Source organism: Stenotrophomonas sp. TWI377, assembly GCF_039674525.1.
Taxonomy (GTDB): Bacteria; Pseudomonadota; Gammaproteobacteria; order Xanthomonadales; family Xanthomonadaceae; genus Stenotrophomonas.
The window spans coordinates 1-54987 of record NZ_JBDJNT010000018.1 but is presented as its reverse complement, the minus strand read 5'-3'; the positions used below and the strand labels follow the sequence as shown (position 1 = coordinate 54987).

General features: G+C 67.5%; 55 protein-coding genes (1 of these 55 only partly in view). 35 read left to right on the top strand and 20 right to left on the bottom strand.

Going from position 1 to position 54987, the window contains the following annotated elements:
• On the top strand, nt 1–568 hold the 3' portion of the coding sequence (locus ABE546_RS14930) for a hydrolase (RefSeq protein WP_346464300.1). The gene continues 71 nt to the left of window position 1, outside the view; 568 of the gene's 639 nt are visible here — the last part of the coding sequence; its start codon lies beyond the left edge, outside the window; its stop codon occupies nt 566–568.
• Between the two features lie 42 nt (nt 569–610).
• Here the strand turns inward: ABE546_RS14930 and fghA are convergent, their stop codons facing one another.
• From fghA to ABE546_RS14910, 4 genes are all read right to left on the bottom strand, one after another.
• Entirely contained in the window at nt 611–1441 is an 831-nt protein-coding gene (gene fghA / locus ABE546_RS14925; RefSeq protein WP_346464299.1) for an S-formylglutathione hydrolase, read from the bottom strand.
• Between the two features lie 48 nt (nt 1442–1489).
• Nucleotides 1490–2599 (bottom strand): S-(hydroxymethyl)glutathione dehydrogenase/class III alcohol dehydrogenase, encoded by a 1110-nt coding sequence (locus ABE546_RS14920; protein WP_346464298.1) that lies wholly within the window; start codon nt 2597–2599, stop codon nt 1490–1492.
• 55 nt (nt 2600–2654) lie between these two features.
• Nucleotides 2655–2930 (bottom strand): metal/formaldehyde-sensitive transcriptional repressor, encoded by a 276-nt coding sequence (locus tag ABE546_RS14915; RefSeq protein ID WP_038691827.1) that lies wholly within the window; start codon nt 2928–2930, stop codon nt 2655–2657.
• Nucleotides 2931–3057: 127 nt separating this feature from the next.
• Nucleotides 3058–3966: a LysR substrate-binding domain-containing protein gene (locus ABE546_RS14910; RefSeq protein ID WP_346464297.1), complete on the bottom strand. Its 909-nt coding sequence runs from the start codon at nt 3964–3966 to the stop codon at nt 3058–3060.
• Nucleotides 3967–4092: 126 nt separating this feature from the next.
• On the opposite strand from ABE546_RS14910, the gene ABE546_RS14905 reads away from it, so the two are divergent.
• On the top strand, nt 4093–5196 hold the full coding sequence (locus ABE546_RS14905) for an alkene reductase (RefSeq protein ID WP_102788238.1): 1104 nt from the start codon (nt 4093–4095) through the stop codon (nt 5194–5196).
• A 325-nt stretch (nt 5197–5521) separates the two neighbouring features.
• Here the strand turns inward: ABE546_RS14905 and ABE546_RS14900 are convergent, their stop codons facing one another.
• The 3 genes from ABE546_RS14900 to ABE546_RS14890 all read right to left on the bottom strand — a co-directional run bounded on the left by ABE546_RS14900 (nt 5522) and on the right by ABE546_RS14890 (nt 7392).
• Nucleotides 5522–5767, bottom strand: a complete 246-nt coding sequence (locus ABE546_RS14900; protein WP_346464296.1) for a hypothetical protein — start codon at nt 5765–5767, stop codon at nt 5522–5524.
• Nucleotides 5764–6432: an SMI1/KNR4 family protein gene (locus tag ABE546_RS14895; protein ID WP_346464295.1), complete on the bottom strand. Its 669-nt coding sequence runs from the start codon at nt 6430–6432 to the stop codon at nt 5764–5766. The genes ABE546_RS14900 and ABE546_RS14895 overlap by 4 nt, the downstream gene beginning before the upstream one ends.
• 69 nt (nt 6433–6501) lie before the next feature.
• Nucleotides 6502–7392: a LysR family transcriptional regulator gene (locus tag ABE546_RS14890; RefSeq protein ID WP_346464293.1), complete on the bottom strand. Its 891-nt coding sequence runs from the start codon at nt 7390–7392 to the stop codon at nt 6502–6504.
• 107 nt (nt 7393–7499) lie between these two features.
• Between ABE546_RS14890 and ABE546_RS14885 the strand changes: the two genes are divergently transcribed.
• The 3 genes from ABE546_RS14885 to ABE546_RS14875 all read left to right on the top strand — a co-directional run bounded on the left by ABE546_RS14885 (nt 7500) and on the right by ABE546_RS14875 (nt 10320).
• Entirely contained in the window at nt 7500–8558 is a 1059-nt protein-coding gene (locus ABE546_RS14885) for an NAD(P)-dependent alcohol dehydrogenase (protein ID WP_313209118.1), read from the top strand.
• A 403-nt stretch (nt 8559–8961) separates the two neighbouring features.
• Nucleotides 8962–9939, top strand: coding sequence for an RHS repeat-associated core domain-containing protein (locus tag ABE546_RS14880; protein ID WP_346464291.1), 978 nt, complete (start codon nt 8962–8964; stop codon nt 9937–9939).
• An 18-nt stretch (nt 9940–9957) separates the two neighbouring features.
• Nucleotides 9958–10320: a hypothetical protein gene (locus ABE546_RS14875; protein WP_313209116.1), complete on the top strand. Its 363-nt coding sequence runs from the start codon at nt 9958–9960 to the stop codon at nt 10318–10320.
• Between the two features lie 237 nt (nt 10321–10557).
• Here ABE546_RS14875 and ABE546_RS14870 read toward each other — a convergent pair whose 3' ends face one another.
• Complete coding sequence (locus ABE546_RS14870) at nt 10558–11922, bottom strand: glutamate--cysteine ligase (protein ID WP_313209115.1); 1365 nt, start codon at nt 11920–11922, stop codon at nt 10558–10560.
• 207 nt (nt 11923–12129) lie between these two features.
• Between ABE546_RS14870 and ABE546_RS14865 the strand changes: the two genes are divergently transcribed.
• The 4 genes from ABE546_RS14865 to ABE546_RS14850 all read left to right on the top strand — a co-directional run bounded on the left by ABE546_RS14865 (nt 12130) and on the right by ABE546_RS14850 (nt 16315).
• Nucleotides 12130–12828: a VIT family protein gene (locus ABE546_RS14865; RefSeq protein ID WP_346464289.1), complete on the top strand. Its 699-nt coding sequence runs from the start codon at nt 12130–12132 to the stop codon at nt 12826–12828.
• A 45-nt stretch (nt 12829–12873) separates the two neighbouring features.
• Complete coding sequence (locus ABE546_RS14860) at nt 12874–13665, top strand: helix-turn-helix transcriptional regulator (protein ID WP_346464313.1); 792 nt, start codon at nt 12874–12876, stop codon at nt 13663–13665.
• A gap of 96 nt (nt 13666–13761) precedes the next feature.
• A complete protein-coding gene (locus ABE546_RS14855; RefSeq protein WP_346464287.1) occupies nt 13762–14739 on the top strand; it encodes an MBL fold metallo-hydrolase in 978 nt (325 codons plus the stop codon).
• A gap of 160 nt (nt 14740–14899) precedes the next feature.
• The gene (locus tag ABE546_RS14850; protein ID WP_346464286.1) at nt 14900–16315 is read left to right on the top strand and encodes a coniferyl aldehyde dehydrogenase; all 1416 of its coding nucleotides are present in this window, start codon (nt 14900–14902) and stop codon (nt 16313–16315) included.
• 22 nt (nt 16316–16337) lie between these two features.
• Here ABE546_RS14850 and ABE546_RS14845 read toward each other — a convergent pair whose 3' ends face one another.
• Together ABE546_RS14845 and ABE546_RS14840 are read right to left on the bottom strand one after the other, a co-directional pair.
• Nucleotides 16338–16853 carry a PH domain-containing protein gene (locus tag ABE546_RS14845; protein WP_346464284.1) on the bottom strand — a complete coding sequence of 172 codons (516 nt, stop codon included), beginning with the start codon at nt 16851–16853 and terminating at the stop codon, nt 16338–16340.
• Between the two features lie 257 nt (nt 16854–17110).
• Complete coding sequence (locus ABE546_RS14840; protein WP_346464282.1) at nt 17111–17344, bottom strand: hypothetical protein; 234 nt, start codon at nt 17342–17344, stop codon at nt 17111–17113.
• A 258-nt stretch (nt 17345–17602) separates the two neighbouring features.
• Here ABE546_RS14840 and xth point away from each other — a divergent pair, with 258 nt between their 5' ends.
• On the top strand, nt 17603–18370 hold the full coding sequence (gene xth / locus ABE546_RS14835; protein WP_313211915.1) for an exodeoxyribonuclease III: 768 nt from the start codon (nt 17603–17605) through the stop codon (nt 18368–18370).
• Nucleotides 18371–18433: 63 nt separating this feature from the next.
• On the opposite strand, the gene ABE546_RS14830 is transcribed toward xth, so the two are convergent.
• On the bottom strand, nt 18434–18685 hold the full coding sequence (locus tag ABE546_RS14830; protein ID WP_123729793.1) for a GlsB/YeaQ/YmgE family stress response membrane protein: 252 nt from the start codon (nt 18683–18685) through the stop codon (nt 18434–18436).
• A gap of 90 nt (nt 18686–18775) precedes the next feature.
• Here ABE546_RS14830 and ABE546_RS14825 point away from each other — a divergent pair, with 90 nt between their 5' ends.
• From ABE546_RS14825 to ABE546_RS14765, 13 genes are all read left to right on the top strand, one after another.
• Entirely contained in the window at nt 18776–19375 is a 600-nt protein-coding gene (locus ABE546_RS14825) for a 4'-phosphopantetheinyl transferase superfamily protein (protein ID WP_346464281.1), read from the top strand.
• A gap of 50 nt (nt 19376–19425) precedes the next feature.
• Nucleotides 19426–20064 carry a 16S rRNA (guanine(527)-N(7))-methyltransferase RsmG gene (gene rsmG, locus ABE546_RS14820; RefSeq protein WP_313219271.1) on the top strand — a complete coding sequence of 213 codons (639 nt, stop codon included), beginning with the start codon at nt 19426–19428 and terminating at the stop codon, nt 20062–20064.
• A 201-nt stretch (nt 20065–20265) separates the two neighbouring features.
• Nucleotides 20266–21063: a ParA family protein gene (locus tag ABE546_RS14815; RefSeq protein WP_019185613.1), complete on the top strand. Its 798-nt coding sequence runs from the start codon at nt 20266–20268 to the stop codon at nt 21061–21063.
• A complete protein-coding gene (locus ABE546_RS14810) occupies nt 21063–21986 on the top strand; it encodes a ParB/RepB/Spo0J family partition protein (RefSeq protein WP_313211910.1) in 924 nt (307 codons plus the stop codon). Before ABE546_RS14815 ends, ABE546_RS14810 begins: the two co-directional genes overlap by 1 nt.
• A gap of 35 nt (nt 21987–22021) precedes the next feature.
• Complete coding sequence (locus ABE546_RS14805; RefSeq protein ID WP_019185615.1) at nt 22022–22330, top strand: helix-hairpin-helix domain-containing protein; 309 nt, start codon at nt 22022–22024, stop codon at nt 22328–22330.
• An 87-nt stretch (nt 22331–22417) separates the two neighbouring features.
• A complete protein-coding gene (locus tag ABE546_RS14800; protein ID WP_313211909.1) occupies nt 22418–23383 on the top strand; it encodes an SDR family NAD(P)-dependent oxidoreductase in 966 nt (321 codons plus the stop codon).
• 87 nt (nt 23384–23470) lie between these two features.
• Nucleotides 23471–24193, top strand: coding sequence for a glycosyltransferase family 2 protein (locus ABE546_RS14795; RefSeq protein ID WP_346464279.1), 723 nt, complete (start codon nt 23471–23473; stop codon nt 24191–24193).
• Complete coding sequence (locus ABE546_RS14790) at nt 24193–24534, top strand: lipid-A-disaccharide synthase N-terminal domain-containing protein (protein WP_332807083.1); 342 nt, start codon at nt 24193–24195, stop codon at nt 24532–24534. The genes ABE546_RS14795 and ABE546_RS14790 overlap by 1 nt, the downstream gene beginning before the upstream one ends.
• A gap of 173 nt (nt 24535–24707) precedes the next feature.
• Nucleotides 24708–26495 (top strand): DUF885 family protein, encoded by a 1788-nt coding sequence (locus tag ABE546_RS14785; protein WP_346464277.1) that lies wholly within the window; start codon nt 24708–24710, stop codon nt 26493–26495.
• 100 nt (nt 26496–26595) lie between these two features.
• Nucleotides 26596–26976, top strand: coding sequence for a DUF2946 family protein (locus tag ABE546_RS14780; RefSeq protein WP_346464275.1), 381 nt, complete (start codon nt 26596–26598; stop codon nt 26974–26976).
• A gap of 55 nt (nt 26977–27031) precedes the next feature.
• Nucleotides 27032–28312 (top strand): TolC family protein, encoded by a 1281-nt coding sequence (locus tag ABE546_RS14775; protein WP_346464273.1) that lies wholly within the window; start codon nt 27032–27034, stop codon nt 28310–28312.
• Complete coding sequence (locus ABE546_RS14770; RefSeq protein ID WP_346464271.1) at nt 28309–29298, top strand: efflux RND transporter periplasmic adaptor subunit; 990 nt, start codon at nt 28309–28311, stop codon at nt 29296–29298. Before ABE546_RS14775 ends, ABE546_RS14770 begins: the two co-directional genes overlap by 4 nt.
• 35 nt (nt 29299–29333) lie before the next feature.
• A complete protein-coding gene (locus tag ABE546_RS14765) occupies nt 29334–32507 on the top strand; it encodes a CusA/CzcA family heavy metal efflux RND transporter (RefSeq protein WP_346464270.1) in 3174 nt (1057 codons plus the stop codon).
• Between the two features lie 261 nt (nt 32508–32768).
• Here the strand turns inward: ABE546_RS14765 and ABE546_RS14760 are convergent, their stop codons facing one another.
• A complete protein-coding gene (locus ABE546_RS14760) occupies nt 32769–33986 on the bottom strand; it encodes a glycosyltransferase (protein ID WP_346464268.1) in 1218 nt (405 codons plus the stop codon).
• A 306-nt stretch (nt 33987–34292) separates the two neighbouring features.
• Here ABE546_RS14760 and rpmB point away from each other — a divergent pair, with 306 nt between their 5' ends.
• The 7 genes from rpmB to ABE546_RS14725 all read left to right on the top strand — a co-directional run bounded on the left by rpmB (nt 34293) and on the right by ABE546_RS14725 (nt 41882).
• Nucleotides 34293–34529, top strand: a complete 237-nt coding sequence (gene rpmB, locus ABE546_RS14755; RefSeq protein WP_019185625.1) for a 50S ribosomal protein L28 — start codon at nt 34293–34295, stop codon at nt 34527–34529.
• A gap of 10 nt (nt 34530–34539) precedes the next feature.
• On the top strand, nt 34540–34707 hold the full coding sequence (gene rpmG / locus ABE546_RS14750; protein WP_172407465.1) for a 50S ribosomal protein L33: 168 nt from the start codon (nt 34540–34542) through the stop codon (nt 34705–34707).
• 155 nt (nt 34708–34862) lie between these two features.
• Nucleotides 34863–36281: a cardiolipin synthase gene (gene cls / locus ABE546_RS14745; RefSeq protein ID WP_346464312.1), complete on the top strand. Its 1419-nt coding sequence runs from the start codon at nt 34863–34865 to the stop codon at nt 36279–36281.
• A gap of 54 nt (nt 36282–36335) precedes the next feature.
• Entirely contained in the window at nt 36336–37718 is a 1383-nt protein-coding gene (locus ABE546_RS14740; protein ID WP_346464266.1) for an FAD/NAD(P)-binding protein, read from the top strand.
• A gap of 119 nt (nt 37719–37837) precedes the next feature.
• Nucleotides 37838–38845: a subclass B3 metallo-beta-lactamase gene (gene bla / locus ABE546_RS14735; RefSeq protein ID WP_346464265.1), complete on the top strand. Its 1008-nt coding sequence runs from the start codon at nt 37838–37840 to the stop codon at nt 38843–38845.
• A gap of 34 nt (nt 38846–38879) precedes the next feature.
• The gene (gene uvrD / locus ABE546_RS14730) at nt 38880–41069 is read left to right on the top strand and encodes a DNA helicase II (protein ID WP_346464263.1); all 2190 of its coding nucleotides are present in this window, start codon (nt 38880–38882) and stop codon (nt 41067–41069) included.
• Between the two features lie 258 nt (nt 41070–41327).
• Nucleotides 41328–41882 (top strand): hypothetical protein, encoded by a 555-nt coding sequence (locus ABE546_RS14725; RefSeq protein ID WP_282264094.1) that lies wholly within the window; start codon nt 41328–41330, stop codon nt 41880–41882.
• Here ABE546_RS14725 and ABE546_RS14720 read toward each other — a convergent pair whose 3' ends face one another.
• Nucleotides 41883–42614: a ThuA domain-containing protein gene (locus ABE546_RS14720; RefSeq protein WP_346464261.1), complete on the bottom strand. Its 732-nt coding sequence runs from the start codon at nt 42612–42614 to the stop codon at nt 41883–41885.
• A gap of 223 nt (nt 42615–42837) precedes the next feature.
• On the opposite strand from ABE546_RS14720, the gene ABE546_RS14715 reads away from it, so the two are divergent.
• From ABE546_RS14715 to ABE546_RS14705, 3 genes are all read left to right on the top strand, one after another.
• Entirely contained in the window at nt 42838–43095 is a 258-nt protein-coding gene (locus tag ABE546_RS14715) for a hypothetical protein (RefSeq protein WP_313212579.1), read from the top strand.
• A 49-nt stretch (nt 43096–43144) separates the two neighbouring features.
• The gene (locus ABE546_RS14710; RefSeq protein WP_313212578.1) at nt 43145–43714 is read left to right on the top strand and encodes a sugar O-acetyltransferase; all 570 of its coding nucleotides are present in this window, start codon (nt 43145–43147) and stop codon (nt 43712–43714) included.
• Between the two features lie 75 nt (nt 43715–43789).
• Entirely contained in the window at nt 43790–44236 is a 447-nt protein-coding gene (locus ABE546_RS14705; protein ID WP_313212577.1) for a universal stress protein, read from the top strand.
• Nucleotides 44237–44286: 50 nt separating this feature from the next.
• Here the strand turns inward: ABE546_RS14705 and ABE546_RS14700 are convergent, their stop codons facing one another.
• Together ABE546_RS14700 and ABE546_RS14695 are read right to left on the bottom strand one after the other, a co-directional pair.
• Entirely contained in the window at nt 44287–44526 is a 240-nt protein-coding gene (locus tag ABE546_RS14700; protein WP_121040913.1) for a hypothetical protein, read from the bottom strand.
• 83 nt (nt 44527–44609) lie between these two features.
• Nucleotides 44610–44891, bottom strand: a complete 282-nt coding sequence (locus tag ABE546_RS14695) for a DUF2782 domain-containing protein (RefSeq protein WP_070470027.1) — start codon at nt 44889–44891, stop codon at nt 44610–44612.
• Between the two features lie 97 nt (nt 44892–44988).
• On the opposite strand from ABE546_RS14695, the gene polA reads away from it, so the two are divergent.
• Together polA and ABE546_RS14685 are read left to right on the top strand one after the other, a co-directional pair.
• Nucleotides 44989–47760: a DNA polymerase I gene (polA, locus tag ABE546_RS14690; protein ID WP_346464259.1), complete on the top strand. Its 2772-nt coding sequence runs from the start codon at nt 44989–44991 to the stop codon at nt 47758–47760.
• Between the two features lie 375 nt (nt 47761–48135).
• Nucleotides 48136–48612, top strand: a complete 477-nt coding sequence (locus ABE546_RS14685; RefSeq protein WP_313212574.1) for a YetF domain-containing protein — start codon at nt 48136–48138, stop codon at nt 48610–48612.
• Between the two features lie 87 nt (nt 48613–48699).
• Here ABE546_RS14685 and hemF read toward each other — a convergent pair whose 3' ends face one another.
• From hemF to ABE546_RS14660, 5 genes are read right to left on the bottom strand one after another with little or no spacing between them, the layout of a single operon-like run.
• On the bottom strand, nt 48700–49596 hold the full coding sequence (gene hemF / locus ABE546_RS14680) for an oxygen-dependent coproporphyrinogen oxidase (protein ID WP_313212573.1): 897 nt from the start codon (nt 49594–49596) through the stop codon (nt 48700–48702).
• Between the two features lie 52 nt (nt 49597–49648).
• Nucleotides 49649–51280 carry a hypothetical protein gene (locus ABE546_RS14675; protein ID WP_346464257.1) on the bottom strand — a complete coding sequence of 544 codons (1632 nt, stop codon included), beginning with the start codon at nt 51278–51280 and terminating at the stop codon, nt 49649–49651.
• A 51-nt stretch (nt 51281–51331) separates the two neighbouring features.
• Nucleotides 51332–51931, bottom strand: coding sequence for a hypothetical protein (locus ABE546_RS14670; RefSeq protein ID WP_313219294.1), 600 nt, complete (start codon nt 51929–51931; stop codon nt 51332–51334).
• Between the two features lie 30 nt (nt 51932–51961).
• Nucleotides 51962–52381, bottom strand: coding sequence for an NUDIX domain-containing protein (locus ABE546_RS14665; RefSeq protein WP_313212585.1), 420 nt, complete (start codon nt 52379–52381; stop codon nt 51962–51964).
• A gap of 28 nt (nt 52382–52409) precedes the next feature.
• Nucleotides 52410–54776, bottom strand: coding sequence for a S9 family peptidase (locus ABE546_RS14660; RefSeq protein WP_346464255.1), 2367 nt, complete (start codon nt 54774–54776; stop codon nt 52410–52412).
• Nucleotides 54777–54987 lie beyond the last annotated feature (211 nt).

The window sequence follows — 54987 nt, the reverse complement described above, 5'->3', positions numbered from 1 at the left end:
CATCGACTACCAGCCGGTACAGGTGAACTCGATCGCCTCGATGGACCGGCAGTTGCTGGTCAACAACATCGTCGGCACCGCCAAGGCCGCCGTCGCCTACGGGCTGCCGATCGTGCATTCCACGGTCAATGTGCGCAGCGGCCTCAACAAACCGCCGATTCCGCAGCTGCGCAAGGTGCTGGCCGACCATCCCACCTACGACCGCACCACCATCAATGCATGGGAAGACACCGCATTCCGCGACGCGGTGCAGGCCACCGGGCGCCGCAAGCTGATCATGACCGCCCTGTGGACCGAAGCCTGTCTGACCTTCCCCGCCCTGGATGCTTTGAAGGAGGGCTACGAGGTGTACGTCGTGGTCGATGCCGTTGGCGGCACCTCCCTGGCCGCGCATGACGCGGGCCTGCGCCGCATCGAACAGGCCGGCGGCAGGATGATCAGCGTGCCTCAGCTGTTCTGTGAGCTGCAGCGCGATTGGCAGCGCCAGGACACGGTGCCGGCGTTCATGGAACTTTTCATCCAGACGGGCGGCACTGCCGGCATCCAGTTCTCCTACGATCGCCAATGAGCGACGCAACGGCCACGCTCCCGCGTGGCCGTTGGGCGGGCATCACCCGTGCAACGCCTTGGCGTGATGCGCGATGTGCTCGCCGATGAAGCTGCTGATGAAGTAATAGCTGTGGTCGTAACCGGGCTGCAGGCGCAGCGTCAGCGGATGACCGGCCGCCGTGCAGGCCGCCTGCAACCACTGCGGCTGCAGCTGGGTGTCGAGGAACTCATCACCACCGCCCTGGTCCACCAGCAACGGCAGGCGCTCGGTCGCGGCGGCGACCAGCTCGCTGGCATCCCACGCCGCCCAACTGGCGCGGTCCTCACCCAGGTAGGCAGTGAAGGCCTTCTGCCCCCACGGCACGCGGGTCGGCGCGACGATCGGCGAAAACGCCGAGACGCTTTTGTAGCGCCCCGGATTCTTCAACGCGATCACCAGCGCACCATGCCCCCCCATCGAGTGGCCACTGATGCTGCGTGCACCCGTCGTCTGGAAATGCGCCTCGATCAACGCCGGCAGCTCCTCCACCACATAGTCGTACATGCGGTAGTGCGCCGCCCACGGCTGCTCGGTGGCGTTCAAATAGAAACCCGCCCCCTTGCCCAGGTCGTAGCCTTCGGCGTCGGCGACGTCATCGCCGCGCGGGCTGGTGTCCGGCGCGACCAGGATCACGCCATGTTCGGCGGCATAACGCTGCGCGCCGGCCTTGGTGATGAAGTTCTGTTCGTTGCAGGTCAGCCCGCTGAGCCAGTACAGCACCGGCAGCTTCTGCGTGGCGGCCTGCGGCGGCAGGTAGACAGCGACATTCATGTCACAGCCCAGCACCTGCGAGGTGTGGCGGTACACGTCCTGCCAGCCGCCGGAGGCGGCGCGATGTTCGATGCGTTCCATGATGGTTCTCCGTAGGGGCGGCGCAGACCACGCGCCGCCCGCAGTGACTCAGAAATGCACGACCGAGCGGATCGACTTGCCTTCATGCATCAGATCGAACGCGTCGTTGATCTCGTCCAGGCCCATCGTGTGGGTCACGAACGGCGCCAGTTCGATGTCGCCCTTCATGGCGTCTTCGACCATGCCCGGCAGCTGGCTGCGGCCCTTGACGCCACCGAAGGCGGTGCCCTTCCAGGAGCGCCCGGTGACCAGCTGGAACGGACGGGTCGAGATTTCCTGACCCGAGCCGGCCACACCGATCACCACCGACTGGCCCCAGCCACGGTGCGCGCATTCCAGCGCCGCCCGCATCACGTTGACGTTGCCGATGCACTCGAAGGTATGGTCCACGCCCCAGGTGGTCATCTCCACGATGACCTGCTGGATCGGCTTGTCGTGGTCCTTCGGGTTGACGCAGTCGGTGGCACCGAACTGCTTGGCCAGTTCGAACTTGGACGGGTTGGTGTCGATCGCGAAGATACGGCCGGCCTTGGCCTGGCGCGCGCCCTGGATCACCGCCAGGCCGATGCCGCCCAGCCCGAACACCGCCACCGAATCGCCTTCCTGCACCTTGGCGGTGTTGTGCACCGCGCCGATGCCGGTGGTCACGCCACAGCCGAGCAGGCACACGTGTTCCGGATTGGCATCCGGATTGATCTTGGCCAGCGAGACTTCGGCCACCACGGTGTACTCGCTGAAGGTCGAGCAGCCCATGTAGTGGTAGATCGGCTCGCCGTTGTAACTGAAGCGGGTGGTGCCATCGGGCATCACGCCCTTGCCCTGGGTGGCACGCACGGCGACGCACAGGTTGGTCTTTCCGCTCTTGCAGAACAGGCACTCGCCGCACTCGGCGGTGTACAGCGGGATCACGTGGTCGCCCGGCTTGACGCTGGTGACGCCCTCGCCCACTTCCACCACGATGCCGGCGCCTTCATGGCCCAGCACGGCAGGGAACAGGCCTTCCGGATCATCGCCGGACAGGGTGAACGCATCGGTGTGGCAGACGCCGGTGTGGGTGATCTTGACCAGCACTTCGCCCTTCTGCGGCGGAGCGACGTCGATCTCGACGATCTTCAACGGTTCGCCAGCGGCGAAGGCAACGGCAGCACGGGATTTCATGGGGAGCACTCCAAGGCAGGGAACAAGACAGGTGCGCGCGCGGGTAGCCGCACGCTTATTTCAGGTAGGAACGGATCAGCGCGCTCATGTCGCGCACACGCTCGGCGCGCTGCGCATCGGACTGCGCCGGCTGGCCGAATTCTTCACGCAGGTGGGCTTCCATCACTTCGGACATCAACCCGTTGACCGCACCGCGGATCGCCGCGATCTGCTGCAGCACCGGCCCGCACTCGGCCCCGGCATCCAGCGCCCGATCCAGCGCATCGCACTGGCCGCGGATGCGACGCACGCGGGCCAGGACCTTCTTCTTTTCTTCCGGGGAGTGCGGCACGGGCGAATGACCAGAGAACTATACTGGGGGATAGTATACACAACCAGTCGCGGGGGTCACCTCGCGGTTGCCTTGGCGCGGTCCATCGCCTGCAACGGTGCTCCCTCCCGTGAACCGCCCGCCCGGCTCAGTCGAACGCACCGGCATCGGCCAGTGTCGCCAGCGCATCCACCACGTAGCGCACCTTCGGCCGCAGGTGCCGGGTCTGCGGCCATAGCGCGTGGATCTCCACATGGTGCTGCATGCAGTGGCCCAGCACCTGCTGCAACGCGCCCGACTGCAGGTGCCGCTTCACCAGGAAGTGCGGCATCTGGCAGATGCCCAGGCCGGCGATGGCCGCTTCGATCACGGCATCGCCATCGTTGAGCTGGTGGGTGCCGCTGGGAATGAAGCGCGCTTGCCCGGCGTCTTCTCCGATCCGCCACGCCACCGGCTGTCCATACCGATAGCCAACGATGCTGCGATGCGCATGCAGGTCGTCCGCGGTGGCGGGCGTGCCGTGCCTGTCCAGGTAGGCCGGCGAGGCGCAGGTGATCAACTGCTGGGTGCCCAGCCGTCGTGCAACCAGGTGCTGGGCCTGGTCCAGCCCACCGAAGCGGATCAACAGGTCGATGCCTTCTTCGACCGGGTCCACGAAGTGGTCGGTGAAGGTCATGGTGAGCTGCAGTTCGGGGTGTTCGGCACAGATGCGCAGCAGCACCGGCAGAATCATCAGCCGCCCGAACGAGGACGGCATGTCGATGCGCAGGCGGCCTGCCGGCAGGTGCGAGGCCGAGCCCAGGCACGCCTCGGCCGAGGCGATCTCTTCCAGCGCGGTGGCGCAGGAGGCGAAGTAGGCCTGGCCATCGGCGGTGAGCGAAATGCGCCGCGTGGTGCGATGGAACAGCCGCACACCCAGACGCTCTTCCAGCCGCGCGATCGCCTTGCCGACCGCCGAGCGCGAGATTCCCAGGGTCTCGGCCGCTTCGGTGAACGTGGCCGAGCGCGCCGTGGTGACGAAGGTGACCAGCCCATTCAACGATTCCACTGGCAGCATCACCGCGCTCCATTGGGGACACAATGTCCCACTTGCTGGGAAATTGAAGTCCTTTATGTGCCTCCAGGTCAACCCTATCTTGAAGGGGTCGCGCCGCTGGCGCCCCCTTCCCCACGAGTTCGCCTTATGACCGCCCTGCTCTTCCAGCCCTACGACCTCGCCGGTACCCCCCTGCGCAACCGCATCGCGATGGCGCCGATGACCCGCGCACGCAACCCCGGCACCGTGGCCAACGCCCTCACCGCGCAGTACTACCGGCAGCGCGCCAGTGCCGGGCTGATCATCAGCGAAGGCACCCCGGTGTCGCCGCAGGGCCAGGGCTACATCGACGTGCCGGGCATGTGGTCGGCCGAACAGGTGGAGGGCTGGAAGCCGGTCACCGCTGCCGTGCATGCCGAAGGGGGCGTCATCTTCGCCCAGCTCTGGCACGTGGGCCGCATGTCGCACGCCTCACTGCAGCCCGACGGCGGCCAGCCGGTCAGCGCTGGCACCCGCCCGGTGGCCAGCGACCCGAAGAGCAGCGCCTTCGTGTACCGCGAGGACGGCAGCCGTGGTCAGGCCGATCCGACCCCGCCGCGTGCCCTGCGCACCGACGAGCTGCCCGGCATCGTCGACGATTTCGCGCGCGCGGCCGACAACGCGATCGCCGCCGGTTTCGACGGTATCGAACTGCACGCGGCCAACGGCTACCTGTTCGAACAGTTCCTCAACCCGGTCACCAATGACCGCACCGACGGCTACGGCGGCACGCTGCAGAACCGCGCGCGCCTGATCCTGGAGACCGTCGATGCGATGGCCGCGCGGATCGGGGCGCACCGCGTCGGCGTGCGGCTGGCACCGAACAACCTGCAGTTCGACATGCCCGAGTACGTCGGCAACGAAGCGGCGTATCTGTACCTGGCGCAGGAACTGGGCAAGCGCGGCCTGGCCTACGTGCACCTCAACGACAACCATGCACGGGGCGTGTCGGTCCTGAGCGAGGCGTTCCTGCGCACGTTCAAGCAGAGCTACGGTGGCACCCTGATCCTGGCGGGCAGCCTCACCCGCGAGCGCGCGCTGCGACTGGTGGACGAGGGCATCATCGATCTGGCGGCGTTCGGCCAGCCGTTCATCGCCAACCCGGACCTGGTGGCGCGGCTGGAGCGCGATGTGGCGCTGGCGGTGCCGGATCGGGCCACGTATTACGGCGGTGGTGCGGAGGGGTATACCGACTATCCGGTTGCCGGCTGATCATGGGGCCGGCGCGGGCGTGGTGATTCCGTGGGTGCGTGCAGCCACCCATGGGGTGGCTCTACCCGTGCCCCGCCGGCGGTAGAGCCACGCCATGCGTGGCTGGATTTTCGACGTCTGCGCTGCGTGCAGCCACCCATGGGGTGGCTCTACCCGTGCCCCGCCGGCGGTAGAGCCACGCCATGCGTGGCTGGATTTTCGACGTCTGCGCTGCGTGCAGCCACCCATGGGGTGGCTCTACCCGTGCCCTGCCGGCGGTAGAGCCACGCCATGCGTGGCTGGATTTTCGACGTCCGCGCTGCGGGCAGCCACCCATGGGGTGGCTCTACCGTCCGACCTGCGGGGTCATCGCAACAGCAGGCCCCGCTAGGGGGTTGGGTACATCGCCCATTAGAGCCACCACCGCCGCGTCGAGTTGCCCGGTGGCGGCCAGGGTAGCCACCGGGTGCGCGCGCAGGTGCGGCGGCAACGGCGCCGGCAACCGTCCGGCATCCAACGCCAGCAGATGGTCGGCCAGCTGGCGGACGTCCGCGTCGCTGAGTGCAGCAGACGCCGGCATCGCAGCCGTCATGCCGGTACGTAGCTGAAGTGGGTATCGATGCCCTCGAAGCCGATCACGCGACGGATCAACGCGGTGGCGACATCCTCGCCCACGCCACCGGCCTGGATCGCAGGATCGGCATACAGCTCTTCCAACGCCTGCACCTGCGCTGCGCGCAGATAGGGGCGATGCGACCTCAGCCAACGCTGCAGGTTGTCGGCGATATCGCCTTCTTCCAGCAAGCCGTCGTCAAGGTCGGCCACCGCATCGACCATCATCCGGAAGATGAAGTCCTGCAGGTTGGTCGCTAGCAGGTCCACGCGGTCATCGTCGTGCCAGAGCAGCACCACGCGCGGCTCGCCCGGTGCACTCGGATCTTGCCAGAAGCAGTAGTAGTCGCCCGCCCCGGTACTACCGAATGGCAACAGCTGCAGGCGCTCGCGCAGGCGCACGTGACTGTCTTCATCGGTGAACTGTTCGGCGTGGCCCACGATATCGGCCGGCGCGATCAGCTCGAACTCACGCGCGTACAACAGCAGCGGCGGGCGCGCACGCAGCGTCGGGTACACGCTGGTGACCCAGCCGTGGCAGAACGTACCCCAGTCCAGCATGCGATCACCCTGCAGTTGGTGGTACAGCGCGGGAAACGCCTGGCCGAGCTGCTGTTCGATGTCGTGGGGCGTTGCGATGGGCATGCCAGGGTGCATCCGATGCGGCGGGCAAGCGTGCCACTGGCGGTGCAGCCGCGGCAACCACTTCGCACTTCAAACTGTCGCCCGCACCATATCCACGAACGCGCGCAGCGCCGACGACATCTGCCGTTGCCGCGGGTAATACAGGACGAAGCCGGGGAATGGTTCACTCCAGTCTTCCAGCACCGCCACCAGGCGGCCATCGTCCAGGTACGGGCGCGCGGAGTCTTCCAGCACGTAGGCCAGGCCAAGGCCGTCGACCACGGCCTGCAGGATGGTGTGCTGATCGCCCAGGGTGAGCCGGCCGGGCACGTCCACGTCCAGTTCCTGGCCGTCCCGTTCGAACTGCCACTTGTACAGATGGCCGCTGGCGAAACGGAAGCGCACGCACTCATGCTGCACCAGTTCGTGCGGATGCGCTGGAATGCCGCGGCGCTGCAGGTAGGACGGCGCGCCGACGATCAGGCCGCGCAACGGCGGGCCCAATGGCACCGCCACCATGTCTTCGGGCACTGATTCGTGCAGGCGCACGCCTGCATCGAATCCCTTGGCGACGATATCCACCAGGCCATCATCCTGCGCCAGTTCAATGCGCACGTCGGGGTGGGCTTGCAGGAACCGCGCCAGGCGCGGACCGAGCTGGGTCTGCACGGCGGCGCGGGTGGCGTTGATGCGCAGCAGGCCGGCCGGGGCGGCGCGGAAGTGATTCATTTCCTCCAGCGCGTCATGCACCTGATCCAGGGCCGGCTGCAGCCGTTCGAGCAGGCGCTGGCCGGCTTCGGTGAGGGCCACGCTGCGGGTGGTGCGGTGGAACAGGCCCACGCCCAGGCGCTCTTCCAGCGCGCGGATCGCATAACTGACCGCCGAGGTGGACAGCGCCAGCTCAGCCCCGGCCTTGCGGAAGCTGCGGTGGCGGGCCACGGCGGCGAAGGCGGCCAGATGGGTCAGGTTGTCAGTGGCCATGATTATCCCGTTTCACTTGATGAATCATGCCGATATCCTGACTTTTTGTGCACGGGATCGGGGCGTATTGTAAAGCGCCTTTCTACAAACCTGCCAAGGATTCCCCCATGTCCCTCGCCCATGGTTATGCGGTGCACGACCAGACCGCGCCGCTGGTGCCGTTCTCCTTCGAACGCCGCCCGGCCGGTCCCGATGACGTGCGCATCGAGATTCTCTTCAGTGGCATCTGCCACTCCGATCTGCATCAGGCCCGTGACGACTGGGGTGGTTCCAAGTTCCCGATGGTGCCCGGCCACGAGATCATCGGCCGCGTGACCGAGGTCGGCGCCAACGTCACCGGCTTCAAGGTCGGCGATTTCGCCGGCGTCGGCTGCATGGTCGATTCCTGCCGCCACTGCGCGGCCTGCGATGAAGATCTGGAGCAGTACTGCGAGAAGGGCGCGACCTTCACCTACAACAGCACCGAGCGCGAGAGCGGCCAGCCGACCTTCGGCGGCTACTCCGACCACATCGTGGTCGAGCAGCGCTTCGTGGTGAAGGTGTCCGAAACGCTCGACCTCAAGGCCGCCGCGCCGCTGCTGTGCGCTGGCATCACCACCTATTCGCCGCTGCGCCACTGGAAGGTCGGCCCCGGCCAGAAGGTCGGCGTGATCGGCCTCGGTGGCCTGGGCCACATGGGCGTGAAGTTCGCCAAGGCGATGGGCGCCACCGTGGTGATGATCACCACCACCCCGGAAAAGGGTGCCGACGCCAAGCGCCTGGGCGCCGATGAAGTGCTGGTCTCGCGTGATCCGGCGCAGATGAAGGCCCATGCGGGCAGCTTCGACTTCCTGCTCAACACCATCCCGGTCAGCCACGACACCAACCCGTACATGTCCCTGCTCAAGCGCGATGCCACCATGTGCCTGGTCGGCGTGCTGACCGAGCTGGATCCGCCGCTGATGGGCGCTTCGGTGATGTTCGGCCGCAAGCACATCACCGGCTCGGCGATCGGCGGCATGGCTGAGACGCAGGAAATGATGGACTTCTGTGCCGAGCACAACATCGTCAGCGACGTGGAAGTGATCGACATCAAGACCGTCAACGAGGCCTGGGAGCGCATGGCGAAGAACGATGTGCGGTACCGCTTCGTCATCGACATGGGCACGCTGGAAAAGGCGGCCTGATCCTTCCACAGGTTCAAGTGAAACATCCCGGAGACACCGCAATACTGTTCGTCTGAGAGGAGCAGTCTTGACACCGAACGGATGATGGGATTTGGAGATCTTCACCGTCCTCGGCGTAGTTGGCCGAGGACGGTGCCCCAGGAGCGCCCCCTCTCCGATCGGAGCTGTGACACCTAGCTGCCGGTTGCCAAGATGCGATCTTCCCATTGTCATCTTCCGCTGACGCGTCGCCACTGGCCTCGCCACTGCTCCCTGGCCCGACTCCCTTGGCGCTTGGCGCTTCTCGCACGATCCGACCCGCCATGGCACCTTTGGCCTTGCTGAAGCAGTTCAGCCACAGGCCTCTCATTGCTGTGCTATCAATGGCACGCCTTGCTTCAAGGCTCTTTCAGGGATTGGAAGGATGCGCAGATTCGGTGGAAGTGCTGGCGGCACGTTTGCTCTCCGCAGAGAAGTGGAGAATTTCTTTCGGAAGCTGAGTGTCGTGGGCGCATGGCTCTTCTGTGTGCTACTGGTCAGCATGACCCTTGTGCCATCTGCACGCGCTCAGACCGTCACCTATATCCATACCGATGCACTCGGTTCGGTCGTTGCCGAATCTGATGCCAATGGCAACGTGATCAAACGCTACGACTATGAGCCCTATGGCGCTGTTGTGGGCGGACAGGTCACGGATGGACCGGGATATACGGGGCATGTGAGCGATGCGGCCACGGGGCTCAGCTACATGCAGCAGCGGTACATGGATCCGCAGTTGGGCAGGTTCCTGTCGGTGGACCCTGTGACGGCGTATGACCAGCCGGTGGGGCAATTCAATCGATACCGATATGCGAACGGCAACCCATATCGCTTTACTGACCCAGATGGGCGTCAAGCGTTGGGAGCACCAAGGGATTTCTACAATCCTGTAACAGCTGAGCAAGCCCAGCAGATTCTCCCAGTGGTTGCCGACTTCACGCCGGTCCTGGGGGACGTCAAAGGTATCGTTGAGGCAATCCAAGCTCCAACACCTGCGAACATTGCCGGGGCGGCAATTGGTCTGATTCCATTGGCCGGTGACGCCGGAAAGGCAGTGTTGAAGCACGGTGACGAAGCCGCGCAACTAGGACGAAAGGTCGCCAGCCAGCACAAGGCTTCTGGAACCATCTATGTCGATTCCAAGGGAAACGCGATCCCGACACCTCCAGGCGGAAGAATTGAAGGATCTCCAGATGGCCGCTTCGTTCAAGCGAAAGGCCCCGACGGCCAGCCTACTGGAGTGCGTATTGATGGAGGACATAAACCATCAACCCATCCCGATCCCCGAGCGCAGCAGCCGCATGGCCATGTGCCAGGTGTAACCAATGCCGATGGAACCCCTTGGCTTCCCGTAAAGCAATGAGTAAGGAGTGCGTGGAACATGGATAGCGAGGCAGAACTCATCCAGATGACGAGGCTTGTCAGAGAATTTGCACTCGGCGCTGTCAACGCCCAGAGCTTCATCGACACGTACTCTAATTTTTACTACTACGAGGCGTTGGACGGCCACGAGGTTTCAAGTGCAATACATGCGGAAGATAGGGTTCGGCTAGGTCCGGCTATCGAATTGCATCGCCGAATCCAAGAGGAAGTCGTGAACAGGATTTCGGTTGATCCGGAGTTTTCATTCGAAGCATTGAAGACGGCAGGGCGACTGACGGCCTCTGAAGCGCGGGAGCTCGCGCTCGAGATCTGTACAGACGTCGGAATTGAAGCTGTCTTGTCGGCGGTAAGGCCTGCCTGACTGGATGGCTGGGCCTGACGGCAGCAACATGATCTGGAACTGACACGTCTGCCTGTCGTGGGGCCACGCAAAGAGCGTGCCGTTCTCCCGTAAGGCCTCGGGCGGACTCTGCCCTCCCCTGAGTTCGTAACGTCCAGGTGGCGTCGAAAATTCCCGACCTTGGTCGTAAGGTGTCACGTGGAAAAACGGCGCTCACCCGGACCGGGCGAGCGCCGTTCTTCCACGGTGGTTTTGCGATCAGTACGCAAATTCCTTGAACACTGGATCGATGTTGCCGCCCCACTCGCCGTGGAAGAGCGCCAGCTTGCGGTCGGCCGGGGTCAACCCGGAATCGACGATCTCCTGCAGCACCTCCAGGAACTTGCTTTCGTCCTGACCGTCGGCATTGCGCGCGGCGCGACGCTTGAGCCCGGCTACCGCGATCTTCAACGCTTCGCGTGACAGATCCAGCACGGTGCCGTTGCGGAACGGCAGCCTCAAGCCATGCTTCGGCACGCCATCGCGCAGAACGTTGCGCTCAACCAGGCTGAAATCGCGGACCAGATCCCACGCGGCATCGAGTGCGGCATCGTCATACAGCAGGCCTACCCAGAACGCGGGCAGCGCGCACAGGCGGCTCCACGGGCCGGCATCGGCGCCGCGCATTTCCAGGTACTTCTTCAGGCGCACTTCCGGGAAGGCGGTGGTCATGTGGTCGGACCAGTCGCGCAGCGTGGGCAGCTGGCCCGGCAGCACCGGCAGCTTACCGACCATGAAATCGCGGAAGCTCTGGCCGCTGGCATCGTGGTACTTGCCATCGCGGTAAGAGAAGTACATCGGCACATCGAGCAGGTAATCCACGTAACGCTCGTAACCGAAACCGTCTTCGAACACGAAGTCGAGCATGCCGGTGCGATCGTTGTCGGTGTCGGTCCAGATGTGCGAGCGGTAGCTCTGGTAGCCGTTCGGCGCGCCCTCGGTGAACGGTGAATCGGCGAACAGCGCGGTGGCGATCGGCTGCAGCGCCAGCGACACGCGGAACTTCTTCACCATGTCCGCTTCAGTGGCGTAATCCAGGTTGACCTGCACCGTGCAGGTGCGCGTCATCATGTCCAGGCCAAGCGTGCCGACCTTGGGCATGTACTCGCGCATGATCTTGTAGCGGCCCTTGGGCATCCACGGCATTTCATCGCGGGCCCACTTCGGCTGGAAGCCCATGCCGAGGAAGCCCAGCTGCAGTTCGCCGGCGACCTGCGCCACTTCATTGAGATGGGTGCCGGTTTCCACGCAGGTCTGGTGGATGGTCTCCACCGCCGCGCCGGACAGTTCCAGCTGGCCGGCCGGCTCCAGCGTCACCGAGGCGTTGTCGCGCAGCAGCGCTATCGTGCGGCCCTCTTCCTGCACCGGATCCCAGCCGAAGCGGGTCAGGCCGTTGAGCAGCGCTTCGATGCCGCGGTCACCGTCGAAGGTGGGCGGGCGCAGGTCATCCAGGCGGAAGCCGAACTTCTCGTGCTCGGTGCCGATGCGCCACTGCGCCTGGGGCTTTTCGCCGGAGGCCAACGTGGCGACCAGTTCATTACGGTCGGTGATCGGCGTCTCGGCGACGTGGCTGGGGCTCGACAAGGGGAGGCTCGCAGAATTCTGGTCAGGGCGGGGATGTGGGGTTCACGCCCCCGCATCGCAAGGGCGCACTATATCGTGGCGTCCCCTGCCGTCGTGTCACCGTGACGGTTTTCAGCATCCTACTGGCATGGGCTTGACGCTGCGCCGGCCCCGCCGCGGCTGCGAGTCATTCCGCTGTTGGCCGCCGCCAGCCCCTACACTGATTCGATGAGCCGATCCCGACATCCGGAAGTACATCGCTCCGACCGTGTCGGCTGGCTGCGTGCCGCGGTGCTCGGCGCCAATGACGGCATTGTCTCGGTAGCCGGCCTGGTGGTCGGCATCGCGGCGAGCGGCGCCTCGGCCGCCACGATCCTGGCCACCGGCATCGCCGGGACCGTGGCCGGTGCGATGTCGATGGCGGCTGGCGAGTATGTTTCGGTGCAGTCGCAGGCCGATACCGAACGGGCCGACCTGGCCGTGGAGAGGCGCGAACTGCACGAAGACCCGCACAGCGAGCTGGAAGAGCTGGCCGCGATCTACCGCCATCGCGGGCTGAGTCCCGGCCTGGCGCGTGAGGTGGCCACCCAGCTCACCGCGCACGACGCGCTGGGGGCACATGCCCGCGATGAGCTGGGCATCACCGAGGAGCTGCGGGCGCGCCCGATGCAGGCGGCCATGGCCTCCGCCGGCGCCTTCGTCAGTGGCGCCGCGTTGCCGGTGCTGACCGCCCTGCTCGCGCCGCATGCTGTCGTCGGCCAGGCCACCACCGTGGTGACGCTGCTGGGGCTGTGCCTGACCGGCACCCTGGCCGCCCATGCCGGCGGTGCCCCACGTCTGCGCGGTGCGGTGCGCGTCACCTTCTGGGGTGCGATCGCGATGGCCGCGGCCGCGCTGGTCGGCCGACTGTTCAACGTGGCGGGCTGAGCGGTGTCCGCGTCGATCGATACGACCTCCTCGCTGCTGGCGACAATGGCCAGCCTGGCTGACTGCCAGCGCGCCGATGGCTACGCCTGCATCACCGCGCGCCGCGAGCATGGCGCCTCCTCCGTGGAGATTCCGCAGCCGCAGTTCGCGATCCTGCTGCAGGGGCGCAAGCAGGTGCGTACCGCGCAGCAATCGCTGGAATTCGCACCGGGCGATCTGTTCCTCATCACCCGGCGCTGCCGCATCGATGTGGTCAACATTCCCGATCCGCATAGCGGCCTCTATCTCAGTGCGATCGTGCCGATGTGTGCCGAGGCGCTCACTGCCGCCCGGGCGCTGTGGAACGAGCCGCTGCCGCAGGCCGGTGATGCACTGGCCAGGCTGCCATTGGTCGAGCATGGGGCGACCCTGCTGCAGTGGCGGCAGGCACTGGAACAAGGCCAATACACCGAAGCACGCTTGGCCCTGGCATCGCTTGCCGTGGCGTTCTGCCGGCGCGGGCACGGCAGCCTGCTGGTTCCCCCCGAACCCAGCCTGGGGGAACGCATCCGCGATCTGATCGCTGCCCAGCCCGAGCGCGATTGGCAGTCACGCGATTTCGAAGCGCAGCTCGGCCTCAGCGGTGCCACGCTGCGGCGGCGCCTGGCCAGCGAGCACTCCAGCGTGCGCGAACTGATCACCGATGCGCGGCTCGCGCATGCCATGAGCCTGCTCTACACCACCCGGCTGCCGTTGAAGACCGTGGCCGCGCGCGTGGGCTACCGTTCGCTGGGCAGCTTCAACAAGCGCTTCGCCGAACGTTACGGGTTGGAACCGGCGGCGATAGGCAACAGCTGAGCGCGAGCGGATCGCGCGGCATTCTGAGCGGAACGCAGCCGACCAGGCGCGCAGCATGGAGGCACCGCGGCGCCGCCGCCCTGTCCGGAACCTGCCATGCCTTTCCCCCGCGTTCGCACGCTCGCCACCGCCGTGTTGCTGGCCGTTGTCGCCAGCCCCGCATGGGCCACCACCACGCACACCCCGCGCGAGCAGGTCCCCGGCGTCTATCACCAGACCATCGGCACGCTGCAGGTCACGGCGCTGTTCGACGGCACGGTCGCACTGGGCCGGCAGGAACTGGTCGGGATCGCCCCCGGGGCAGTCACCCGCCTGCTCGATCACCGCTACGTCCCCGAAGATGGCAAGGGCCTGCAGACGGCGGTCAATGCGTACCTGGTGCAGCAGGGCGATCACCTGACCCTGGTCGACACCGGCACCGCGCAGTGCTTCGGCCCCGGCCTGGGCCAGGTGCTGGGCAACCTGCGCAAGGCCGGCTACGACCCGGCCGAGGTGGATGAGGTGGTGCTGACCCACGCGCACCCGGATCACCTGTGCGGCCTGCTCGATGCGCAGGACAGGATTGCCTACCCGAATGCCACGGTGTGGCTGTCGGCGGCCGATGCCGCGTTCTGGCTGGATCCGGCCAGCGAGGCAACCGCGCCGCAGGGTGTGCGCTTTGCCTTCGCCTTGGCGCGCAAGGCGGTGGCGCCGTATGAAGCGGGCGGGAAACTGAAGCGCTTTGCACCTGGCGACACACTGCCGGCGGGCATCACCGCCTTGGACAGCCACGGTCATACGGTCGGCCACGTGTCTTACCGGATCGATGGCGGCGCCGGCCAGCAGCTGCTGGTATGGGGCGACATCGTGCACTTCCACGCGGTGCAGTTCGCGCAGCCTCAGGCGTCGTTTGAAGCGGACAGCGACCGCGTGGCCGCGATCGCCAGCCGGCGCCGGATGATGGCGCAGGCAGCCGATCAGGGCTGGTGGGTGGCCGGCGCGCACCTGCCGTTCCCAGGGCTGGGGCATGTGCGCCGCGAAGGAGAGGCGTTCGCGTGGGTGCCGGGCGAATTCTCGCCGTTACCGGCGAAATGAGGGGACACGACCGCGCCGTACACCGGGCGTCAGGCGCATTCGGGTAGTGCCGGCCGCTGGCCGGCTCCCGATCAATCGACGGGCACGCGTGCGAGGCTGCCGGCCAGCGGCCGGCACTACCCTGACCCGCTCTCACGCAGCCTGCCGTTATAGTCGGGCCATGAGCGATGCCCACACCGATCCCGCCGCGCTTCCCGCGATCCTGCAGACCCTGCGCACCGCCTGGCAGGCCAACCGCCCGACGCTGGAACAGCGCCGCGACGACCTGCAGCGCCTGCGCGCGGCCCTCAAGGCGCGCCTGCCGGAAATGGCCGCGGCGATCTCGGCCGACTTCGGCCACCGCTCCACCCACGAATCGCTGATCGCCGATGGCATGACCGTGCTCGGCGACATCGATCATCTGTGCGGCCATCTGCGCGGCTGGATGCGGCCGCGCCGGGTCGGTGTCGGCTGGCGGTTCTGGCCGGCGCGCGCGCAGACCCGGCCGGTGCCGCTGGGCGTGGTCGGGGTGATCTCGCCGTGGAACTACCCGGTCAACCTGGCCCTGATTCCGCTGGCGACCGCGATCGCCGCCGGCAACCACGTGATCCTCAAGCCGTCCGAGCACACGCCGCGCACCAGCGCCTTCCTGCAGTCGCTGCTGGCCGAGGTTTTCCCCTCCGATCGCGTGGCGGTCGTGCAGGGCGATGGAGACCTCGCCAGCGCCCTGGCCGGCTCGCCGCTGGACCACTTGGTGTTCACTGGCTCCACCACCATCGGCCGCAAGGTCATGGCGGCCGCCGCCGAGCACCTGACCCCGCTCACGCTGGAACTGGGCGGCAAATCCCCCGCCATTGTCTGCAGCGACTACCCGCTGGAGAAGGCGGCGGCGCGCCTGGCCACCGGCAAGTTCTTCAATGCCGGCCAGACCTGCATCGCGCCGGACTACGTGCTGATCGACGGCCATCGCCAGCGCGAGCTGGTGCAGCAGCTGCAGACCCAGGTGCAGGCGCGCTACGGCGATTTCAGTGACACCGCCGATTACACCCGGATCATCCACGACGGCCAGTACCAGCGCCTGCGTGGCTATCTCGATGAAGCCCGCGCGCGGGGCGTGCCGGTGATCGAACTGGCGACGGTCGATCCCGAGCGTGCGCAGCGCGAGCGGCTGATCGTGCCGACCATCGTGCTCGATCCGCCGGCCGATCTGGCCCTGATGCGCGAGGAGATTTTCGGTCCGATCCTGCCGGTCTGCGCGTATCCGGATCTGGACGCCGCCATCGCGGACGTGCAGTCCCGTGACCGCCCGTTGGCGCTGTACATCTTCAGTCACGAACGTGTGCAGGTAGAACGGGTGCTGGCGCAGGTCGTGGCCGGCGGCGTCACCGTCAACGACACGCTGCTGCATTTCGCGGTCAATGGGCTGCCGTTCGGCGGTGTTGGCCCGAGTGGCATGGGCGCGTACCACGCGCGCGCCGGTTTCGATGCGATGAGCAAGCAACTGCCGATCCTGTGGCAGTCGCGCTGGGCCGCCAGCGATCTGCTCAAGCCGCCGTATTCGAAGATCGCCGGGATGTTGAAGGCGATGGTGCGGTAGGGGCCGCCGGCATGGACGCCCGCTACCGATGCCTGAGCGCGGCCAGGAACGCGTCGGGATCCTCCGGGGATACCAGCAGCGTGTAACCGGCCGTCGTCGGCAGGATCACCACCTTCGCTGGATCGGTCACTGCTGCGAATGCCTTCCCCTTGCCGGTGCGGAACCACCCCAATGAAAGGCCTGGCATGCCGATGCCATGGGTGCGTAGACCCAACGCAGTGTCATCGCTGCCGGGCAGCCGCCGTCGTGCACCGGCATGATCGATCTGTGCCATCGGAACTGAAACGGAATACGCGCCGCCGCCGACGGTCAGGGTCGTGGCGTCCGCGGTCAGTCGGATCGCGCTGAGTTGCCAGACGCCAAGCAGGCCGATGATGACGGCCAGAGAGGTGGCGCCGAGCGCGGCCAACCGGGACATTCTGTCCTTCCCGAGGAAGTAGACCGCCATGCCGACCAACAGCAGCGGGACGACCCCGATCAGCAGCACCGCAGCGAGTGTCTTGTAATTCAACGCGTGGATCGCGAATTCAGTGGGCATGGGGCGTCGGAGCTCCTGCAGGTATAGGCGGTAGTCACGGGGCGACATGTCGAGAATCTTCCTCCAGTCGACAGCGATGCAAGTGGGGAAGCTCCTCGCTTTCATGTGCGAAAGCACCTACAGAACTCCGAGTCATCGGCAACAATTGCAGCGTGATATCCCCTTGCCCACTGGACAATGTGTTGCGCCGCTGGCCCCGGCGCCTCCGCTGGCGAGTGGCGCTGCGGATCAATCACGTCATGTGGCGCAAAGCACCCTCAACGCCCCGGCTGCGACGATGGGCCTTCGTGGAACCACGCATAGGCCGCAGCTTCAAGATCGCCTTCCTTGGCAATCACCGAACCGTCCTCGTCCAGCAGGGTGTAGTGGCGCTGGTCGCCGCCCAGCGCGGCGCTGCCATCCAACCCGAGCAGCAGGGTGTAGAGGGTGTCGGTGGTGAAGACGTCGAGCATCTCCCGCAACAGCTGGGTCTGCTCGGACGACAGGTCCATCGCGGCAATCCGTGCTGCGCACGCCGTGCCTGGGGTCCATGCCATGGCGAGCAGGTTCGCTTTCTCCGCGTACCATTTTGCTACGAAGGCATCTGCGTTCATGGGATATCTGCGCTAGCGGGGGTGGGCCAGAGCCTAGCGGGAGACGCAGGCGTGCGGCAAAAATCTGCGTGCCCGGATGCGAGAGGCTGCCGGCCAGCGGCCGGCACTACCGGCTCCACCGACCAACGGTCGGTGGCTACCGGTAGAATGGCCCGCATGAAAATCGCCTCCTGGAACGTCAATTCGCTCAACGTGCGCCTGCCGCACCTGGAACAATGGCTCACGGCATTCGCGCCGGACGTGGTCGGCATCCAGGAAACCAAGATGGAGGACCACAAGTTCCCCGACGCGGTGCTGGCCGGGCTGGGCTACCGCAGCGTGTTTGCCGGGCAGAAGACCTACAACGGCGTCGCGCTGCTCTCGCGGGAACCGGCGCAGGACGTGCAGATCGGCATCCCCGGCTTCGAGGATGAGCAGAAGCGCGCCATCGCCGGCACCGTCAACGGCGTGCGCATCATCAACCTGTACGTGGTCAACGGCCAGGACGTGGGCACCGACAAGTACGCCTACAAGCTGCGCTGGCTGGAGGCCGTGCATGCCTGGGTCGAAGCCGAGCTGGCGAAGTACCCGGAGCTGGTGGTGATGGGTGACTTCAACATCGCGCCCGATGCCCGCGACGTGCACGACCCGCTGGTCTGGAACGAGAACCACATCCTGACCTCCACCGCCGAGCGCGGCGCCCTGAACAAGCTGCTGCAGCTCGGCCTGCACGATGCCTTCCGCCTGCACAGCGAGGAAGAGGGCGTGTTCAGCTGGTGGGACTACCGGGCGGCCGGCTTCCGGCGCAACCTGGGCCTGCGCATCGACCTGACCCTGGTCTCCGACGCGCTCAAGGCGCGCGCGCTGGCCTCGGGCATCGACCGTGAGCCGCGCACCTGGGAGCGCCCCAGCGACCATGCCCCGGCCTGGGTGCAGTTGGGCTGACCGCGGAAACAACAAGGCCCGGCAGTGCCGGGCCTTGTCGATCAAACGTTGTACGTGCGTTCGTTACCGCACGTTCCTGCGCGTAAACAGATTCACGATCGCGAGCAGGATCACTGCGCCGATCAACGAGAACAGGAACGTGCGGATGGTGATCGCTTCATTGATGCCACCGCCGAACAGCCAACCGGCCAGCAATGCGCCGACGATGCCGACCACGATGTTGAGGATGATGCCTTGCTGCGCGTCCCGCTTCATGATGATGCTGGCAAGCCAGCCCACGATGCCGCCGACGATCAACCAGATGATGATGCCCATAACGTTGACTCCCTCTGTGCGGTTGCAACCCCTGCAGTGGACGGCACACCCTGTGAAATCGTCGTGCAGCCGCGACGGCGGAGCCGTGGCATGACCCTGCCGGCGACGCTGGACGGCCCTTGGCGCTTCGGCCCGGTCACGGTCTGGCGCCTGCCGCATGTGCCGGGCACCCGGGGCGAGCCCCAGGCCCGGGTGCTGCTGGCCGAGCAGCTGGGCGGGGCGCCGGAGGACGTGCCGTTGCAGCGCGACCCGCGCGGCCGGCCAGAGCTGCATGGCCCGTTGGCGCATATCGGGACCGGCTGGAGCCACAGCCATGGGCAGCTGCTGGTCGCCCTCGGTGAAGGCGTCCGCCTCGGCGTGGACCTGGAGCCGCTGCGCCCGAGGCCACGGATGCTGGACATCGTGCAGCGCTTCTTCCACCCGGCCGAGATCGCCTGGCTGGAATCGCTGGACGAGAACGCCCGCAACCATTGGTTCTTCCGCGTGTGGTGCGCCAAGGAAGCGCTGTTGAAGGCGCAGGGGCAGGGCATCTCCTTCGGTCTGCACCGGCTGCAGCTCGCGCCCGGCATCGACGGTGGCCTGCACCTGGCCTGGTGCGATCCGGAACTGGGGCCGGCCGAGCGCTGGCACCTGCATGAGTGGCAGGCAGCCGATGATTTCCGGGCGGCGCTGGCCTGGCATGCGATGTGAGATGGGGCGCCGACCAACGGTCGGCTCTACCGACCTGCGATAATGGTGCCATGACAGAACACACCCTCCCCGCCGGCGTGGCCGATGCGCTTGAGCGCGGCCTGGCCGCCCTGCAGCTGGATGCCGCGCTGGCACCGCCGTTGCTGACCTACCTGACCCTGCTCGACCGCTGGAACCGCACCTACAACCTGACCGCCATCCGCGACCCGCTGGAGATGGTCACCCGCCATCTGCTCGATTCGCTGGCGATGCAGCCGTACCTGGAGACCGGCACCCTGGCCGACCTGGGTACCGGCCCCGGGCTGCCGGGCATCCCGCTGGCGATCGCGCGCCCGCAGCTGCAGGTGACCCTGGTCGAGAGCAACGGCAAGAAGGCCCGCTTCATGCGCGAGGCTGTGCGCCAGCTGGGCCTGGGCAACGCCCGCGTGGCCGAGTCGCGCGCCGAGGCGCTGGCCGAACCGGCCGCCTATGACCATTTGACCGCCCGCGCGATGGATACCCTGGCCGGGATCATCCGGGTCGGTGGGCATCTGCTGCGCCCGGGTGGCCGCCTGTTGGCGATGAAAGGCGTGTACCCGCACGACGAGATCGCGCAGCTGCCGGCCGGCTGGGCGGTGGAGAAGGTGGTGCCGCTGAGCGTCCCCGGATTGACCGGCGAGCGCCATCTGGTGGTGGTCACCGGCCCGTGAGCCGGTGATCTCACCGCCTGCATCGCCCGCCCCACGGTCGTCCCGCCCCCCTCCTGCGGTGGCCCCACGCGGCGCCATAGGCATGCCCGTGGGCGTCGCTGCGGTATTGCGGCGCGTGCCTTCCGCGCATCTCACAGTGCATGACACGCCCCATATACGCATAATGACCAGTCCCACTCCCTGCCGATGAGGCTCACCCGCATGGCCCGCATCATCGCCATCGCCAACCAGAAAGGTGGCGTCGGCAAGACCACGACCGCCGTCAATCTGGCCGCCTCCCTGGCTGCTGCACCCAAGCGCGTGCTTCTTGTCGACCTCGATTCCCAAGGCAATGCGACCATGGGCAGCGGCGTGGACAAGCGTGAAGTCGCCGCGTCCACCTGTGATCTGCTGCTGGGCGAAAGCACTGCGGCCGAGGTCCGGGTCAAGACCCCGGAAGGCTTCGACCTGCTCCCGGGCAACATCGACCTGACCGCCGCCGAGATCCAGCTGATGGACCAGAGCGAGCGCGAGCAGCGCCTCAAACGCGCGCTGGCCCCTATCCGCGACGAATACGACTACATCCTGATCGACTGCCCGCCGGCGCTGTCGCTGCTGACGCTCAACGCACTGGCCGCCGCCGATTCGGTGATCGTGCCGATGCAGTGCGAGTACTACGCGCTGGAAGGCCTGAGCGCGCTGGTGGAAACCATCGAAGCACTGCGTGCCAACCTCAATCCCGCGCTGGAGATCGAGGGCGTGCTGCGGACCATGTTCGATGTGCGCAACAACCTGGCCAATGCCGTGTCGGCCGAGCTGACCGAGCACTTCGGCGAGCAGGTGTTCCGCACCATCGTGCCGCGCAACGTGCGCCTGGCCGAGGCACCCAGCCATGGCCAGAGCATCGTCGGGTACGACCGTGCCTCGCGCGGTGGCGTTGCCTATCTCGGCCTGGCCGGCGAGATCATCCGTCGCAACAACCAACGCAAGAAGGCCGACAAGGCCATGGAGACCGCCTGATGAGCACCAAGCCTGCCCTCGGCAAGAAACGCGGCCTCGGCCGCGGCCTCGACGCGCTGTTGGGGCCCAAGGGGGCGGTGACACAGGTGCAGGCGGCGGCCGTGGTCGAACCGCTGCCGGGCGAACGCCTGCGCAAGCTGCCGGTCGGCCATCTGCAGCCGGGCAAGTACCAGCCGCGCCGCGACATGGACGAGACCAAGCTTGCCGAGCTGGCCGAGTCGATCAAGGCGCAGGGCGTGATCCAGCCGATCCTGGTCCGCCAGCTGGGCCCGGACAGTTTCGAGATCGTGGCCGGCGAACGCCGTTGGCGCGCTTCGCAGCTGGCCGGCCTGGACGAAGTGCCGGTGGTGGTGCGCGAGCTGGAAGACCGCACCGTCATCGCGATGGCGCTGATCGAGAACATCCAGCGCGAAGACCTCAACCCGCTTGAGGAAGCCGAAGCGCTGCAGCGGCTGATCAGCGAGTTCGCCCTGACCCATGCCGAGGCCGCCCAGGCCGTTGGCCGCTCGCGTGCGGCGGTGTCCAACCTGCTGCGCCTGCTGGAGCTGCCGATCGCGATCCGCCTGCTGCTGGAAACCCGCCGGCTGGAAATGGGCCATGCCCGCGCGCTGCTCACCCTGGCGCCGGAACTGGCCAGCAAGCTGGCCCAGGAAGCGGCCGACCAGGGCTGGTCGGTGCGCGAAGTGGAACACCGCGCGCAGCAGTTCGCTGCTGGCAAAGTGCCCGGCGCGCTGCGCAAGAAGCCCACCGCCGCCGCGCCGCAGGCCGATATCGCGTCGCTGGAAACCGAGTTGTCCGAGTCACTGGGCGCCCGCGTGGCGATTGCCCATGGCCGTGGCGGCAAGGGCAAGCTGATCATCCATTACACCGACCTGGACACGCTGGATGGCGTGCTCGACCGACTTCGCGCACAGAAGGGCTGAGTCCCCCGCAGGCGTCAGAGGATTTCCCCCAACCAATGAACCCCACCAAGGTCGACCGCAACCATCTGTTGCGTCTGACCGACCTGCCGAATGTCGGGCCGGCCTGTGAGAAAGATCTCCGTCTGATCGGCATCCGCGTGCCAGCGCATCTGCGCGGCCGCGATGCCTACGACATGTACGCGCAGCTGTGTCTGCGCACCGGGGTGATGCACGACCCCTGTGTGATCGATGTATTTCTGTCGGTGCTGCGTTTCATGCAGGGCGAAGCGCCGCGACCGTGGTGGGATTTCAGCAAGGAACGCAAGGCCACCCTGGCCAAGGAAGCGCCGCTCAGCCTCTGGTGAAGCGGACCATCGGGACGTGTGCAACGCCACGCGGGCGTCCCGGGAAAGCACTGTATTGATACGTGGCAAGTATGACGGACGGACCCCATGACGATTCTCGTGACCGGCGCAGCCGGTTTCATCGGTGCCAACACCTGCAAGGCCCTGCTCGCGCGCGGTGAGCGCGTCGTCGGCCTGGACAACTACAACGACTACTACGATCCGCAGATCAAGCGCGATCGCGTGGCCGCGCTGTGCCCGGACGCCGACATCCGCGTGCTCGACCTGACCGACCGCGACGGCCTGGCCGCGCTGTTCGACGAGGTCCAGCCGACCCGGGTCATCCATCTGGCCGCACAGGCCGGCGTGCGTTACTCGCTGGAGAACCCGCATGCCTACGTCGACAGCAACCTGACCGGCTTCGTCAACATGCTGGAGCTGTGCCGCCATCGCGGCGTGGCCCATCTGGTGTATGCCTCGAGCAGCTCGGTGTACGGCGATTCGGCGACCCCGCCGTTCTCCGAAGACCAGCGCATCGACAAGCCGCGCTCGCTGTACGCCGCGACCAAGGCCGCCAACGAGCTGATGGCCTACACCTACGCCCAGCTGTTCGGCCTGCATGCAACCGGCCTGCGCTTCTTCACCGTGTACGGCCCGTGGGGCCGCCCGGACATGGCACCGCTGCTGTTCTCGCGCGCGGTCCTGGCCGGCCGCCCGATCGACGTGTTCAACGACGGAAAAATGCAGCGCGACTTCACACATGTCTCCGACATCGTGGACGGTATCCTCGGCGCGCTGGCGCATCCGTCCAGCGAGGTCGTTCCGCATCGCGTCTTCAATCTCGGCAATCACACGCCGATCGAGCTGGAGCACTTCATCGGTGTCATCGAGGCCGCCGCCGGACGTCCAGCGCAGAAGGTCTACAAGCCGATGCAGCCGGGCGACATGGTCCGCACCATGGCCGATACCACGCGGGCGCATGACGCGTTCGGCTACGCGCCGGCCATGCCGATCGAGCGCGGTCTGCCGCCGGTGGTGGCCTGGTGCCGCGATTATTTCGGTGCTCACGCCTGACACACGCGGACCCATTCATCTTCGGATAACCTCGGGTGCGGAAAATGCGCGCTCTTTTTCGATCCTGGCCATTCGCAGAGTCCGACCATGAGCCAACCCCAGTTGTCGGTCGTCGTCCCGGTCTTCAATGAACGCGACAACGTCACGCCCCTGATCCACGAGATCACCACCGCGCTGCGCGGACGGATCGAGTTCGAAATCGTCTATGTCGACGACCATTCGCGCGACGACACCCTGGCGGTGCTGCAGGCCCTGAAGGCCACCACCTCGGAACTGCGGGTGCTGCACCATGTCACCCAGAGCGGGCAGAGCACCGCGGTGCGCAACGGCGTCAAGCACGCGCGCGCGCCGTGGATCGCCACCCTGGACGGTGACGGCCAGAACGATCCGGCCGACATCCCCGGGCTGCTCGCCGCGCGCGCTGCCGCCGCCAGCGAGGTAAAGCTGTTCGCCGGGTGGCGCGTCAATCGCCAGGATTCGGGCAGCAAGCGCTGGGCCAGCAAGTGGGCCAACGCGATCCGCGCCCGCATGCTGCGCGATGACACGCCCGATACCGGCTGTGGCATCAAGCTGTTCGAGCGCGCCGCGTTCCTGGAGCTGCCGTACTTCGATCACATGCACCGCTACCTGCCCGCACTGATGCAGCGTGCCGGGTGGCAGACGCTCAGCGTGCCGGTGAATCACCGTCATCGCACCGCAGGTGTCTCCAAGTACAACAACCTCGGCCGGGCCCTGGTCGGCATCCGTGACCTGCGCGGGGTGGCCTGGCTGATCACGCGCAGCAAGCGCACTGTCGTGGAAGAGCGCTGATGGAACTGCATTGGCTCGACCAGCCGCTCACCTGGTTGTACTGGACCGGCCTGCACGTCACCGGTTGGAAGCTGATCGGCTATACCGGGGCGCTGATGTTCGGCGGCCGCTGGCTGGTCCAGTTCATCGCCTCGCGCCGCGCCGGCAAGCCGGTGATCCCGCGCCTGTTCTGGTACATGAGCGTGGTCGGCAGCCTGATGACGCTGAGCTACTTCCTGTTCTCGGCCAAGCAGGACTCGGTGGGCGTGCTGCAGAACCTGTTTCCGGCGTTCACCGCGTTGTACAGCCTGAAGCTGGATATCGCGCACCGTGGTTGGAAGCGGGACAAGGCGGCGCATTGAGGGCGTGCCCACCGACCAACGGTCGGTGGCTACCTCGCGCCTTCGGCGCTGGGGTCCCAGCCTGCGGCCGGTCCCCGGTCCTGCCCGCGGGGCGGGCAGGACCTTTGATCCATGCGCAGCCCCTTCGCCGGGTGCCATGATCGGGGTTTGCCGTCCCTCGGGAACCCTTGACCGTGAAATCACCGCTCGTTGCTGCGCTGCTGCTCGCCCTGGCCCTTCCCGCCGGCACTGCCCTGGCTGTGCCTCCGGCCGCCCCGGCTGCCGCCCCGGCCAGCCTGGCCACTGAAAGCCCTGCCGACGCGCAGTTCCGTGCCATCTACGAGAAGGAATGGGCCTGGCGCGAAGCCGGCGGCGGTGAGGCCAGCGAAGACGGCGACGGCCCGGCCAACGCCACCCGCATGCCCGATGTCGGCGCGGCCGCGCAGCAGGGCCGGTTGAAGGTCTGGGACGACGTCCTGGCCCAGCTGGACAAGGTCGACACCCAGGCCCTCTCGGCCGAGAACCGCATCAACTACGCGATCTACCGCGACCAGGTGTTCAACCTGGCTGCCGATGTCCGCCTGCGCGCCTACGAAATGCCGTTCAACGCGGACTCCTCGTTCTGGTCCAACCTGTCCTTCATGGCCCGGCGCGAGATGAAGACCGTGCAGGACTATCGCAACTACATCGCGCGCCTGAACGATGTGCCGCGCTACTTCGAGCAGCAGACCGAGAACATGCGTGCCGGCCTCAAGCGCGGCTTCAGCGTGCCGCGTGCAGTGCTCGATGGCCGCGAGGTCTCGATCGCCACCGTGTCCGAACTGAAGGACCCGACCCAGTCGCCGCTGTACGCGCCATTCAAGAAGCTGCCGGCCAGCATCCCGGCCGCCGAGCAGGCGCAGCTGCAGGAACAGGCGCGCCAGGCCATCGGCGGCAGCGTGGTGCCGGCGTTCGGCACGTTGCGCACCTTCTTCGTCAGCGAGTACGTCCCGCAGGCGCGCACCACCCTGGCCGCCGAGGCGATGCCGGGCGGCAAGGCGTACTACAAGCAGCAGATCCACGAATACACCACGCTGGACCTGACCCCGCAGCAGATCCACGAGATCGGCCTGAAGGAAGTCGCACGTATCCAGGCCGAGATGAACGGCATCATCCAGCAGGTCGAGTTCAAGGGCAGCTTCGCCGAGTTCTTGACCTTCCTGCGTACCGATCCGCAGTTCTACGCCAAGACCCCGGATGAGCTGCTGCATCGTGCGGCGTGGATCTCCAAGCGCGTGGATGGCGTGATCGGCAAGTACATGACGCTGCCGCGTGCGCGCTTCACCATCGTGCCGGTGCCGCCGGACATCGCCCCGTTCTGGACCGCCGGCCGCGGTGGCATGGGCACCTACTGGCTCAACACCTACAACCTGCCGGCGCGGCCGCTGTACAACCTTCCCGCGCTGACCCTGCACGAGTCCGATCCGGGCCATGCCCTGCAGGGCGCGCTGGCGGCAGAGCAGGGCGAGCAGCCCGCGTTCCGCCGCAACAACTACATCTCCGCCTACGGCGAAGGCTGGGGCCTGTACTGCGAGAAGCTCGGCGTGGAGATGGGCATCTACGAAACCCCGTACGAGGATTTCGGCCGCCTGACCTACGAGATGTGGCGTGCCGCGCGCCTGGTGATCGATACCGGCGTGCACCACAAGGGCTGGACCCGCGAGCAGGCGCTGTCCTACCTGCGCGACCACACCGCGCTGAGCGAGCACGAAGTGACCACCGAAGTGGATCGCTACATTTCCTGGCCGGGCCAGGCGCTGAGCTACAAGCTCGGAGAGATCGCGATCGTGCGCCTGCGCGCGCAGGCCGAGCAGGAGCTGGGCGACCGCTTCGACGTCAAGGCCTTCCACGACGCGGTGCTCAGCCAGGGCTCGGTGCCGCTGCCGGTGCTGGAGGAACAGATCCAGGCCTTCATCGCCCAGCGCAAGGCCGCGGCCAGCTGAGATGCGCGGGGGCCGGCCATCGCGCCGGCCCCTGCCAACGTGAACCGACCTGCCGGGCTGCGATTGTGTAACGGCTTCACGCCCGGCTACCCTGCGGGCCATGTTCCGTCGTGCCCGCCCGCGTCCGTCCCTGCTGCTCCGCCTGCTGATGCTGGTGGTGGTCGGGGTGGGCGTGTTCGGCAGCTCGCTGGCCTCGGCCTTGGCCGACATCCACCTGACCGTCCACGCGGACAGCAGCGACGTGCATGGCAGCCTGGATGACGCCGCCGCCAATGTGGCGGACGACGACGACGGCAAGGAAGATTGGCTGCATGCCCTGGTGCATTGCGGCCACTGCCATGGCCACGGCGGCGTGCTGCCGATGGCCGCGATGGCCTGGAGCCTGCCGGCGGCCCCCAGCCACGGCGTGCCTGCCGGGTTGATCGCGCAACTGCGCACCCAACCGCCCGAGAACCTGCTGCGTCCTCCGATAGCGATCTGATGCCCTGCGGCCGCGCGGCCGCCGTTTGCCCTCTGATCGCTTTCTGGAGACTCCCATGTGGATGCGTCTGGCAGCCTTGGCTGCCATTGCGTTCGTGCCGTGCGTGTACGCACAGGGCACGACACCTGCTGCACCGTTGACCCTCGACGACGCCATCGCGCGCGTCGCCCAGTACCACCCCGACCTGCGCCTGGCGCAGGCGCAGCGCCCGGTGTGGGAAGCCCGCCGTGACGCGGCCGGCCTGTCGCCCCCGCTGACCCTTGGCGTGGAGCTGGAGAACGCACTCGGCAGCGGTGACACCCGTGGCTTCGATGCCGCCGAAGTCACCGTCACCCTGGCCGGCGTGCTGGAACGCGGCGGCAAGCTGGATGCCCGCCGCGCCGTGGCCCAGGCCAATCTGGACAGCCTGGCCCCGCAGCGCGAAACCGCGCGGCTGGATTTGATGGCCGAGGTCGCCCGCCGCTATCTGGCAGTGACCGACGCGCGCCAGCAGCTGCGCATCGCCGAGACCGATATCGAGCAGCGCCGGCGCGCCGTCGCCGCCGCGCGACTGCGCCTGCAGGCCGGTGCCTCGCCCGAGTCGGTGCTGCTGACCGCGCAGGCGATGCAGGCCCAGGCCGAGCTGGACCGCGATCGCGCCCGGCAGATGGATCAGTCCGCGCGTGCGGCGCTGTCCGCACTGTGGCGCCAGCGTGAGCCCGGTTTCGACGTGGTCACCGGCGACCCCATACAGCTGCCCGCGCTGCAGGACTTCGCCGTGCTCGCCGAGGAACTGCAGCGCACCCCGGAACTGGCGGTGCTGGCCGGTGAGCGTCGCATCCGCGAAGCGCAGGTGCAGCTGGCCCGCACCCAGGCACGGCCCGATGTCAGCTGGCAGGTGGGCGTGCGCAATTCGCGCGATACCCGCGACACCTCCCTGGTCGCCGGTTTCAGCCTGCCGCTGGGCAGCGTGCGCCGTGCCGACCCGGAGATCCGTGCGGCCGAGGCCGAACTGGCGCTCAACAGCGTGGAGCGCGACGCGCGCGCGCTGCAGCTGTACGCCACCCTCGCCGAAGCGCATGGCCGCTACCTGACCTCGCGGCTGGAAGTGACCCGCATGGGGCGCGACGTGCTGCCGCAGCTGCAGCGTGCCGAGAACGCTGCCGAGAAGGCCTGGCGTGCCGGCGCGATCAGTTACCTGGAATGGGCCCAGCTGCAGGCGATGCGGATCGACGCACGCCAGCGCCAGCTCGACGCGGCCATCGCCGCACAGACCGCCCTGATCGAACTCCAGCGCCTGACCGGCCAGAGCATGGTCGCCGCCACCGACACCGTGTCCACGGAGGACCGCCGATGACCCTTTCCCAGACCCGTACCGCGCTGGCCGCCAGCCTGTTGATCGCGCTGATGGCGCTCACCGGCTGCGGCGGCGCTGAGCCCGCTGCGGCGCCGGCCAACGCGGCCGACGAGGACGCCGGCCATGGTGAGGCTGGGCACGACGATGACCACGACGATCACGACGCCCCGGAACGCACCACCATCGCCGCGGCCATGGCCGAGCAGGCGGGCATCCGTGTGGCACCTGTCGTCGCCGGCACCATCGCCGACGAACACGATGTGCAGGGGCTGCTGACCCCGGTCGATGGCCGCGTTGCCCAGGTGATGGCGCGCTTTCCCGGCCCGATCCGTTCGCTGCGCGCCAATGTGGGCGACCGCGTGCGCGCCGGCCAGGTAGTGGCCAGCATCGAGAGCAACCTCAGCCTCACCACCTACACCGTGACCGCACCGATCGGTGGCGTGGTGCTCGCGCGCCAGGCGCAGGTCGGTGGGGTGGCAGGCGAGGGCACGCCGTTGTTCGAGATCGGTGATCTGTCCACGTTGTGGGTGGACCTGCATATCTTCGGCAACGACACCCAGCACATCACCGCCGGCGTGCCGGTCACCGTGTCACGCATGACCGACGGCGTCAGCCAGGCCACCACGCTGGAACGCGTGCTGCCCGGCACCGCGACCGCCAGCCAGAGCACGGTCGCGCGCGCCACGCTGCGCAACGACGACGGCCAATGGCGGCCCGGTGCGGCCGTCAAGGCGCGCATCGTGGTGGCCACCACGCCGGCCGCGCAGGTGGTGCCGTTGAGCGCGCTGCAGACGATGGACGGCAAGGACGTGGTGTTCGTGCGCGAAGGGGACACCTACACCGCGCGTGCGGTGACCCTGGGGGCGCGCGATGCCGGCAAGGTCGAAGTGCTCAGTGGCGTGGCCGTCGGCGAAGACGTCGTGGTCGAGCAGAGCTACGTGGTCAAGGCCGACATCGGCAAGGCAGGGGCATCGCATGAACATTGATGCGTTGCCGCGCCCCGCACACGGAGGGCGCTCCCATGCTTGAGCGCATCCTCCGCGCCGCCATCGCCCATCGCTGGTTGATGATGGCCCTGACGTTGGTGCTGATCGTCATCGGCAGCTGGAGCTTCACCAAGCTGCCGATCGATGCCACCCCGGACATCACCAACGTCCAGGTGCAGATCAATACCGCGGCCCCCGGTTACTCGCCGCTGGAAACCGAACAGCGCATCACCTACCCGGTGGAGACGGTGATGGCCGGCCTGCCGGCGATGGAGCAGGCCCGCTCGCTGTCGCGCTACGGGCTCTCGCAGGTGACCGTGGTCTTCAAGGACGGCACCGACATCTACTTCGCCCGCCAGCAGGTCGCCGAACGCCTGCAGCAGGTCAAATCGCAGATTCCCGACGGCCTGGATCCGCAGCTGGGCCCGATCTCGACCGGCCTCGGCGAGATCTTCATGTACACCATCGACGCCGATCCCAAGGCGCGCAAGGCCGATGGCACGGCGTACACCGCCACCGACCTGCGCACCCTGCAGGACTGGGTGATCCGGCCGCAGCTGCGCAACGTGCCCGGCGTGACCGAGGTCAACACCATCGGTGGCTTCCAGCGTCAGGTGCACATCACCCCCGACCCGGCCCGGCTGCGCGCGCTGGGCTTCACGCTGGAAGATGTCGCGCAGGCGGTGGAGACCAACAACCAGAACGTCGGCGCCGGCTACATCGAACGCAACGGCCAGCAGTTCCTGGTCCGCATTCCCGGCCAGGTCGCCAACCTGGAGGAGATCGGCAACATCGTGCTGGCCCGCCGTGAAGGCGTGCCGATCCACGTGCACGACGTCGCCCAGGTGCAGGACGGCCCGGAGCTGCGCAGTGGCGCGGCCACCCAGAACGGCCATGAAGTGGTGATGGGCACGGTGGTGATGCTGATCGGGGCCAACAGCCGCGATGTGGCCCAGGCCGCGGCGGCGCGTCTGCAGCAGGCGCAGGCCAGTCTGCCGGAGGGCGTCACCGTCACCGCCAGCTACGACCGCACCGCGCTGGTCGACCGCACCATCGCCACGGTCGCCAAGAACCTGATCGAAGGCGCCTTGCTGGTGATCGTGGTGCTGTTCCTGCTGCTCGGCAACTTCCGCGCGGCGTTGATCACCGCGGCGGTGATTCCACTGGCGATGCTGTTCACGCTGACCGGCATGGCCCGCGGTGGCGTGTCGGCGAACCTGATGAGTCTGGGCGCGCTGGACTTCGGCCTGATCGTCGACGGGGCGGTGATCATCATCGAGAACTGCCTGCGCCGCTTCGGCGAACGCCAGCACGCGCTCGGCCGCGACATGACCCGCGACGAACGCTTCGCCGAAACCGCCAGCGCCACCGCCGAGGTGATCCGCCCGAGCCTGTTCGGTCTGGGCATCATCACCGCGGTGTACCTGCCGATCTTCGCGCTCACCGGCGTGGAAGGAAAAATGTTCCACCCGATGGCGATCACCGTGGTGCTGGCCCTGACCGGTGCGATGGTGCTGGCACTGACCTTCGTGCCTGCCGCGATCGCGCTGTTCCTCGGTGGCCGTGTGCAGGAGAAGGAGAACCGCCTGATGGCCTGGGTGCGCCGGCGCTACGAGCCGATGCTGGCCTTTGCCCTGCGGCGCGGCCGCTGGATGGTCGCCGGTGCGCTGGTGCTGGTGATCGGTTGTGGTCTGCTGGCGACGCGGCTGGGCAGCGAGTTCGTACCAAACCTGGACGAAGGCGATGTCGCCATGCACGCCATGCGCATCCCCGGGACCAGCCTGACCCAGTCGATCGAGATGCAGAAGCAGATCGAGAACCGGCTGGTGCAGTTCGCCGAGGTGGACAAGGTGTTCTCCAAGATCGGCACGCCGGAAGTCGCCTCCGATCCGATGCCGCCCTCGGTCGCCGATACCTTCATCATGATGAAACCGCGCAAGGCCTGGCCGGATCCACGCAAATCGCGTGCCGCGCTGCTGGCCGAGCTGGAAGACGCGGTGGAGCAGCTGCCCGGCAACAACTACGAGTTCACCCAGCCGATCCAGATGCGTACCAACGAACTGATCTCCGGCGTGCGTGCCGACGTGGCGGTGATGCTGTTCGGCGATGACCTGGAGACGCTGCTGTCGGTCGGCAAGCGCATTGCCGCGGTAGCCGGCACGGTGCCGGGCGCGGCCGATGTGCGGGTGGAGGAGACCAGCGGCCTGCCGCTGCTGACTGTCACCCCCAACCGCACCGCGTTGGCCGGCTATGGCTTGAATCCCGGCCAGGTGCAATCGACCGTGGCCACCGCCGTGGGCGGGCAGGTGGCAGGGCAGTTGTTCGAGGGTGACCGCCGCTTCGATATCGTGGTGCGCCTGCCCGAAGCACTGCGCCAGGACCCGGCCGCACTGGCGGACCTGCCGGTGTCGCTGGAGACGGCGCTGGCCGACGACGCCGACGAGTCCAGCCGCACCGGCAGCTGGACCAGCGGCAGTGCACGCACCGTACCGCTGCGTGAGCTGGCGACGCTGAGCAACAGCGAAGGGCCGAACCAGATCAACCGCGAGAACGGCAAGCGCCGGATCGTGGTCACCGCCAACGTGCGCGACCGCGACCTGGGTGGATTTGTCGGCGATCTGCAGCAGGCGATCGGGCGCGATGTGCAGGTGCCCAACGGCTACTGGATCGAATACGGCGGCAGCTTCGAGCAGCTGATTTCGGCCAGCCAGCGCCTGTCGATCGTGGTGCCGGTGACGCTGGCGATCATCTTCGCCCTGCTGTTCTGGGCGTTCGGCTCGGTCAAGGATGCGGCCATCGTGTTCAGTGGCGTGCCGCTGGCGCTCACCGGCGGCGTGCTCGCGCTGGCCCTGCGGGGCATTCCGCTGTCGATCTCGGCCGGCGTGGGCTTCATCGCGCTGTCCGGTGTGGCGGTGCTCAACGGCCTGGTGATGATCAGCTTCGTGCGCAGCCTGCGCGAGCAGGGGATGCCGTTGCCGCAGGCGGTGCGCGAGGGCGCGCTGGGCCGTCTGCGCCCGGTCCTGATGACCGCGCTGGTGGCCTCGCTCGGCTTCGTGCCGATGGCCTTCAATGTTGGTGCGGGCTCGGAGGTGCAGCGCCCGCTGGCGACCGTGGTGATCGGCGGCATCCTCTCGTCCACGCTGCTGACGTTGCTGGTGCTGCCGGTGCTGTATCGGTGGTTGCACCGGAAGGGGCCTGACGCGGTTTGAAGGATGGGTCCGCACGTGATGCCACGTGCGGACCTGGCTGCCTCACCAATGCGCTGGCTTGTCGATGGGCTTCTTCCCGGTCTGGATCCAGTGAGGCAACTGACATGAAAAAACCGCCGTTCGGCGGTTTTTTCGTCCCAAGCCGTTTAGCCAACTGAATGACGACGGCGAGGGCGGGGTCGTGTGGCCACTACAGCAGTCCGTTGCCATGGCGGTCAAATGGCGGGGTCACACCTTGAGGCCGCCTCATCCACTTGGCGTTTATCGATTTCCTGCCAGCCATTGCTGGATCAGATCGGCTGCTTTGGCCACGCCAGTTTCCATGCCCATCGCCCTTCCCAGAGCAGCAGCCCGTTCACGCGTTCCGGCGTGTTCGACGAAGCCAATGGCCCGCGCCAGCGTGTTGGCATCCAACCGCTTCGGCGACAACGCCGCCGGCGCCACGCCCAACGCCTGCAACCGCGCCGCCCAGAAAAACTGGTCGGCCGCGAACGGCATCACCAGCGATGGCACCCCGGCCCGGCAGGCCGAATGCGTGGTGCCGCTGCCGCCGTGGTGGATCACCAGCGCGCAGCGCGGGAACAGCGCCTCGTGTGGGGTTGGCCCGACCACGAACACGCGGGCGGGCAGGGGGGGGCTGGGCAGCCCCGCCCAACCGGGGAACAGCAGCACCCGGCGGGGGGCCAGGGCGTCCAGCAGCGCTGGCAGCACGCGGTCGCGATCAAAGCCGGTCATGCTGCCAAAGCCCAGGTACACCGGGGCGGGCCCGGCGTCGAGGAAGGCCTGCAGGTCCGGCGGTGGTTGCCAGGGGCTGTCCGGCAGGCGCCATTGGCCGCAGATGCGATGGTTGGCGGGCCAGTCCGCCGGTTGCGGCAGCAGGCTGGGCGAGATGCCGTATAGCATCGGCAGGTCGCGCCAGAGGCTGCGTCGCGGCGACATGCCCAGCGCGTGCCGGGCCTGGTTGATCGGCTGCCGGAAGGTGCGCCAGACCGCCTGGTTGACCAGCCCGTAGCTGAGCCGGTTCAGTGCACCCGGCAGGGGCAGCCGGGGCAGGAACGGGGACGGGAAGGCGGCCGTGGGCGTCAGCGGGATCATGCCCAGCCCGATCGCGGGCAGGCCATGCCGCTCGGCCACGGTCATACCCACGAAGGCGGCCAGCCCACCGGTCAGCACCGCATCGCACCCGGCGGCAGCCGCATCGGCCTGCCGGGTCCACGCCGGCACGTGCCGGCGCGCCATCCGGGCCAGTCCGCGCGAGGCGGCCAGCGTGTTGTTGCCACGCGACACCAGCGCCACCACCTCGTCGTGGATGTCGCCTTCCAGCGCGGCGTGCGGCACGCCCAGGGCGCGCGCGCTGCCCAGGGTGCCGCCCTCGGCCAGCAGCATGACCTCGTGTCCGGCGGCCATCAGGCCGTGGCAGAGCATGACCAGCGGGCGGGTGTCGCCTTCGGTGCCGTAGGTAAGTGCCAGCAGCCGCATCGAGGGGGCCAGGGGAAAAGGGGCGGCCAGTATCGCCATCGCCCGTGGGTGGCGATGCGAACACGGGAGGCCGTCCCGGCACTGACAGACCACCATGGCCCTGTGGACAACTTGCGCCAGACACCGGCCTGCGGCATAATGCGCGGCTCGCTGTGTCCAGAAATCTCTGGATCGGCGGCCGGGAACACGTCATCCGGTCCGCCCTCGACAGCGTAACCCTTTGATTCTCATGACGTGTGGCGGGAAACCGTCGAGGCCGCCGTCGCCCGGGCTATGGGCTGACAACTACTTTTATCGAGGTGCGCAATGTCCCGCGTATGCCAAGTTTCCGGCAAGCGAGTGCAGACGGGTAACAACGTCTCGCACGCCAACAACAAGACCCGCCGTCGTTTCCTGCCCAACCTGCACGAGCGCCGCTTCTGGGTTGCCAGCGAAAACCGCTGGGTCAAGCTTCGTGTTTCCGCGCATGCCCTGCGCACCATCGACAAGAACGGTATCGACTCCGTTCTGGCTGAGCTGCGTTCGCGCGGCGAAAAGGTCTGAGGAGTAAACGATCATGGCAGGCAAGCGCGATAAGATCCGTCTGATTTCGACGGCCAACACTGGCCACTTCTACACGACGGACAAGAACAAGAAGAACACCCCCGGGAAGATGGAATTCCTGAAGTACGATCCGGTCGTGCGCAAGCACGTCCTGTACAAGGAAGGCAAGATCAAGTAATCCGCAAGGGTTCTTGAGCTTCCCGACGAAAAACCCGCCCTCGTGGCGGGTTTTTTTGTTGGGCCGGCGATACGTGGCGCCGGCCAGCGGCCGGCACGACCGGTTGCATGCAGCGGCCCATGGCAGAATGCGTTTCCCTCCCGACGGGCGACGCGATGCTGTTCGAGTGGCTGCTGGGTTCGTGGTTGTTGATGCTGGATTGGCTGATCCGGCTGGCCGCGCTGTTGTGGATTCCCAGCCGCACCACGCCCGGTGCCGCGCGCAGCTGGCTGCTGCTGGTCGGCTTCGTGCCGCTGCTCGGGCTGCCGCTGTATCTGCTGTTCGGCCACCCGTGGCTGTCGCGCCAGCGCGTGCAGCGCCAGGCCGAGGCCTCCCAGGTGATCCGCGAGGAGCAGGCGCTGCAGCCGCCGCTGCGCTGGACGCCGCCGCCGGAGACGGCCACCGCCGAGATCGTGCCGCTGATCGAGCGCCAGGGCGATTTCATGCCCATCCACGGCAACGCGGTGGATCTGCTCAATGACTACGACGCCTCGCTGCAGGCCCTGATCGAAGACATCGACCAGGCCCGCGACCGCGTGCACCTGCTGTATTACCTGATGTTCGATGACGCGGTCGGCGAGGCCATCGTGGAGGCGCTGCAGCGGGCGGCCGCGCGCGGTGTGCATTGCCGCGTGCTGCTCGATGCAGTGGGGGCCAAGCGTGGGCTGCGCCACTATCGCCATCGCCTGCAGGCGATCGGTGTCGACGTGCGCGCGATGCTGCCCGGTGGTCTGCGCTGGCGGCGCAGTGGCCGCATGGACCTGCGCAACCACCGCAAGATCGCGGTGATCGACAACCGCGTCGGTTACATCGGTTCACAGAACCTGGCGCGGGCGCAGTTCGTCGCCGGCTTCCCGAACAAAGAGCTGGTCGCGCGCGTGCGCGGTCCGGTGGTGGCGCACCTGGAAGCGGTGTTCGCCAGCGACTGGTACATGGAAACCGGGCAACGCCTGGATGTGCTCACCGCCGTGCCGGTGTGCTCGGCCGATGTGCCGACCCAGCTGCTGCCCAGTGGCCCGGCATACCCCTTCAGCAATGCGCGCGATGCGGTGAACGCGCTGATCCATCTGGCGCGCCGGCGAATCGTGCTGGTCACGCCGTACTTCGTTCCCGATGAAGCGACCTTGAGTGCGCTGCGCATCGCGGCGCTGTCCGGCGTGCAGGTGCAGCTGATCCTGTCGGCCAGCACCAACCAGCGGCTGACCTCCTGGGCGCAGGAGGCCTACTACGATGAGCTGCTGCGCAGCGGGGTGCGCATCGCGCTGTACGAACCGCATTTCCTGCATGCCAAGCACCTGACCGTCGATGAAGACATCGCCCTGGTCGGCTCGATCAACCTGGATATCCGCTCGTTCGCGCTCAATGCCGAGATCGGCATGCTCTGTTATGACCCCGGCATGGTGCGGCAGCTGGCGCAGATCGAAGCCGACTATCTCGAGCAGTCACGTCAGCTCGATCTGGCGACGTGGCGCCAACGGCCGGCGTGGAAGCGCAGCCGCGAAGGCATCGCACGGCTGGCCGATGCCTTGATGTAGCCCGCTGTGACGCACGTGGACGGGCGGTCCACGCGCATCGCCTACAATCGAGGCATGACTGCGTCCGATACCCACCGCCAGTGTGATCTGGCCATCGTCGGCGGCGGCGCTGCCGGCGTCCTGGTTGCCCTGCAGGCCCTGCGCCATGCTGCGCGACCGTCACGCATCGTGCTGTTCGAGCCGGCTTCGGCGCTGGCCGAAGGCATCGCCTACGCCACGCCTTGGCCCGAGCACCTGCTCAACGTGCCGGCCGGCAAGATGAGCGCGCTGCCCGATCAGCCTGCGGATTTCCTCGATTACCTGATCGACAGCCAGGCGATTGCCGATGTGGCGCGCGAGGTGCTGGCGGACCAGTTCGTGCCGCGCCGCCATTACGCCGCCTACCTGCGTGAGCGCCTGGAACAGGCGTGCGAGCGCAGCGTGGCAGTGCTGGAGGTGGTCGAGCAGCCAGTGTTCGCGCTGGAGCCGACCGAACACGGTGTGCAGTTGCGGCTCGACGACGACGTGGTGTGGCGCGCGCAGCGCGTGGTGCTGGCCTGTGGCAACAGCATGCGACCACTGCCGGTGCCCGGTGCCGATGCCCTGCCGCCGGCGCAGGCGGTGGAGGCCTGGGATTACGACGGCGTGCGCGTGCTGGCCGGCGATGACGATCTGGCCATCATCGGCTCGGGCCTGAGCATGGCCGACAGCGTGGTGGCCCTGGCGGCCGCCGGACACCGCGGGCGCATCTTCGTGCTGTCGCGACATGCGCTGCTGCCATTGCCACAGGCGCACGGCGCAGCGGTCACCTTCGATCCGCAGCCCTTGTTGACGATGTCGCTGCGTCAGCGCGTGCGTGAACTGCGTGGGCAGGCCCGTGCCGCCGTGGCGCAGGGCATCCCTTGGCAAAGCGTCATGGACCGCATCCGGCCGATGGGCCAGGCATTGTGGTTGAGCCTGGGCGAGGCCGACCAGCGTCGTTTCCTGCGCCACGTGGTGCGCCATTGGGACGTGCACCGCCACCGCATCGCCGAATCGGTGCATGCCCAGGTCAGCGAGCTGGAGCGCAGCGGCCAGCTGCAGCGCCACCGCGCCCGGCTGGACACGCTGCTGGTGCAGGAAGGCGGGCTGCAGCTGCACGGGCACGGCCCGGCCGGCGGCCTGCCGCCACTGACGGTCAGCGCGGTGATCAATGCCACCGGCGTGGAAACCCGCGCGCTGTGCATGCGCAATCCACTGATCCAGCAGCTGCTGGCCGATGGGCATGCGCGGCCTGGTCCGCACGGGCTGGGGCTGGATACCTCGGTGGAGAACGGCGAACTGCTCGGTGCCGACGGCCAGCGTCAGACCCGCGTGCTGGTGGTGGGCAGCCTGCGCATCGGCACGCTCTGGGAAAGCCTGGCCATTCCCGAGTTGCGGATGCAGGCCCAGCAGGCCGCGCTGCGCGCGGTGGGCTGACTGCGACACCGTGCCTCGCGGCCGTGCGCGAGGCACACAAACACCTCATGCCTTCCCCTCGAAAGGCTCGGTGGTGGCGGCATGACGACGGCACTAGGCTCGTGTCTTTCTCACAGGAAATGACCATGACGCTACGTCCCGACAGGACCGCCCCCCGTGTCACGGCGACGACCCCATGGCGCCCGCTCGTCGTGCTGGGCGCAACACTGGTTCTGGCCGCCTGCCAGCGCCACGCCCCGGTCGATCCCGCTGCCTCGACCGCTGCGACGGTCGCGGCGCCCGTCGCCGTCACCGCACTGCGCGACATTCCCGCCTGCCCGGCGGGCGCCAGCGTGATGGAGGGATGGAACGACCGCGCCCCGCCGCGGCGCATTTTCGGCAACACATGGTATGTCGGCACCTGTGGGCTGGCTGCGGTGCTGGTGACCTCCGATCAGGGCCATGTGCTGATCGATGGCGGCACGACGCCCGCCGGCCCCCTGATCGAGGCCAATATCCGCACGCTTGGCTTCGATCCGCAGGACGTGAAGTATCTGCTGAACTCGCACGAGCATTACGATCACGCCGCCGGCCTGGCGCACCTGCAGGCGGCCACCGGCGCACCGCTGCTGGCACGCTCGCCCGCTGTGGCCACCCTGCGTAACGGCCGGAGCGATCGCAGCGATCCGCAGTTCCTTGAGGAAGGCTCGGCATTTCCAGCGGTGGCCGAGGTCATGGCCATCGGCGACGGCGAGGTCGTCCGCGTCGGTCCGCTGGCGCTGACCGCCCATGCCACCCCGGGCCACGCGCCGGGCGGCACCAGTTGGACCTGGCGGTCCTGCGAGGCAGGGCGCTGCCTGGACATCGCCTACACCGACAGCGTGAGTGCGATTTCCGATGCCCAGTACCGCTATCTCGATCACCCGCAGATGGTGGAGGCCTTCCGGCGCGGTCTGGATACGCTGGCGGCGCTACCCTGCGACGTGCATGTGACGCCGCATCCCCTGGGCAGCAACCTGTTCATCCGTCTGCAGGGCGACGCAGCCACCCCGCTGGTCCAGCCAGGCGCCTGCCGTCGCTACGCGCAGATGGGGCACACCCAGCTGGACACACGGCTTGCCGAGGAAGCCGCCGGACGCGCGCCCTGACGCAGGGAGGGTGCAGAGGGCGTAAAATGGGGACATGGATGTTTCCCACTTGCTCGACGGGTTGAACCCCGCCCAGCGCGAAGCTGTGTCCGCCCCGCCCGGCCACCATCTGGTGCTTGCCGGTGCCGGTTCCGGCAAGACCCGCGTGCTTATCCACCGCATCGCCTGGCTCAATGAAGTCTGCGGCGTGCCGACCCATGGCATTTTTGCGGTGACCTTCACCAACAAGGCCGCCGGGGAGATGCGTCACCGCATCGACCTGCAGCTGTCGCAGGGCAGCCGTGGCGCCTGGATCGGCACCTTCCACGGCCTGGCCCATCGCCTGCTGCGCCTGCATTTCCAGGACGCCAAGCTGCCCGACAGCTTCCAGGTGATGGATTCGGACGACCAGCTGCGGCTGGTCAAGCGCGTGGTCCAGCAGCTGGAGATCGACGACGGCAAGTTCCCGCCGAAGCAGATCGCCTGGTGGATCAACGAGCAGAAGGACGAGGGCCGTCGCCCGCAGCATATCCAGCCCGAGCCGCATGACGCGTGGCTGGAAACCATGCGCCAGGCGTATATCGCCTACCAGGAGCGCTGCGATCGCGCCGGTCTGGTCGATTTCGCCGAACTGTTGCTGCGCGCGCATGAACTGCTGCGCGACAACCCGGCCTTGCTGGCTCACTACCGTTCGCGCTTCCGCGAAATCCTGGTGGACGAGTTCCAGGACACCAACGCCATCCAGTACGCCTTCGTGCGCGTACTCGCCGGCGATACCGGCCACGTGTTCGTGGTCGGCGACGACGACCAGGCCATCTATGGCTGGCGCGGCGCCAAGGTCGAGAACGTGCAGCGCTTCCTGAAGGATTTCCCGGGTGCGCAGACCGTCCGCCTGGAGCAGAACTACCGCTCCACCGCCAATATCCTCGGCGCGGCCAATGCGGTGATCGCGCACAACCCGGACCGTATCGGCAAAGAGTTGTGGACCGACAGCGGCGACGGCGATCCGATCGATCTGTATGCGGCCTACAACGAGATGGACGAGGCGCGTTACGTGGTCGAGCGCGCGCGCCAGTGGGTGCGTGATGGCGGCAGCTACGGCGATGTCGCCGTGCTCTACCGCAGCAATGCGCAGTCGCGTGCCTTCGAAGAATCCCTGCTCTCCGAGCAGGTGCCGTACCGCGTGTACGGCGGCATGCGCTTCTTCGAGCGTGCCGAAATCAAGGACGCGCTGGCGTACCTGCGGTTGATGACCAACCGCAACGATGACGCGGCCTTCGAGCGCGCGGTCAACACGCCGACGCGTGGCATCGGCGACCGCACCCTGGATGAAGTGCGCCGCTTGGCCCGTTCCCACGCGATTTCGCTGTGGGAGGCCACCATGCTGACCACCCAGGGCAATGAGCTCGCTGCACGTGCACGCAACGCGCTGGCCGGCTTCCTGGTGCTGGTCAATCAGCTCCAGACTGAAGCCGACACGATGACCCTCGCCGAACGCATCGACCATGTGCTGATGCGCTCGGGCCTGCGCGAGCACTGGTCCAAGGAAAGTCGCAACGCGCTGGATTCGGAATCGCGCGCGGACAACCTGGACGAACTGGTCTCGGTGGCCTCGCGCTTCGTGCGTCGCGAAGACGATGTCGAAGAAACCCAGGACATGAGCGAGCTGGTCGCCTTCCTCGCCTATGCCTCGCTGGAGGCCGGCGAAGGCCAGGCCCAGGCCGGCGAAGAGGGCGTGCAGTTGATGACGCTGCACGCCGCCAAGGGCCTGGAGTTCCCGCTGGTGTTCCTGGCCGGCATGGAAGACGGCCTGTTCCCGAGCGCGCGCTCGCTGGAAGAAAGCGGCCGGCTGGAAGAAGAACGTCGCCTGGCGTACGTGGGCATCACCCGCGCGCGCCAGAAGCTGGTGCTCTGCTACGCCGAATCGCGTCGCATCCATGGCCAGGACAACTACAACGTGCCCTCGCGCTTCCTGCGCGAGATCCCGCGTGAGCTGGTCAATGAAGTGCGCCCGAAGGTGCAGGTCTCGCGTGGCACCTCGCTCGGTGCCAACCGGGTGATGGGCCACGCGGCGCTGGAAGCACCGCCACTCAAGCTGGGCGCGATGGTCAACCATCCCAAGTTCGGCGAAGGCATGGTCACCGACTACGAAGGCAGCGGCCAGCACGCCCGCGTGCAGGTCGAATTCATCGAGGCCGGCAGCAAGTGGCTGGTGATGGCGTATGCCAATTTGACGGTGCTCTGAGCAGCGCTCGTGATCCGGTAGTGCCGGCCGCTGGCCGGCTGCTCCTTGCCGCGGCGTTGTCGCGAGCCGGCCAGCGGCCGGCACTGCAACGGGCGGCATCCTTTGTCGGGAGCCGGCCAGCGGCCGGCACTACAATGGGCGGCATACCTTGTCGGGAGCCGGCCAGCGGCCGGCACTGCAATGGGCGGCATACCTTGTCGGGAGCCGGCCAGCGGCCGGCACTACAATGGCGGCATTCCTTTCGCGCAGGCCCCCGCCATGACCGATTCGCCGCTGCACCTCACCGTCAAATTGAACGCCAGGCTCCAGCCCGAGCATCGCCATGAGCTGTTCGAAGATCCGCTGGATGCGCTGCTGGGCAGTGCCGAGCTGGGTGAGATCACCGGCGGTGGCACCGCGCTGACGGAAGATGGTGAAGTGGACTACGGCGATATCGAGGTCGCGTTGAACGATCCAGCCTCGCTGCCTGGCGTGATCGAGCTGCTGGAGCAGCTGGGTGCGCCGAAGGGCTCGCTGATCCAGCGCGAAGGCGCCCCCGATCAACCGTTCGGCGTCACCGAAGGCCTGGCGTTGTATCTCAACGGCACCGACCTGCCCGATGAAGTCTATGAGCAGTGCGACTCGAACTATGTGTTCGAACAGATCGTCGAGCGCATCGAAGGCCACGGCGAGATCTGCAGCTGGTGGCAGGGCCCGACCGAGACGGCGCTGTATCTGTATGGCGCCTCGTTCGACACCCTGCACGCGCGCATCGCCGATCTGCTGGCGAGCTACCCGCTGTGCCAAGGCGCGCGCGTGGTGCGTACCGCCTGATCAGCAGTCCGGCGCGTGGCCTGCTGCATAGCGCAGGCCACGGCGCAGCTGCGCCCGCACATTCGGGTCGGCATACACCGCCGCGTCGTGGCCCAGCCCGGTGTACCAGCTGCGGCCGCCATCGAAGGGCCGGCACCAGGCGATGGGATGATCGGCGCCCATGGTGCCGCCGTCGTATCGCGATTCGTCCACTGTCGCGATGACCTTCACCGTTCCACGCGGATTGCGCCGGTAGTTGTAAAGCTCATCGCGGATCGGCCACGCCGGGCCTGACGGCCTGCCGTCACGTTCGGGCTGCACAAGCGTCTCCTGCAGACCCTTGGGATGCTTGTGGAACCACGCGCCGACCAGTTCGCCGTACCACGGCCAGTCGTACTCGGTGTCGGCTGCGGCGTGCACGCCCATGAAGCCGCCGCCGTTGCGGATGAACTGTTCCATCGCCGCCTGCTGCGCGGCGTCGAGTACATCGCCGGTGGTATTGGCGAAGACCACGGCGCGGTAGCGGGCGAGGTTGTCGAGGCGGAAATCGCGGGGATCGTCGCTCGGGTCCGCCGTCATGCCGGCCTCGGCACTCAGCTCGCGCAGCGTTGCCACGGCCACAGGAATCGAGTCGTGGTGGAACGTGGCGGTGCGGATGAAGATCAGCACGCGGTCCGGACCCGGCGCGGCGGCAAGGCCGGGTAGCGGCAGCAGGGCCAGCGAGCACAGCAGGGCGATGAGCAGAGGGCGCATGCGCGAAGTCTGTCATGGGCGCTGCCCGTCTCCGTCCTGCGCTGCAGCACAGGCATCCCAGGCAGCGCATGCCTGCGCTATCCGTGTTGTGGTGGGCCAGGGCGCCTCGCTTCATCCCCGATCGCCCCCGGCTCATCCCGGATTTCACACAGTTCGTCGCGTGCCGCTTGTCGCTCCCCCGGCCGGCGCCCAGAGTCTGCCCCTGTCCGCTGGGAGCGCACTCGTGAACAAGGGAATTCCGTATCTGCTTGCTGCACTGGTTCTGCTGACATGGTCGGCAGGCTGGGCCGAGCCGGTGCTGGCCCTGTTCCAGCACGCGCAGACCTGCCTGGCCGACGGCGGCGACTTCGATCTGCTGCGCCTGCGCTGCCAGCCGCAGCCCAGTGGGTTGTGCATCGGCCAGGCAACGCTGTGGTTCTGGCTGAGCGGCATCGTCTTCGCACTGGTGGCGCTGCTGGGCACGCGACGCGGCACGCGCTGACACGCGAGCGGCCAACCGGCATCATCACCCTCTGTCTGAGGGAGGCCACATGGGTCCGAGCGAAAAAGAAAAGATGCTGTCCGGGCTGCCCTACCGCCCCGGTGATCCGGCGCTGCAGGCCGACATGGCCGCCGCCAAGGTCTGGATGGTCCGCTACAACGCCGCCCTGGCCGAAAGCCCGGCCGTGCGCCGCGCGCTGTTGCGCGAGCAGCTCGGCGCGGTCGGCGAAGGCGCGGTGATCCGGCCGCCATTCCATTGCGACTACGGCTACAACATCCGCCTGGGGCAGGGCGTGTTCCTCAACTACAACTGCGTGATCCTGGACGTGGCCGAGGTCAGCATCGGCGATGGCACCCAGATCGGTCCGGCAGTGCAGCTCTACGCCGCCGACCATCCGCGTGATCCCCAGGCGCGGGCGGAAGGCCTGGAGTCGGCCAGGCCGATCCGGATCGGGCGCAATGTCTGGATCGGGGGCGGCGCGATCGTGCTGCCCGGCGTCACCATCGGCGATGACGCGGTGGTGGGCGCGGGCAGTGTGGTCACCCGCGACGTGCCTGCGGGCGCGACCGTGGTGGGCAATCCGGCGCGGGCGGTGCCTGCCCGCGGCCACGGCGATTGATCCAGCTCAAGGCACTGCGTCCACACCGGGTGTGCAATGGTGATGTTCCCATTGCCCACCCCAAGGAGCTCTGCCATGTACAAGCGCATCCTGATTGCCACCGATGGTTCGGAGCTGGCCGAGAAAGGCCTGGCCAAGGGCCTGGAGCTGGCCAAGGACCTCGATGCCGAGGTCGATATCGTGACCGTCTCCGAGCCATGGGCCGTCGGTATGTACGACGCGATGGGCTGGAGCGTGGGCTACATGAACACGCCCGAATACAAAGCCGATCGCGAAGAGACCGCGCAGAAGGTGCTGCAGCCGGCCAAGGCCGCCGCAGAGGCGCAGGGCCTGCGCACTGAAACCGTGCATGTGCTGGACCGCTATGCCGCCGACGGCATCATCGATACCGCCACCGAGCGCGGCAGCGACCTGATCGTGATGACCTCGCATGGCCGCCGTGGTGTGACCCGCGTGCTGCTCGGCAGCCAGACCGCCGAAGTGCTGGCACGCAGCACGGTACCGGTGCTGGTCATCCGATAACGGAGAAGCGGTAGTGCCGGCCGCTGGCCGGCAGTGCCCCTCAGTGCCCGTCAATCGCGCAGTTTCAACGTCTGCGATTCATCCAGCGTGCCATCCGGCTGCAGCACCACATAACGCTCGCCGCTGCGGTCGAACAGCACCGGGATCGGGTCGCGGAACAGCGGGCGGCGCACGAAGCGCAGCTGCCAGCCGAAATGCTCCAGCGTCTCCACCGCCTGGCGTTGCTCTGCAGTAAGGCCGGCGCGCAGTTCAGCCGGATTTGGATCGTGGCGGCGTTCGGGTGTAGTCATCGAGCGTGGGCAAGCGGGGACGGGGGTCAGTGCCTTGCCGGCCCCGTGCGGTCACGGGGCGGCAGTGCGGTCGACGCCCGGAATCACCAGCTGTAGAGCTTCCAATACACCGGCGAGACGCCGTCCTTGTCGCTGTCCATGCGGCCATCGCCGTTCTGGTCGTACATGTAGAACGGGGCACCGCGCGACGGGGTCACCTTGACCATCCGCAGCTGGCCGCCCACCCGGTATTCCTCGATGGTGTCGCCGTTGTCCTGCACCGTCTTGACCACATCGGCACCAGTGACATCAACCGGGGGCCTGCCGCCGCCACCGGTGGCACAGCCGGCCAGTGCGAGCACGCCTGCGAGCAACAGAATCTTCATGGGCCGGGAGTCCTTGGGCGAAGAGGGCCTGATTATGCCCGATGGATCGTGAGGCCGGTGCCGACGACGGTCAGGGCCGGGCGCGTAGAATTGCCCTATGAGCCGATTAGTCCTGATTGACGGGTCCAGTTACCTGTATCGCGCGTTCCACGCGCTTCCGCCGCTGACCAACGCACACGGTGAACCCACCGGCGCGCTGTTCGGCGTGGTCAACATGCTGCGCGCCACCTTGAAGGAGCGCCCTGAGTACGTCGCCTTCGTGGTCGATGCGCCCGGCAAGACCTTCCGTGACGACCTGTATGCCGACTACAAGGCCAACCGCCCGCCGATGCCCGATGACCTGCGCCCGCAGATCGAGCCGATGTGCCGCATCGTCGAGGCGCTGGGCCTGAGCATCCTGCGCATCCCCGGCGTGGAAGCCGATGATGTGATCGGCACGCTGGCCCTGCAGGGCCACCGCGATGGCCTGCAGGTGACCATTTCCACCGGCGACAAGGACTTCGCCCAGCTGGTCCGTCCGGGTATCGAGCTGGTCAACACCATGACCGGCAGCCGCATGGATTCGGACGCGGCGGTCATGGAGAAGTTCGGCGTGCGCGCCGACCAGATCGTCGACCTGCTGGCGCTGATGGGCGACGCCGTGGACAACGTGCCCGGCGTGGAAAAGTGCGGTCCCAAGACCGCCGCCAAGTGGCTGGCCGAGTACCAGCACCTGGATGGGGTGATGGCGGCGGCCCCGACCATGAAGGGCAAGATCGGCGAGAACCTGCGCGCGGCGCTGGAGCGCCTGCCGCTCAACCGCGAGCTGGTCACGATCCGCACCGATGTGCCGCTGGAGGTAACGGCGCAGACCCTGCCACTGCGCGAGCCGGACGTGCCGTCGCTGAGCGAGCTGTACCTGCGTTACGGCTTCACCCAGGCGCTCAAGGAGCTGGGCGGTCCCGTGCCGGCCCCGGCCGCTGCCAGCGAGGCCCCGGTCAGCCTGCGTGGCACCGCGGCCGGCTACGCCCGTGCCACGCCGGAGGTGGCGGTGGTGCCGGTCGACCCGGCGCTCTCCGCCCCCGGCGAGTACGAGATGGTGCTGACCACCGAGCAGCTCGACGCCTGGGTGCAGCGCCTGACCGATGCCGAGCTGATCTCGTTCGATACCGAGACCGACGCGCTGGACGCCATGCGCGCCAACCTGGTCGGCATCAGCCTGGCGGTCGAGCCGGGCCGCGCCGCCTATATCCCGGTCGGCCATGATTACCCCGGCGCGCCGGCCCAGCTGCCACGCGAGCAGGTGCTGGCCGCGCTGCGTCCTGCCCTGGAAGACCCCTCCAAGAAGAAGCTTGGCCAGCACGGCAAGTACGACCTGCACGTGCTGCGCCGCCACGGCGTGAACCTGCAGGGGTACCACGACGACACCATGCTGGAGAGCTTCGTGCTCAATTCCACCGCCACGCGCCATGACATGGACTCGCTGGCGATGCGCTACCTGGGCTACACCACGATCAAGTTCGAGGAGGTGGCCGGCAAGGGTGCCAAGCAGATCTCGTTCTCGCAGGTGGGCCTGGACGAAGCCTGCCGCTACGCCGCCGAAGATGCCGACGTGACCCTGCGCCTGCACCACGCCCTGCAGCCACAACTACAGGCCACGCCCTCGCTGGACAGCGTCTACCGCGACATCGAGATGCCGCTGGTGCCGGTGCTGACGCGCATCGAAGCCAATGGCGTGCACATCGACATGGCCGAACTGCGCCGGCAGAGCCAGGACCTGGGCTCGCGCATGCTGGCTGCCCAGCAGAAGGCCACCGAGCTGGCCGGGCGCACCTTCAACCTGGATTCGCCCAAGCAGCTGCAGGCCGTGCTGTTCGACGAACTGCAGCTGCCGGCACTGGTGAAGACCCCCAAGGGCCAGCCCAGCACCAACGAAGAGGCGCTGGAGGCGATCGCCGAGCAGCATGAACTGCCGCGGGTGATCCTGGAGTACCGCGGGCTGGCCAAGCTGCGCAGCACCTACACCGACAAGCTGCCGGAGATGATCAACCAGGACACCGGGCGGGTACACACCAGCTACCACCAGTCCGGCGCCGCCACCGGTCGGCTGTCCTCATCGGACCCGAACCTGCAGAACATCCCGATCCGCACCGAGGATGGCCGCCGCATCCGCCGCGCATTCGTGGCCCCGCCGGGCCGCAAGATCCTGGCCTGCGATTACTCGCAGATCGAGCTGCGGATCATGGCCCACCTCTCCGAGGACCCCGGCCTGGTGCGGGCCTTCGAGCAGGGCGTGGACGTGCACCGGGCGACGGCGGCGGAAGTCTTCAGCCGCCGCCTGGAAGAGGTGACCTCCAACGAGCGCCGGGCCGCCAAGGCGATCAACTTCGGCCTGATGTACGGCATGAGCGCGTTCGGCCTGGCCCGCAACCTGGGCATCGACCGCGGCCAGGCCCAGGATTACGTGGCGCTGTACTTCAGCCGCTACCCGGGCGTGCGCGATTTCATGGAGCGGATGCGCCAGCAGGCCCGCGACCAGGGCTATGTGGAAACCCTGTTCGGCCGCCGTCTGTACCTGAACGACATCAACGCCCGCAACCAGGGCCTGCGCGCCGGTGCTGAACGGGCCGCGATCAATGCCCCGATGCAGGGCACCGCGGCGGACATCATCAAGCGCGCCATGGTCAAGGTGGACAGCTGGCTGGAGGATCACGGCGACCAGGCCAAGATGATTCTGCAGGTGCACGATGAACTGGTCTTTGAAACCGAAAGTAGTTTCCTCGATACCTTGCGTTTGAAAGTCGTGGAACTGATGTCCTCGGCCGCCGAACTGCGTGTACCGCTGGTGGTGGATGCGGGCGTGGGCGACAACTGGGATGAGGCCCATTGAGGCCTGAATCACAGTCAAAAGGCTGAATTGGTTCAGTGCGCCACGATAATCTGACTGTTGGATGAATGTTTCTGGGAGGAGGCCCGAATTAATTGGGCCCCTTCACGAACTATCAATGTTCGGAGTGCTTTGATAGACCTCGACAGGCGCAATGCCTGTTGTGGATCTCTCCCATCCCCTGGAGCAGATCTCGGAACGGGGGCTCCTCCCCAAGCACCCGTTCCCCGGCCCCGCTAACCTCCCCCTGGTTGGCGGGGCTTTTTATTTGTGGCGCCGAAAACCCCGCGCGGCCCGCCGCACGAGAGACCCCGCGCTGCCGATTGCCGTTTGCCCTGCGCGCGGCCCATGCTGTGGGCTGGACCCGGGGAGAACCGCATGAGCGACCTGTTTGCATTGGCCATGCCGTGGTGGGAATTCATCCTGCGCGCGGTGGTGGTGTACGCGGTGGTACTGGGCATGGTCCGGCTCTCCGGCAAGCGCGCGCTGGGCCAGATCACCCCGTTCGATGTCTTGCTGATCGTGCTGCTCGGCAACGCGGTGCAGAACGCGCTGCTCGGCGAAGACACCTCCCTGGGCGGCGGCCTGCTGCTGGCGGCGACCCTGATCTCGATCAACTACGGCGTGGGCTGGCTCAGCACGCGCAGTCGGCGCGTGGAAACGCTGGTCGAAGGCGAGCCGATCCTGATCGCCCGTGATGGCAAGGTGCTCGATTCCGTGCTCAAGCGCGAGCTCGTGACCCCGGCCGATCTGGACGCAGCGATGCGTCAGCAGGGCTGCCTGTCCATCGACGATGTCGCCCTGGCGGTGCTGGAGATCAACGGGCACATCACCATCGTGCCGAAGAAGGCGTAGAGCCACCCATGGGGTGGCTCTACCCGACGGGTGCCACCCATGCACCGCATGCGAAATCCATGCCGGCCCATGCGGTGGCGCGCTGGGTTACACCCAGTCGCGCGGAACCAGGTAGTCGGCCAGGCGGGCTTCGTCGCTGCCGGTTTCAGGTTGGAAACCGTATTCCCAGCGCACGCGCGGGGGCAGGCTCATCAGGATGCTCTCGCTGCGCCCGCCGCTCTGCAGGCCGAACAGCGTGCCGCGGTCATAGACCAGGTTGAACTCGACATAGCGGCCGCGCCGGTACAGCTGGAACTCGCGTTCGCGCTCGCCATACGGCGTGTCCTTGCGGCGCTCGACCAGCGGCAGATAGGCATCCAGGAAACCATCGCCGACCGCACGCAGATACGCAAAATCGCGCTCGAAGTCGCCATGCAGGTCGTCGAAGAACAATCCGCCCACGCCGCGCGTCTCGTTGCGGTGGCGCAGGAAGAAATACTCATCGCACCAGCGCTTGTGCGCCGCATAGCGCTCTTCGCCGAAGGGCGCACAAAGATCGTGCGCAACCTGGTGCCAGTGCCGCACGTCTTCGTCGATGGGGTAGAACGGAGTGAGGTCAAAGCCGCCTCCGAACCACGAGGCCACCGCCACGCCATCACGCTCGGCGCGGAAGTAGCGCACGTTGGCGTGCGTCGTCGGCAGGTAGGGATTGGCGGGATGGAAGACCAGCGAGACGCCGGTCGCGCGCCATGACGCGCCGGCCAACTCTGGCCGGTTCGCCGAGGCCGATGGCGGCAGGCGCGTGCCGGCCACATCGGAGAACCCGATCCCGGCCTGCTCGAACACCGCCCCATCGCGCAGGATGCGGGTCCGGCCACCGCCGCCCTCCGCGCGCTGCCAGAGATCTTCGGTGAAGCGGGCCTGGCCGTCGGCGGTTTCAATCGCCGCACAGATGCGGTCCTGCAGGTCGGTCAGATACGCGCGGACGCGGTCGAAGTCGTTCATGGGCGCTACTTTACCGCAGGCCGGTGCACGGCCTGCGTGTGCTCACTGGCGCTCAGTGACCGCTTTTGCGGGTGCTGCTCTTGCTGTTCTTCGCCGCGGCGGGCGCCTCGGCCGGTGCGGCGTCGTCTGCCTCGGCATCGGGCTCGGTCGCCATGCGCTCGGCGATCTGTTCCAGCCCGGCACTGACCCGCATCAGGCCCCAGTTGCGGGTCGCGTGCACATCGCAGGCCACGTGCGTGCCGTTTCCATCCTTGGCGCAGATCGAGGCCATCTGCTCGGGCAGCGCCTCGTCACCGGTGTGTTCGTAGACGCTGGCCAGGTTCTCGCAGCCCTCGCGTACCCCGGCGGCGCAGAGCTTGAGATAGAACGGCGCCGCCTCGGCCCAGCGGTTGCGCAGCGCCAGCTGGTGACCGGCGGCATTGCAGCCCTGCAGCTTGCCGGCCGCGCAGCACGCCTGCGCACCGCCCTCGCGGCCCAAGGTCGGGCAATCCTGCGGCAGCGGGGTTTCGACGAAGACCACCGGCGCGCTGCACTGCTGCGCCTCGCCGGTGCGCTCGTAATAGCTGAAGCGGTTCCAGCTGTCCATGCCGATCAGGTTGCCGTTGGCCAGGCGCTTGAACACGAAGTCGTCGCCCTGGTCATGGCGCACACGGATGTCGCCATCGACCAGCCGCGCGCGCAGCTTGCCGCCGAAGCCGCTGTCGAGCATGCCGCCATCGCCGAACGGCAGATGGTCCATCAGGCCCTGGCTGGCGACATAGCTGCCGCAGGGCAGGGCGGTGGCTGCCACCGGGGTCAGTGCCTTGGCCTCCAGCGTGGCCAGCGGCGCCGCACGCTCGCAGGCGCGCGGGTCCTTGCCCAGGGTGCACGCCCGCTGCAGTGCATCGCGGGCCGGGATCAGGCGGCCGGCGTCCCACAACGCCTCGGCAGCGTTGGCGCAGAACGTGCCGCCGGTCTGTGCCCGGCACAGGGTGGTGATCTCATCGAGCTGTATGGCCGGCAGCGGTGACGCCTTGGCTGCGCTGAGCCCGCCAAGCAGCGCCTTGGCCAGCGCTTGCCCCATCGCGTCGCGCGCGGCCTCCAGACAGGCAGCCTGGTCGTACTGCGTGGACGCAGGTTTGCAGACCTCCGGCTCGGGCAGCTCCGGCGCATCGTCCCGGGTCGCCGCCAGCGTCCTGGCCTCGCGCGCTTCGGTCTGGAAGTTGGCCAGCAGGCGCTTGCAGGCGGCCGGCACATCCTCCCGACACCATTGACGCAGGCGGTCGTTGCTGGCGAAGAGCGTGTCGTTCAGGCAGGTGCCGATCTCGGCCCGGCACGATGCCGCCGGAAAGACCGTCGCGCGGCGGCAGGTGGCCGCCTTCTGCAAGCGGTAGTCGTTGAAGCGGTCACTGAGCAGGCGACCGCCCTCCTGCACGTTCAGCGAGCTGACGCCGCCGTTGTCCAGGTCGGCCAGCTTCAGCTCGTCGCCGAGGCGGCTGAGGAGGTAAGGCTCGGGCGCTTGGCCGGGAATCTGCCGCACCCCCTCGTTCGCACTGTGCAGGGTCAACGTGGTGCCGCTGTCCTTGGCAACGAACGTGCCACAGACCATGGCCTGGGCCGCCGCCGGCAGGCTGACCGCCGTGAGCAGGGTGAACAGGGTCGCGCGCCAGCCGTGGCGGCGCAGAAGGGGGAGGGAAACAGTCACACGATCATCCTTGCAGGTCGTGCAGCGCACCGTGGCGCTGCGGGAAACAGGTCAGCGGCGGAACAGCGCACGTACATCGGCCGCGCACAGGCGCACGATCAGCCAGCCCTGCAGCACCGCGAACGCCAGTGCGGTCACGCCGGCGAGGCCGCTGCAGATCACGCGCTGTACGCGCAGCTCACTGCGCAGCTTGAGCAGTTCGATCGATAGGGTGTCACCGGGTATCTGCGCCAGCAGGTGGCGGAACGCATCGTCCAGCAGCCACGCGGCGACCACGTTGAGCACGGCGGTGACCGCCAGCAGCACGATGAACAGTGCCCATGCCCAGCGCCAGCGACGCAGCATGCCCCAGCATGCGGCAACGCCCAAGAGGCTCGACACGCACAGCAGCACGTTGGCCAGCACCGGGTGGGTGAGCAGCCAGCGCAGCGAGCCAGGCAGCCAGTGCAGGTCCTCATCGGCCAGTAGCGCCTGCAGCGCCTCCGAGCCCGACAGAGGTATCGCAATCAGGGCCAGTACCCCCCACATCGCGGCCGTGACCAGGCAGACCAGCAGCACGGACTTGAGCAGGGGGGCGAGAAACGCAGGCGCACCCTCCCTGCTGGGGCGGGGCGTGCAGGAAGGCAATTGCGGGGGAAGCGAGGCTGACATCCGGTGTCCTGGTTGGGCAGGCCGCGACGTCTAGGTCCCAGCCACCGCGTTCGCGGCCGCGGGCAGGATATGGTCTGCGCTCAGCGGTGCCAAGCAAACGCCATGCGGCGGGCGCAGCGGCACCCAGGCCAGTTCGGCGATTTCCGCCTGTGCGCGGGGCGAACCGGTCACCGTCACCAGATAGGCGTGGGCCCGTACGCGGTGTCCGGCTTCGTGCACCGCCCAGGCCTCGAACCGGCCCAACGGCACGGCACTGGCGGGGTCCACCGTGACCCCGAGTTCTTCTTCCAGCTCGCGCGCCAGCGCGGCCAAGGGCGCTTCGCCGGGCTCGGGTTTGCCGCCGGGCTGGATGAAGGTGTCCGAGCCGTGCTTGCGCACCACCAGTACGCGGCCGTCGGGATCGAAAACGACCGCGGCGACGATATCGATCGTCGCCGCAGCGTGCTGCACGTCAGTGGGCACCGACGTCATCGCTGGATTACTTCAGGTTCTCTTCGAACAGCTTGAGGATGCGCTTGTACTGGTCCAGCCAGGAATCGGCACGCACATAGCCGTGGCGTTCCAGCGGGTACGGCGCGATCGACCAGTTGTCCTTGTGCAGTTCGATCAGCTTCTGGGTGAGGTTGACCGAATCCTGGAAGAACACGTTGTCATCCATCATCCCGTGCGCGATCAGCAGGTGGTCCTGCAGCCCGTCGGCGTACTCGATCGGCGACGATTTGCGGTACGCCTCCGGGTCGATGTCCGGGGTGTTGAGGATGTTGGCGGTGTAGCCGTGGTTGTACTGGTGCCAATCGACCACCGGGCGCAGCGCGGCACCGGCCTTGAACGTGCCCGGCGAGCGGAACAGCGCCATGAAGGTCATGAAGCCGCCATAGGAACCGCCGTAGATGCCGGCGTGGTCACGGTCGCCCTGCTTGGTGGCGACCAGCCAGTCCAGGCCGTCCTTGTAGTCTTCCAGTTCCGGGTGGCCCATGTTGCGGTAGATCGCCGTGCGCCAGTCGCGGCCGTAGCCGGCGCTGCCGCGGTAATCCATGTCCAGCACCACGTAGCCCTTCTGCACCAGCAGGTTATGGAACATCTGCTCACGGAAGTAGGCCGGGTACTGCTGGTGCACGTTCTGCAGATAGCCGGCGCCGTGCACGAACATGGCGATCGGGTACTGCTTGCCCGGCTCGAAGGTCTCCGGTCCGTAGTACTTGGCCCAGACCACGCCCGCGCCGTGCTTGGACGGCACCTGTACCAGCTTGGGCTGGATCCACTCGCGCGCCTTGAACTCGGCCGTGCGGGTGTCGGTCAGCACCTTGGCCTGGCCACCGGCAGCGGGCACCACGGCCAGCTGGGTCGGCAGGTAGGCGCCGGAGTAACGCACCAGCAGCTGCTGGCCATCCGGGGACAGCGAGAAGTCTTCCACGCCGTTGAGCGAGGTCAGCTCACGCACCTGCTTGCTGGCGGTGTCGACCGCGCACACTTCGTAGTCGCCCGGCGACTGCTGGTTGCACAGGAAGTAGAAGCCGCGGCCGTCGGCGCTGGGCACCGGCATCGAGCTTTCCCACTTGCCGCCGGTCAGTGCCTGCGGCTTGGCCGTGCCCTGCTGGGTGTACAGGTGCGAATAGCCGGATTCTTCGGACAGCAGCCACAGCGTGCGGTTGTCGTTGGACCAGCCGAAATCGTTGAAGCTCCAGTTGATCCAGGCGCTGTCGGTCAGGCGATGACGCGTCTCCAGCTTGGCGCTGGCCGGGGTCACGCTGGCGATCCAGCGGTCCTTGTTGTCGTTGGCGCGCAGCATGATCGCGGCCTGCTGGCCATCGGCGCTCCAGCGGATGCCGGGCGCGCCGGGGCCACCGAGTACTTCCACCGGGCGGTTGCCCTTCAGGGCGTCCTTGCCGGCGGCCTTGCGCAGCGCGGCCAGCGGGTCGGTGCCGATGCCCGGCAGGCCGTCCAGCGACAGCGGCTTGACCGTGCCGGCGACGGCATCGACCAGCCACAGCGCGTTCGGCTCCGGGTCGTTGCGGCCCACGCGGGTGCGGGTCTCTTCGAACTCTTCGTAACCCGACTCGGTCACGTACTTGGGCATCTTGCCGCCGCGGCCTTCATCGAAGCTCTTCGGCTTGGTGACCACGATCAGCGTGCGCGCATCCGGCGAGAGCACACTGTCGACGATCTCCACATCCGCGCCCAGATACACCGGGCCCGGTGCGCGGGTGCCATCGGCGCGACGCCAGCTGGCTTCCTGGGCCTTGAGTGCCTCGCGCTGGGCGCGATCGTTACGCAGCGTGGCCAGGGTGCGCAGCTGCTGCTCGCGCAGGGTATCGGCCTTGGGCGCGTCGTCCGGATTCTTCTCGGCCTTCAGGCTGGCGACCTGCTGCACGCCGGCGGCGGCGGTCCAATGGAACCAGTTCTGGCCGGTGCGCCAGATCACGCCGCCGTCGCGGGCGAAATTGACCGCGCCGGACTTCTCGGTGCTGCGGGTCAGCTGGGTCAGCGCGCCGCTGCGCAGGTCGCGCACGAACACATCGCCATTGCGCACGAAGGCCGAGCGCTGGCGCGCGCTGTCGTAGACCGGGCTGTCCACATCCAGGGTGCCGCGCTGGTCATCGCCAACCTGTGCGGCCACGCCGCCGGCCACCGGCTGGCGGAAGGTGTCGCGCACCGGGCTGCCGTTGCGCTTGAGCTGGTACTCGACCTGCTGGCTGTTCCAGGACCACCACGCGCTTTCGACCGGCGGGCCGATCCAGTCGGGGTCGGCCATGGCCTGCTCGATGGTGATCGGCGTGGGCGCCGCGTGGGCGGTCCCGCCGAGGGCGGCGAGCAGCAGCAGGGACAAAGGCAGCGTTCTGGGCATTGCGGGCGGCACCGTAGTAGAAAACCCGGCAAGCGTAGCAGCCGCAAGGACCGCAGGAAGGGGCCACAGGTCATGGGCGTGCGCACATGCGGAAGGCAAACGGTGGTCGGTGGGGGGGGGGGGGGGGGGGGGGGGGGGGGGGGGGGGGGGGGGGGTGGGGGGGGGGGGGGGGGGGTCAGGGCTCCGGGGGGCGGGAGAGGGGGGGAGAGGA

What these genes read in the sequence shown, in the direction of transcription:
- fghA (WP_346464299.1), bottom strand. Translation starts at nt 1,441, where the DNA reads ATGGAACGCATCGAACATCGCGCCGCCTCCGGCGGCTGGCAGGACGTG.
- ABE546_RS14920 (WP_346464298.1), bottom strand. Translation starts at nt 2,599, where the DNA reads ATGAAATCCCGTGCTGCCGTTGCCTTCGCCGCTGGCGAACCGTTGAAG.
- ABE546_RS14910 (WP_346464297.1), bottom strand. Translation starts at nt 3,966, where the DNA reads ATGCTGCCAGTGGAATCGTTGAATGGGCTGGTCACCTTCGTCACCACG.
- ABE546_RS14905 (WP_102788238.1), top strand. Translation starts at nt 4,093, where the DNA reads ATGACCGCCCTGCTCTTCCAGCCCTACGACCTCGCCGGTACCCCCCTG.
- ABE546_RS14900 (WP_346464296.1), bottom strand. Translation starts at nt 5,767, where the DNA reads ATGACGGCTGCGATGCCGGCGTCTGCTGCACTCAGCGACGCGGACGTC.
- ABE546_RS14895 (WP_346464295.1), bottom strand. Translation starts at nt 6,432, where the DNA reads ATGCCCATCGCAACGCCCCACGACATCGAACAGCAGCTCGGCCAGGCG.
- ABE546_RS14890 (WP_346464293.1), bottom strand. Translation starts at nt 7,392, where the DNA reads ATGGCCACTGACAACCTGACCCATCTGGCCGCCTTCGCCGCCGTGGCC.
- ABE546_RS14885 (WP_313209118.1), top strand. Translation starts at nt 7,500, where the DNA reads ATGTCCCTCGCCCATGGTTATGCGGTGCACGACCAGACCGCGCCGCTG.
- ABE546_RS14880 (WP_346464291.1), top strand. Translation starts at nt 8,962, where the DNA reads ATGCGCAGATTCGGTGGAAGTGCTGGCGGCACGTTTGCTCTCCGCAGA.
- ABE546_RS14875 (WP_313209116.1), top strand. Translation starts at nt 9,958, where the DNA reads ATGGATAGCGAGGCAGAACTCATCCAGATGACGAGGCTTGTCAGAGAA.
- ABE546_RS14865 (WP_346464289.1), top strand. Translation starts at nt 12,130, where the DNA reads ATGAGCCGATCCCGACATCCGGAAGTACATCGCTCCGACCGTGTCGGC.
- ABE546_RS14860 (WP_346464313.1), top strand. Translation starts at nt 12,874, where the DNA reads ATGGCCAGCCTGGCTGACTGCCAGCGCGCCGATGGCTACGCCTGCATC.
- ABE546_RS14855 (WP_346464287.1), top strand. Translation starts at nt 13,762, where the DNA reads ATGCCTTTCCCCCGCGTTCGCACGCTCGCCACCGCCGTGTTGCTGGCC.
- ABE546_RS14850 (WP_346464286.1), top strand. Translation starts at nt 14,900, where the DNA reads ATGAGCGATGCCCACACCGATCCCGCCGCGCTTCCCGCGATCCTGCAG.
- ABE546_RS14845 (WP_346464284.1), bottom strand. Translation starts at nt 16,853, where the DNA reads ATGCCCACTGAATTCGCGATCCACGCGTTGAATTACAAGACACTCGCT.
- ABE546_RS14840 (WP_346464282.1), bottom strand. Translation starts at nt 17,344, where the DNA reads ATGGACCTGTCGTCCGAGCAGACCCAGCTGTTGCGGGAGATGCTCGAC.
- xth (WP_313211915.1), top strand. Translation starts at nt 17,603, where the DNA reads ATGAAAATCGCCTCCTGGAACGTCAATTCGCTCAACGTGCGCCTGCCG.
- ABE546_RS14830 (WP_123729793.1), bottom strand. Translation starts at nt 18,685, where the DNA reads ATGGGCATCATCATCTGGTTGATCGTCGGCGGCATCGTGGGCTGGCTT.
- ABE546_RS14825 (WP_346464281.1), top strand. Translation starts at nt 18,776, where the DNA reads ATGACCCTGCCGGCGACGCTGGACGGCCCTTGGCGCTTCGGCCCGGTC.
- rsmG (WP_313219271.1), top strand. Translation starts at nt 19,426, where the DNA reads ATGACAGAACACACCCTCCCCGCCGGCGTGGCCGATGCGCTTGAGCGC.
- ABE546_RS14815 (WP_019185613.1), top strand. Translation starts at nt 20,266, where the DNA reads ATGGCCCGCATCATCGCCATCGCCAACCAGAAAGGTGGCGTCGGCAAG.
- ABE546_RS14810 (WP_313211910.1), top strand. Translation starts at nt 21,063, where the DNA reads ATGAGCACCAAGCCTGCCCTCGGCAAGAAACGCGGCCTCGGCCGCGGC.
- ABE546_RS14805 (WP_019185615.1), top strand. Translation starts at nt 22,022, where the DNA reads ATGAACCCCACCAAGGTCGACCGCAACCATCTGTTGCGTCTGACCGAC.
- ABE546_RS14800 (WP_313211909.1), top strand. Translation starts at nt 22,418, where the DNA reads ATGACGATTCTCGTGACCGGCGCAGCCGGTTTCATCGGTGCCAACACC.
- ABE546_RS14795 (WP_346464279.1), top strand. Translation starts at nt 23,471, where the DNA reads ATGAGCCAACCCCAGTTGTCGGTCGTCGTCCCGGTCTTCAATGAACGC.
- ABE546_RS14790 (WP_332807083.1), top strand. Translation starts at nt 24,193, where the DNA reads ATGGAACTGCATTGGCTCGACCAGCCGCTCACCTGGTTGTACTGGACC.
- ABE546_RS14780 (WP_346464275.1), top strand. Translation starts at nt 26,596, where the DNA reads ATGTTCCGTCGTGCCCGCCCGCGTCCGTCCCTGCTGCTCCGCCTGCTG.
- ABE546_RS14775 (WP_346464273.1), top strand. Translation starts at nt 27,032, where the DNA reads ATGTGGATGCGTCTGGCAGCCTTGGCTGCCATTGCGTTCGTGCCGTGC.
- ABE546_RS14770 (WP_346464271.1), top strand. Translation starts at nt 28,309, where the DNA reads ATGACCCTTTCCCAGACCCGTACCGCGCTGGCCGCCAGCCTGTTGATC.
- ABE546_RS14765 (WP_346464270.1), top strand. Translation starts at nt 29,334, where the DNA reads ATGCTTGAGCGCATCCTCCGCGCCGCCATCGCCCATCGCTGGTTGATG.
- ABE546_RS14760 (WP_346464268.1), bottom strand. Translation starts at nt 33,986, where the DNA reads ATGCGGCTGCTGGCACTTACCTACGGCACCGAAGGCGACACCCGCCCG.
- rpmB (WP_019185625.1), top strand. Translation starts at nt 34,293, where the DNA reads ATGTCCCGCGTATGCCAAGTTTCCGGCAAGCGAGTGCAGACGGGTAAC.
- cls (WP_346464312.1), top strand. Translation starts at nt 34,863, where the DNA reads ATGCTGTTCGAGTGGCTGCTGGGTTCGTGGTTGTTGATGCTGGATTGG.
- ABE546_RS14740 (WP_346464266.1), top strand. Translation starts at nt 36,336, where the DNA reads ATGACTGCGTCCGATACCCACCGCCAGTGTGATCTGGCCATCGTCGGC.
- bla (WP_346464265.1), top strand. Translation starts at nt 37,838, where the DNA reads ATGACCATGACGCTACGTCCCGACAGGACCGCCCCCCGTGTCACGGCG.
- uvrD (WP_346464263.1), top strand. Translation starts at nt 38,880, where the DNA reads ATGGATGTTTCCCACTTGCTCGACGGGTTGAACCCCGCCCAGCGCGAA.
- ABE546_RS14725 (WP_282264094.1), top strand. Translation starts at nt 41,328, where the DNA reads ATGACCGATTCGCCGCTGCACCTCACCGTCAAATTGAACGCCAGGCTC.
- ABE546_RS14720 (WP_346464261.1), bottom strand. Translation starts at nt 42,614, where the DNA reads ATGCGCCCTCTGCTCATCGCCCTGCTGTGCTCGCTGGCCCTGCTGCCG.
- ABE546_RS14710 (WP_313212578.1), top strand. Translation starts at nt 43,145, where the DNA reads ATGGGTCCGAGCGAAAAAGAAAAGATGCTGTCCGGGCTGCCCTACCGC.
- ABE546_RS14705 (WP_313212577.1), top strand. Translation starts at nt 43,790, where the DNA reads ATGTACAAGCGCATCCTGATTGCCACCGATGGTTCGGAGCTGGCCGAG.
- ABE546_RS14700 (WP_121040913.1), bottom strand. Translation starts at nt 44,526, where the DNA reads ATGACTACACCCGAACGCCGCCACGATCCAAATCCGGCTGAACTGCGC.
- ABE546_RS14695 (WP_070470027.1), bottom strand. Translation starts at nt 44,891, where the DNA reads ATGAAGATTCTGTTGCTCGCAGGCGTGCTCGCACTGGCCGGCTGTGCC.
- polA (WP_346464259.1), top strand. Translation starts at nt 44,989, where the DNA reads ATGAGCCGATTAGTCCTGATTGACGGGTCCAGTTACCTGTATCGCGCG.
- ABE546_RS14685 (WP_313212574.1), top strand. Translation starts at nt 48,136, where the DNA reads ATGAGCGACCTGTTTGCATTGGCCATGCCGTGGTGGGAATTCATCCTG.
- hemF (WP_313212573.1), bottom strand. Translation starts at nt 49,596, where the DNA reads ATGAACGACTTCGACCGCGTCCGCGCGTATCTGACCGACCTGCAGGAC.
- ABE546_RS14670 (WP_313219294.1), bottom strand. Translation starts at nt 51,931, where the DNA reads ATGTCAGCCTCGCTTCCCCCGCAATTGCCTTCCTGCACGCCCCGCCCC.
- ABE546_RS14660 (WP_346464255.1), bottom strand. Translation starts at nt 54,776, where the DNA reads ATGCCCAGAACGCTGCCTTTGTCCCTGCTGCTGCTCGCCGCCCTCGGC.